A 54,761-nucleotide genomic window follows, 5' to 3' on the forward strand; every position below is an offset into this window, starting at 1 on the left:
ACGCGCCGGTGTTCCGCAAGGTCGTCAACATCTCGTCCACCTCGGGCGTGTACGGCAACGCGGGCCAGGCCAACTACGCCGCGGCCAAGGCCGGCATCAACGGCCTGACCAAGGCCATGGCCAAGGAGTGGGGGCGCTACAAGGTCAACGTCAACAGCGTGGCGTTCGGGCTGATCCAGACGCGGCTGACGCAGCCGCTGACGGCCGGGGAGGCCAGCGTGGACATCGGCGGCCGCACCATCGCGGTGGGCGTGCAGCCCGACCGCCTGAAGGCCGCAGAAGCCACGATCCCGCTGGGCCGTGGGGGCACGCCGGAAGAGGCGGCCGGCGCGGTCTACATGTTCTGCATCCCCGAGTCGAACTACGTGAGCGGCCAAGTGCTGGTCTGCGGCGGAGGCCGGCCATGATGCAGGCCCCTCGCGCCTGGATGACACCCGAACTCGAACTGGTGCGCGACACCGCGCGCCGCTTCTTCGAAACCGAGTGCGTGCCCAACCAGAAGAAGTGGCAGGAGCAGGGCCACGTCGACCGCGCCATCTGGCGCCGCGCCGGCGAACTCGGCCTGCTCTGCGCCGGCATCCCCGAGGAATATGGCGGCGGTGGCGGCAGCTTCCTGCACGAGGCCGTCATCTGCGAAGAGCAGATGCGCGCGCTGGTCAACAGCTTCTCGATCAACGTGCACAGCGGCATCGTGGCGCACTACCTGCTGGCCTACGGCACCGAGGCGCAGAAGCAGCGCTGGCTGCCCGGCATGGCGCAGGGCGAGACCATCGCGGCCATCGCCATGACCGAGCCCGGCGCCGGCACCGACCTGCAACGCATCGCCACCAGCGCGGTGAAGGATGGCGATGACTACGTGGTCAACGGCGCCAAGACCTTCATCACCAATGGCCTGCTCGCCGACATCATCGTCGTGGCCGTGAAGACCGACCCCACGGCCCGGGCCAAGGGCGTGTCGCTGGTCGTGATCGAGACCAAGGACCTGGAAGGATTCCGCCGCGGCCGACTGCTCGAGAAGGTCGGCCAGCAGGGCCAGGACACGGTGGAGCTGTTCTTCAACGACATGCGCGTGCCGCAGGCCAACCTGCTCGGCGGCGAGGAGGGCAAGGGCTTCGCGCAGCTCATGCTGCAGCTGCCGCGCGAGCGTCTGGTGCTGGCCATCGGCTGCGCGGCCACCATGCAGCGCGCGGTGGACGAAACCCTGGCCTACACGCGCGACCGCAAGATCTTCGGCGACTCGCTGTTGCACCTGCAGAACACGCGTTTTAAGCTGGCCGAGTGCCAGACCAAGGCGACCATCGCACGCAGCTTCCTCGACGACTGCGTGGCCCGTCTCGCACGCCACGAACTGGACATTCCCACCGCCGCCATGGCCAAGTGGTGGGTCAGCCAGGCGACCTGCGAGGTGGTGGACGAGTGCCTGCAACTGCACGGCGGCTACGGCTACATGCAGGAGTACCCCATCGCCCGCATGTACGCCGACGTGCGCGTCTCGCGCATCTATGGCGGCGCGAACGAGGTCATGAAAGAGATCATCGCCCGCGCGATGGAAAAGGGCGACTGACCCACAGGGGATGGAGACACTGATGACCCCCAGCACACCACCCTGGCACCGCCACTGGCCGCGCGGCTTGCCACACGCACTGGCCGTGCCGCAAACCACGCTGTGGGACAACCTGGCGACCAGCGCCGCGCGCTACCCCGCGCGGCCCGCCATCGTCTACTACGACAGCGTGCTGACCTATGCCGCGTACCGCGCGCAGGCCGACGCCCTGGCGGGCCACCTGCAGCGCGCCGGTGTCGCCAAGGGCGACCGCGTGCTGCTGATGAGCCAGAACTGCCCGCAGTTCGCCATCGCCTTCTTCGCCGTGCAGCGCTGCGGCGCCGTGGTCGTGCCCGTCAACGCGATGTGCACGGCCGGCGAAGTCGACCATTACCTGGAAGACAGCGGCGCGCGCCTCGCCATCGCGGCGCAGGAACTGCTGCCCGCCATGCAGCCCGCGCTCGCCCGTGGCGTGCTGCGCGAGGTGGTGGTCATCTGCTATGCGGACGCGTTGACGGCACCGACCGAACTCAACGTGCCCGAGGTCGTCCGCGCGCCGCGCCTGGCGCTGCAGCAGCCCGGCTGCGTGGCCTGGGCGGACGCCACCGCTGGCGCAAGGTCCACGCCGGTGGCCATCGGCCCGAACGACCTCGCGGCGCTGCCCTACACCTCGGGCACCACCGGCCGGCCCAAGGGCTGCATGCACACGCACGCCAGCCTGACGGCCTCCAGCGTCGGCGCCAGCCTGTGGCGCAACCTGCATGCCGAATCCGTGGTGCTCGGCGTCGCCCCCATGTTCCACCTGCTGGGCATGCAGAACGCGATGCTGATGCCGGTGTGGCACGGCGCCACCGTGGTCATGCTCGCGCGCTGGGATGCCGCCGCCGCCGCGGCCTTGATCGAGCGCTACCGCGTCTCGGTCTGGGCCTCGCCGCCGGCCATGCTGATCGACTTCTTCGCCCACCCCGAAGCGCAGCGCCGCGACCTCTCCAGCCTGGCCATGCTCAACGGCGGCGGCGCGGCCATGCCCGAGGCCGTCTCCGGCATGCTCAAGGAGCGCTTCGGCATCACCTACATCGAGGGCTACGGCCTGACCGAGACGGCTTCGTTCCTGCATTGCAACCCGCTGCAGGCGTCCAAGCGCCAGTGCCTGGGCATCCCGACCTTCGGCGTGCACTCGCTGATCGTCGATCCCGAGACGCTCGCGGTGCTGCCGCCGGGCGAAACGGGCGAGCTGGTCAGCCGCGGCGCGCAGGTCATGCAGGGCTACTGGCGCGACGAGGCCGCCAACCGCGCGGCCTTCATGGAGGTGGACGGCGAGCGCTACTTCCGCACCGGCGACCTGGCCAGCATGGACGCCGACGGCTACTTCTTCATGCGCGACCGCCTCAAGCGCATGATCAACGTCAGCGGCTACAAGGTCTGGCCCGCCGAGGTGGAAAGCATGCTCTACGAGCACCCTGCCATCCACGAGGCCTGCATCGTGTCCCGCCCCGACGCCAAGCAGGGCGAATCGGTCTGCGCGGTGGTGGTGCTGCGGCCCGGCCAGACGCTCGACGAGCCCGGGTTGATCGCCTGGTGCCGCGAGCGCATGGCGGTGTACAAGGCCCCGCGCGCCGTGGAGTTCCGCGCCGCACTGCCCAAATCCAACACCGGCAAGGTGGCCTGGCGAGAGATCCGGGAAGCCTTCGCCCGCGCTTGACGCACCACATTTCAAGGGACAAGACATGACAACAACCGACATCACGCGCCGCCAGGCCCTGGCCTTCACCACGCTCGCGCTCACCGGCCTGCCGGCGTTGGCGCAGCAGGATTTCCCGAGCAAGCCGCTGCGCGTGATCGTGCCCTACGCGCCGGGCGGCGGCACCGACACCATCGGCCGCCTCATGGCCACCAAGCTTGGGGAGAACTGGAAGGCCACCGTGGTGGTGGAGAACAAGCCGGGCGCGGGCGGCGTGATCGGCAACGACATGGCGGCCAAGGCCCCGGCCGATGGCTACACCATCCTGATGGCCATCACGGTCATGGTGCAGCACCCGGCGCTGATGCCCAAGCTGCCCTACGACCTGCTCAAGGATTTCCAGCCGCTGGCCGTGGCCGCGCGATCGGCCGACCTGCTGCTGGTGCACCGCGATGTGCCGGCCAACACGGTCGAAGAGTTCGTCAAACTGGCCAAGGCGGACCCGCGCACCTACGCGCTGGGCTCCTACGGCAATGGCACCTCCGGCCACATCCACGCAGCCATGCTCAACCAGCAGGCCGGGCTGGACTTGTCGATCGCGCACTACAAGGGCGCCGGCCCGCTGATGGCCGACCTGCTGGGCGGCCAGGTCAAGGTGGGCTTCCTGGACGCGACCACGGCCGCGGCCCAGGTCAACGGCGGCCGCGTGAAGGTGCTGGGCGTGACGGGCGCGCGCCGCTCGCCGCTGGCACCCAATGCACCGACCTTCACCGAGCTGGGCTACAAATCCTTCGAGCCCTACGGCTGGTTCGCGCTGTTCACGCAGGCCGGCACGCCGCCGGCGATTGCCAAGAAGCTGTCCGACGAATTCGTCGCCATCTTGGCCCAGCCCGAGGTGCGCAAGCGCCTGGAGGAACTCGGCCTGCTGCCGGGCGGCGAGCCGGTGGCCGAATTCGCCAAGGAGATGCGGCGCGACCTCGACATCTGGAGCCGCGTCATCAAGGAAGCCAACATCAAGATCGACCAATGAACACCGACTTCTTCGACTTCAAGGGCCACCACGTTTTCGTGGCCGGCGGTTCTTCCGGCATCAACCTGGCCATCGCCGATGCCTTCGCGCAGGCCGGCGCCAAGGTGGCCATCGCCAGCCGCTCGGCCGAGCGCATCGCCGGCGCCGTGGCGCAGCTGCGCGCCCATGGTGGCGAGGCCGAGGGCTACAGCGCCGACGTGCGCGAGGCGGAGGCGATCGAGGCCGCGCTGCGCGCCGCGCACGAGCGCTTCGGCCCCATCGACGTGCTGGTCTCGGGCGCGGCCGGCAACTTCGTCGCACCGGCGCTGGGCATGTCGCCCAAGGGCTTTCGCACCGTGGTGGACATCGACCTGATCGGCGGCTTCAACGTGGTGCGCTCGGCCCATGCATTCCTGCGCAAGCCGGGCGCCTCGGTGCTGAACATCTCGGCACCGCAGGCCGCCAATCCGACGAAGCTGCAGGCCCATGTCTGCGCGGCCAAGGCCGGGCTGGACATGATGGTGCGCGTGCTGGCCATGGAGTGGGGCCCGGACGGCATCCGCGTGAACTCGCTGGTGCCCGGGCCCATCGCCGGCACCGAGGGCATGAAGCGCCTTGCACCCGACGCCGCGGCCGAGAAGCGGGTCACCGATTCCGTGCCGCTGGGCCGCATGGGCAGCACGCAGGAGATCGCCAACATGGCCCTGGTGCTGGCCTCGCCGCTGGCCAGCTACGTGACCGGCGCCATCCTCAACGTGGACGGTGGCAGTTCGCTGCCGGGTGGGCGCGACCTGGGCGCCACGCCGCAATGACAAGGACCCTCCAATGAGCAAGATCCGCTTCGAACAACAGGGCGCCACCGCCATCCTGACGCTGGACGACCAGCCCGTGCGCAACGCGCTCTCGCCCGAGATGCGCGTGGAGGTGGCCGAGGTGGTCGAGCGCGTGCGCACCGACGCCACCATCCGCGCCCTCGTCATCACCGGCGCCAACGGGCATTTCTGCTCGGGTGGCGACCTGCGCAACATCGCCAATGCGGGCCTGGACAACGCCGGCTGGCGCGACCGCCTGCACCTGCTGCACGGCTGGCTGGCCAAGCTGCTGAGCCTGGACAAGCCCGTGATCTGCGCGGTGGACGGTGCGGCCTACGGCGCAGGCTTCGGCCTGGCGCTGGCCGGCGACTTCATCGTCGCAACAAAGCGTGCGCGCATGAGCGTTTCCTTCCTCAAGGTCGGCCTGGTGCCGGACTGCGGCATCTTCTACACGCTGCCGCGCGTCGTCGGCCCGCAGCGTGCGCGCGAACTCATGCTGTCGGCGCGCGAGGTCAAGGCCGACGAGGCCCTGCGCCTGGGGATCGCGATGGAGGTGGTCGAAGCCGACCAGCTGCTGCCGCGCGCGCTGGCGCTGGCCAAGAGCTTCGAGGGCGCCTCGCCCATGGCCGTGAGCCTGATCAAGCGCGCCTGTGCGGCGACCGGCGACCTGGTCGGCCAGCTCAGCCTGGAGGCCGACGCCCAGGCCCTGGCCATGGGTTCGCCCGAGCACAAGACCGCCATCCAGGATTTCCTGCAGAAGCGCCCGCCGAAGTTCGCCTGGCCGGAGTAAGCGCCCTGCGCCATCGGGCGTATGGCGTGTTGTGCGGGCGCTGCGACAATGCGCCGCTTTGCCGTGGGGCGGTGCGCATGGGGCGGCCGTTGTCGTGCGGACGTCCGGGTGCCGATCGATGTGCAGGGCTCTGGGGTGGCTGTGGGGGATCTGTCTGTGGCTCTGTGCCGGCGCGGCGTCGGCCCAGGCCGTGCAAGTCGTGCCCGGGCAGGGCCAACTGGTGCTGCACGAGGCCGCGGAGGTTCTTGAGGACCCCACGGGCCAGCTGACGCTGGACGCGGTGCGCGGCCAGCGCTTCGCACCTGCCACGGGCGGGCTGTCCAGTTTCGGCTTCACTGCGTCGGCCTACTGGTTCCGCTTCACGCTGGACAACCCGGGCAGCGCCGTGCTCACGCGGCTGCTGGTGCTGCGCACCAACTGGCTGGACACCGTGGACCTGTACGCGCCCGGTGCGGACGGCCAGCCCGTCCACCGCCGCTTCGGCGACACGCTGCCGTTTGCCGAACGCGAGGTCGATGCGCCGCAGTTCGTGGTGAGCCTGCCGGTCGCGCCGGGCCAGCACACCTACTACCTGCGCATCACCAGCAGCCAGGCCTTCATGACGCCCATGGAGCTGTGGGAGCTGAAGGCCTTCCACGAGAGTGACCGGCGCTGGTCGGCCTACTACGGCATGTTCTACGGCATCCTGGCCGTGATGGTGCTCTACAACGCCTTCATCTGGACGTCCACGCGCGACCGCAACTACCTGGCCTACTGCGCCTACCTGCTGTCGTTCTTCCTCATGAACGCGGCCTACAACGGCTTCGCCTACCAGTACTTCTGGCCCGAATCGCCGCGCTGGAGCAACTGGGCCCACACGCCGTTCATCTTCGGCTTCCAGGTCGTCGCGCTGTGGTTCTCGATGAGTTTCCTGGAGTCGCGCCAGCGCACGCCGCGCGTGCACCGGGTGATGCAGGTCTACCTGGCGCTCACGCTGGTGGCCTGGGCCGCGGTGACGGTGGCGGGCGACCCGGTGGCCTACAACGCGGCGCCCGTGTACTTCATCTTCCTGGGCACACCGCTGATCCTCACGGCCGGCTTGCGCGCCTGGCTGCGCGGCTACCGCGCTGCGCGCTTCTTCGTGCTGGCCACCATGGCCAGCCTCACGGGCAGCTTCGTCACCGCGCTGACGGTCAGCGGCCTGCTGCCCTACACCTTCGTGCACTTCCACGCGGCCGAGTTCGGCATCCTCGTCGACGTGGTGCTGCTCTCGCTGGCGCTGGCAGACCGCATCAACCTGCTGTACCAGCAGCGTCGCGCGGCGCAGGCGCAGGCCACGCGGCAGCGGCTGCAGGCCTCCTTCCAGCTGGAGAAGGCCAACATCCGGCTGGAGCAGCAGGTGCAGGAGCGCACGGCCGAACTCGCGCGGGCGCGCGACGATGCGGAGCAGCTGGCGCGGCTGGACGCGCTGACCGGCGTGGCCAACCGCCGTTCCTTCCAGGAGGTGGCCGAGCGCGAGTTCCTGCGCGCGCGGCGCTACGGGCATCCGCTGGCCGTGCTGGTGTTCGACATCGACCTGTTCAAGCAGGTCAACGACACGCATGGCCATGCGGCGGGCGACATGGTGATCCGCGCCGTGGCCGGCATCGTGCGCGGGGCGGTGCGCGAGGTGGACTTCCTGGCGCGCATCGGTGGCGAGGAGTTCGCGGTGCTGCTGCCGGAGGTGCAGCTGCTGGACGCGCAACGCACCGCGGAGCGGCTGCGCGAGCTGGTCGCAGACTGGCGCGGCGCCTTCGAAGGCCGGGCCCTGCGCTGCACGGCCAGTTTCGGCGTCAGCATCGTCGAGGCGGATGACCCCGCCTTCGACACCGTGCTGCAGCGGGCCGACCAGGCCATGTACGCGGCCAAGCAGGCGGGCCGCGACCAGGTGAGCGTGTACGGCTCGGTGTTCTGACTCAGCCCGGGATGGTGCCCGGCAGCAGGATGCTGCGGTCGACCTTCTGGATGTCGGTGTGGCCGCAGAAGGCCATGGTCACGTCGAGTTCCTTGTGCAGGATTTGCAGCGCCTTGGTGACGCCTGCCTCGCCCATCGCGCCCAGGCCGTAGGCCATGGCGCGGCCGATCATGGTGCCGCGCGCGCCCAGGGCCCAGGCCTTGAGCACGTCCTGGCCGCCGCGGATGCCGCCGTCCATCCACACCTCGGTCTTGCTGCCCACGGCGTCGACGATGGGTGGCAGCGCCTCGATGGAACTGGGCGCGCCGTCGAGCTGGCGGCCGCCGTGGTTGCTGACCACGATGGCGTCGGCACCGGCGTCCACGGCCAGCTGCGCGTCCTCGGCCACCATGATGCCCTTCAGGATCAGCTTGCCGCCCCATTGCTTCTTGACCCACTCGATGTCGGCCCACGACAGGCGCGGGTCGAACTGCTCGTTGGTCCAGGCCGACAGCGAACGCATGTCGCTGACGCCCTTCACATGGCCCACCAGGTTGCGGAAGGTGCGGCGCTGCGTGCCCAGCATGCCCAGGCACCAGCGCGGCTTGGTGGCCAGGTTGACGATGTTGCGCAGCGTGGGCCGTGGCGGCGCGGTGAGGCCGTTCTTCAAGTCCTTGTGGCGCTGGCCGATCACCTGCAGGTCGAGCGTCAGCACCAGCGCGCTGCACTTGGCGGCCTTGGTGCGCTCGATCATGCGGGCCATGGCGTCGCGGTCGCGCATCATGTAGAGCTGGAACCAGAACGGCGCGGTGGTGTTCTCGGCGATGTCTTCGATGGAGCAGATGCTCATGGTCGACAGCGTGAACGGGATGCCGAACTTCTCGGCCGCGCGCGCGGCGTGGATCTCGCCGTCGGCATGCTGCATGCCCGTGAGGCCCACGGGCGCGATGGCCACCGGCATCTTCGCGGCCTGGCCCACCATGGTGGTGGCCGTCGTGCGGTTCTCCATGTTCACGGCCACGCGCTGGCGCAGCTTGATCTTGTGGAAATCGGCCTCGTTGGCGCGGTAGGTGCCCTCGGTCCACGAGCCGGAATCGGCGTAGTCGTAGAACATGCGCGGCACGCGCTTTTCGGCGAGGACGCGCAGGTCCTCGATGGTGGTGATGACGGTCATGGCGGTATTGTCTTTCTCAGCTCACTTCACGACCATCAGGGTGAACGGCCAGACGTAGGCCTGCATGGTGACGTACAGGCCCACCAGGCAGGCCAGTGCGATCGAGTGGAAGAACACGTAGCGCAGGATCTCACCTTCCTTGTTGAACCAGCGCGTGGCGGTGGAGGCCACCACGATGGACTGCGCGTCGATCATCTTGCCCATCACGCCGCCCGAGCTGTTGGCCGCGCCCATCAGGTTGGGCGACAGGCCCAGTTGCTCGGCCGCCACCTTCTGCATGCCGCCGAACAGCACGTTCGAGGCCGTGTCCGAGCCCGTCAGCGCCACGCCGATCCAGCCCATCAGCGTGCCGAAGAAGGGGTACAGCACGCCGGTGTTGGCGAAGGCCAGGCCCAGCGTGGTGTCGGTGCCCGAGAAGCGCGTCAGCGTGCCCAGGGCCAGCATCAGCACGATGGTCAAGAGCGAGTACTTGACCAGCCACACCGTCTTGAAGAAGGTGCGCACGATGGCGACCGGGTTGTACTTCATGACGATGGCGCTGACGAGCGCCGCCAGCAGGATGCCGGTGCCGGTGGCCGACAGCAGGTTCAGCGTGTAGACGGCGGCCTCGGGGTGCGGCACGGGCACCACGGGCGGCACCTTCATGATCAGGTTGTGCAGGCCGTCGATCGGGAACTTGGGCGAGAAGATGCCGTTGAGCCAGGCCTTCACGGGCGGCAGGCCCCAGACGAAGACGAACACCGACAGGATGGCCCAGGGCGTCCAGGCGGCGATGAGCGCCTCTTTCGAGTGCTTCACGACGGGTTGTGGCGGCTTGGCTTGGTCGGCGCTGACGTCCTTGCCGCGCAGCGCGGGCGAGGTCCACACCTTCTTCGGCTGCCAGACGCGCAGGAAGCCGACCAGGCACAGCATGGAAACGATGGCGGCGATGATGTCGACCAGTTCCGGGCCCATGAAGTTGGACACCAGGTACTGCGGGATCGCGAACGACAGGCCGGTCACCAGGATGGCGGGCCAGATCTCCAGCATGCCCTTGCGGCCGGCGAAGGCCCAGATCAGCCAGAACGGCACCAGGAGCGAGAAGAACGGCAGCTGGCGGCCGATCATCGCCGTCACCTGCATCAGGTCGTAGCCGTGCACCTGGGCCAGCGTGATCACCGGCGTGCCCAGCGCTCCGAACGCCACTGGGGCGGTGTTCGCGATCAGCGACAGGCCGGACGCGGCCAGCGGCGAGAAACCCAGGCCGATCAGGATCGCGGCCGTCACGGCCACGGGCGTGCCGAAGCCGGCCGCGCCCTCGAAGAACGCGCCGAAGCAGAACGCGATCAGCAGCAGCTGGATGCGTCGGTCTTCGGTGATGCCCGAGAGCGAGTCCTGCAGCACCTTGAAGCTGCCGTTCTGCTCGGTCAGCTGGTGCAGGAAGATGATGTTCAGCACGATCCAGCCGATCGGCAACAGGCCCGTGAAGCCGCCCAGCATGGCGGCGCGGCCCGCCATGTCGATCGGCATGCCGTAGGCGAACACCGCGACGATCAGCGCGGCCACCAGCCCCATGCCGGCGGCGATGTGGGCCTTGATGTGGAAGAAGCCGAGGGCTCCGAGCATCACGACCACCGGAATCGCCGCCAGCGCGGTCGAGATGATCATGTTGCCGAACGGGTCGTAAATCTGCTGCCAGGTCATGGCGGGTCTCCTGTCGGTATTGAAAAACTGGTGGTGCAGCGGGCACGGGGCGGCGAACGCCGGGGTGCGCGGTGCACGGCGCGTCGGACTGTAGGGGGCGCGCTCGTGGCGGGGTGTGAAATGCCCGCGACGGGCTCGTGAAGGTTTTTCACGCGGACAGATGCCATGGTTGTCAGCGCCGTGTCAGTCGGCTGGTGCCGTCGCGCTGCGCGATGCGTGGCCGAAAAAAATGCACGCGGCCACCTGCGCAGGCCGGGATCATGGACCCGCGCGGGGGCGGGAGCAAGCCCCCGGCCACCACACAGAAGGAGACGACATGGACCGCAGACAACTGCTGGCCAGCGCCCTCGCGCTGGCCGCCGCCGCGCCAGCGCGCGCACAGGCCTTTCCCGGCAAGCCGATCCGCATGATCGTGCCGTTCCCGCCCGGCGGCGGCACCGATTTCATTGCGCGCACCGTGTCGATGCGGCTGGCGGAGTCCACGGGCTGGACCGTGGTGCCCGACAACAAGGCCGGAGCCGGCGGCACCATCGGCGTGGGCGAGGCGGCCAAGGCCGAGGCCAGCGGCCACACGCTGGTGCTGGGCCAGCTCGACAACCTGGGCGTGGCGCCGCTGCTCTACAAGGGCCTGCCGTACCAGCCGCAGCGCGACCTGCAGCCGGTCATCAACGTGGCCGATTTCCCGATCATCCTGCTGACTTCTTCGGCCTCGCCGTACAAGACATTGGCCGACGTGGTGGCCGCCGCGCGCGAGCCAGGCCGCATCACCTTCGCCTCGGCCGGCAACGGGACCGTGTCTCATTTGGTCGGCGAGCTGTTCCAGCTGCGCGCGGGCGCAAAGATGCAGCACATCCCGTACAAGGGCTCGGCGCCGGCACTGGTCGACGTGGTCAGCGGCCAGGTGACGCTGCTGTCGTCGTCGATCCCGTCGGCGCTGGCGCAGGTGCAGGCCGGCAAGCTGCGCCCGTTGGCGGTCAGTTCGGCGCGGCGCAGTCCCATCCTGCCCGAGGTGCCGACGATCGCCGAGAGCGGGGTGAAGGACTTCGACGTGAACGTCTGGTACGCCGTGTTCGCGCCGGCCGGCGTGCCCGCGCCCGTGGTGGCCCAGCTCAACGCCGCGCTGCACAAAATGCTGCAGATGGCCGAGGTGCAGGCCGCCATCCAGGCCCAGGGCGGCGAGGTGCGGCCCGGCACGCCGCAGGCACTCGGGGAGCGCCTGGCCGCCGACATCGCGCAGTGGCGCGAGGTGATCGCGGCGGCGAAGATCCAGCTGGAATGAGGCGTCAGCCGACCGCGGCCGCCTGCGCCTCGGCCGCGTAGCGCCGCAGCCGCGGGCCGGCGCGCATGACCTGGCCCGGCAGGGTGCGGCCGAGCACGCGCTCGAGTTCGCGCCCGGCTTCGCACAGCGCATCCAGATCGATGCCGGTTTGTACGCCCAACTGCTCCATCAGGTGCACCGTGTCTTCGGTGCAGACGTTGCCCGTGGCACCAGGCGCGAACGGGCAGCCCCCTGTGCCGGCCAGCGCAGACTCGTAGCGCGTGACACCCAGCGCGAGGCCTTCCATGACATTGGCCAGCCCGAGGCCGCGCGTGTTGTGGAAGTGCAGCGCCACGGGCAGCTGCGGCACCCGCGCGGCCAGGCGCTGGACGGTGGCGCGCACCAGTGGCGGCGTGGCCATGCCCGTCGTGTCGCCCAGCGTGAGGCCGGAGAAGCCGAGCTCGGCGAACTGCCGCGCAATCGCCTCGACCTGGTCCAGCGCCACATCGCCCTCGAACGGACAGCCGAACGCGCAGGCGATGGCGCCGTGCAGCCGCATGGGCGCGCCGCGCGCGATCTCGGCGATCTCGCGCATGTCCTGCAGCGAGTCGGCGATGCTGCGGTTCAGGTTCTTGCGGTTGTGCGTCTCCGAGGCCGAGAGGAAGACCACGGCCTCGTCGGCGTCGGCCGCCAGCGCGCGCTCCACGCCCTTGCGGTTGGGCGCCAGCACCGACAACTGCACGCCCGGGCGGCGGCGTACCGTGGCCAGCAATTCGGCCGCGTCGCGCAGTTGCGGCACGGCGCGCGGCGAGACGAAGGAGGTGGCCTCGAAATGGCGCACGCCGGCGTCCATGAGCCGCTCCAGCAGCGCGACCTTGGTGGCGGTGGGCACGAACGCGGCCTCGGATTGCAGGCCGTCGCGCAGGCCGACCTCGGTGATGCGGACCTGGGCCGGGTAAGTGGGCTGGTGGGATGAGGTGGGCATGCGGGTCTCCTGCGGCCAGCATAGCGGCGCGCACCCGCGCAGGCTTGGCCGATGGGCAGGGCGGCATCGCCAAATGCGATGCGTGGGCGCCGCCCATGCCGCAAGATCGCGCCTGCTTCAGACCCCAGGAGATTTCCACATGCAGTTGAGCGGCATCCGCGTCATCGACCTGACGCGCATCCTCTCCGGCCCGTTCTGCACCATGCTGCTGGCCGACATGGGCGCCGACGTCGTCAAGATCGAGACGCCCGAGGGCGACCCGGTGCGCGCGCAGGGCGAGATCGTCGACGGCCTGAGCTGGTACTTCGCCTCGTTCAACCGCAACAAGCGCTCGGTGCAGCTGGACCTCAAGTCCGCGGCGGGCATGGCGGCGTTGCGCCGGCTCATCGCCGGGGCCGACGTGGTGGTCGACAACTTCCGGCCCGGCGTGATGGAACGCATGGGCCTGGGCTGGGAGCAGTTGCGCGCGCTGGCCCCAGGCATCGTGCACACCAGCGTGAGCGGCTTTGGCCAGTCCGGCCCCTATGTGGACCGGCCGGCCTTCGACTTCATCGCCCAGGCCATGAGCGGCTTCATGAGCATGAACGGCACGCCCGAGACCGGGCCCATGCGCAGCACGCTGCCCATCAGCGACCTGATCGCCGGCTGCTATGCCGCGCTCGGCACGGCCGCCGCACTGGTGCGGCGCTTGCGCACGGGCCAGGGCGAGCGCGTGGGCGCCTCGCTGGTGGACGGGCTGATCAGCTTCGGCGCTTTCGCGAGCGCGGACTTCCTGGCCAGCGGCAAGCTGCCCGTGCCCACCGGCAACGACCACCTGCTGGTCGCGCCCTACGGCCTCTTCACGGCCAGCGACGGCGAGATCGCGGTGGCGCCGTCCAACGACGCCGTCTACCAGAAGCTGTTGCACGTGCTGGAACTGACCCACCTGCGCGAGGACCCGCGCTTTGCGACCAACGCGCTGCGCGTGAAGCACCGCGCCGCGATCAATGCGCATGTGAACATGGCCGTCTCGCGCCACGACAAGGCGCACTGGATCGCCACGCTCAACACGGCCGGCGTGCCCTGCGGCACCGTCATGAACCTGGCCGAGGTCTACAGCGACCCGCAGGTGCTGTCGCAGCAGATGCTGCTGGAGGTGGAGCACCCGGGCCATGGCGCGGTGCGCATGAACGGCTTTCCGGTGAAGTTCTCCGAGGCGCCCTGCGCCGTGCGGCTGCCGGCGCCAGACCCGGGCGCGCACACGGCCGAGGTGCTGCGCGAGGCCGGGCTCAGCGAGGCCGAGATCGCGGCGGTGTCAATGTGAGGCCGCTGCCTGCAGGTGGGCCAGCAGCAGCCGGCCCGCGCTGGGCAGGCCGTCGCCTGCGCGCACGCAGATCTTGAGCTCGCGGCTGGCCCAGCCGTCGGTCAGCGCGATGGTGGCCAGGCCGTCGCCCGCGTACAGCGCCAGCGCATCGCCGGGCATCACGCCCACGCCGAAGCCGGCCTTCACCATGGCGACCATCGCGTCGTACGAGGTCACCTGGAAGCGCATGCGCAGCGGCAGGTTCGCGGCCGTGGCCGCGCGCATCAGCATCTCGTTGCCGGCGCTGCCGCGGTGCATGCCGACCTGGTCGTACGCCAGCGTTTCGGCATAGGCCAGCGCGCGGTGGCCGGCCAGCGGATGCGCGGCCGGCACCACCAGCACCATGCGGTCGCGCCGGTACGGGAACACCGTGAGGCCCTGCAGGTCCAGCGCGCTCGTGAAGATGCCGATGTCGGCCGCGTTGTCCAGCACCAGCCGCGTGACGACCGAGCTCACGCGCTCCTCCAGGTCGATCTGCACGCGCGGGTGCTGGCGCGCGAAGCGGGCCAGGTCGCCCGGCAGGAACTGCGTGATCGAGGACAGGTTGGCCGCCAGCCGCACATGGCCGGCCGCGCCGCTGGCGTGGTCGACGAGGGTGTCGGCCAGGGCCTCGGCGTTGTGCAGCAGCTGGCGCGCGCCGCGCGCCAGGTTGCGGCCGGCCTCGGTCGGCTCGACCCCGCGTGCGCGGCGGATCAACAGCGGCGTGCCGACCTGGCGCTCGAGCTCGGAGATGCGCTTGCTGAGCGCCGAGGTGGCGATGTGCTCGCGCTCGGCGGCCGCGGCGATGGTGCCTTCCTCGACCACGGCGACGAAGAGTTGCAGCGAATAGAGGTTCAGGCGCACCGGCAAGGTCTGCAGGGAGTGGGGGAGGGCGAATGATAGGAGCGTGGCGACGGCACAATGCGGGCCTTTCCCGCCCGCCCCACGCCCTTGCCGCAAGCTTCCCAGCCGTCCCAGCCATCCCAGGCGGTCGCCGCCGAACTGGTGGCCGTGCTCGTTGCCGTGACGGCCGGGCAGGCGCGCATCCTGACCACGCACAAGGGGCTGGCGCTGCCGAGCGGACCCTTCGAGCAGACCCACCGCTCGCTGCAGGCTGGCATGCGCGCCTGGATCGAACGCCAGACGCACCACCCGATCGGCTACATCGAGCAGCTCTACACCTTCGCCGACCGTGACCGCGCGCGCGACCAGGGCCGCCGCGTGATCTCGGTCAGCTACCTGGGCCTCACGCGCGAGGCCGGGGCCACGGACGAAGCCAGCGGCTGGCGCGACTGGTACCGCTACTTCCCCTGGGAAGACCGCCGCTCGGACGCGGCCGAGGCGCTGCTGGCAGACAGCATCCTGCCGGCCCTGGCGGCCTGGCGCGATGCCGCGCCCGACGCCGCCAGCGCGCAGCAGCGCCGCCTGCGCGTGGACACGGCCTTCGGCCTGGGGGCTTCGGCCTGGAACGAGGACTTCGTGCTGCAACGCTACGAGCTGCTGTTCGAGGCCAGGCTGGTGCCCGAGGCCCTGGGCCGCAACCGCGCTGGCGCCCCCGCGTTGGCGACGGGCCAGCCCATGCGCGAGGACTTCCGCCGCATCCTGGCCACCGGCATCGCGCGGCTGCGCGCCAAGATCAAGTACCGGCCCGTGGTGTTCGAACTCATGCCCGATGCCTTCACGCTGCTGCAGCTGCAGCAGACGGTGGAGGCGCTGGCCGGCCACGCGCTGCACAAGCAGAACTTTCGCCGCCAGGTCGAGCAGCAGGCGCTGGTCGAGGAGACCGGCGAACTCGCCCAGGGCGGCTCGGGCCGGCCGGCCATGCTGTTCCGCTTCCGCGACGACGTGCTGCTCGAGCGCGCGATCTCGGGCAGCAAGCTCCCGCTCTCGCGTTGAGTTGCGCGGTGTGACGCCTGGGTTACACATTGGCCCTGGACTTATGCTCAACTCAAGTATAAAAATGGCGCTCCCGCATTTTTTTGCGCCATTAATACTCAGGTTGAGCAATACCATGGACACCTCTTCCACCGCCCGCCAGGCCGCGCCGGCGCTGCCGCTGTCCCCGCTGCCCCAGGTGATGCTGGAGCCGCTGGTGCGTGCCGCGCTGCTGGAGGACCTCGGCCGTGCGGGCGACATCACCAGCAACGCCGTGGTGCCGCAAGAGGCGCGCAGCCGGCTGACGCTGGTGGCGCGCCAGGCAGGTGTGCTGGCCGGGCTGGACCTCGCACGGCTGGCCTTCTCGCTCTGCGACCCGGCCATCGCCTGGCAGCCGCTGCTGGCCGACGGCGCGCGGCTGGTGCCGGGCAGCGCGATCGCGCAGATCGAAGGCCCGGCGCGCGCCATCCTGACGGCCGAGCGCACGGCGCTCAACTTCCTGGGCCATCTGTCGGGCGTGGCCAGCGCCACGGCGCGCATCGCCGACGCCATCGCCCACACCCGCGCGCGCGTGACCTGCACGCGCAAGACGCTGCCCGGCCTGCGCGCGCTGCAGAAGTACGCGGTGCGCGTGGGCGGCGGCAGCAACCACCGCTTCGGCCTGGACGACGCGGTGCTGATCAAGGACAACCACATCGCCATCGCCGGCAGCCTGCGCACGGCCGTGGAGCGCGCGCGCGCCGCCATCGGCCACATGGTGCAGATCGAGCTGGAGGTCGACACGCTGGGGCAGCTGCGCGAGGCGCTGGACTTGCAGGTGCCGATCGTGCTGCTCGACAACATGGACCTGCCCACGCTGCGCGAGGCGGTGCGCCTGACGGCCGGCCGGGCCGTGCTCGAAGCCTCCGGCCGCGTGACCGTGGAGACGGCGCCCGGCATCGCCGAGACCGGCGTGGACCAGATCGCCGTGGGCTGGATCACGCACAGCGCGGCCGTGCTCGACATCGGCCTGGACGCGTGAGGCCGGCGATGCGCAGAACCCTGCTCCGCGCGGCGCTGGCCCTGGGCTGCGTCGGCCTGGCCGCCCATGCTGGGGCCGTCGAGCCCGCGCCCTACCCGAGCCGCACCATCACCATCGTCGTGACCTTCGCGCCTGGCGGCGGCACCGACCTGCTCGCACGCAAGCTCGCGCCCGTGCTGCAGCAGGCGCTGGGCCAGCCCGTGGTGGTGGAGAACCGCCCCGGCGCCAGCGGCAACATCGGTGCGAGCCACGTGGCCAAGGCTGCGCCGGACGGCCACACGCTGCTGATGGTCAACAGCTCCTTCGCGATCAACCCGGGCGTCTATGGCCCGCTGGACTTCTCGCCCGCGCGCGACTTCACGGCCGTGTTCAACGTGGGCTTCGTGCCCTCGGTTCTGGTGGTGCCGCCGGCCTCACCGCTGCGCAACCTGGCCGACCTGCTGCAGGCCGCCAGGCCACCGGCGCCGCCCGCGTTGTTCGCCTCCTGCGGCGCCGGCACGCCGCAGCACCTGGCCGGCGAGATGCTGCAGCTGGCCGCGCCCGTGCGCATGTCCCAGGTGCCCTACAAGGGCTGCGGCCCGGCGTTGGCGGATGTGCTGTCGGGCCAGGTGGGCCTGGGCATCGTGACGGCCAGCAGCGCCGCGCCGCTGCTCGCGGCCGGCAAGCTGCGCGCGCTGGCGGTGACCTCGCCACAGCGCACGGCGCAGCTGCCCGGCGTGCCGACCGTGGCGGAGCAGGGTTTGCCGGGATACGAACTCGACCAATGGCACGGCCTGCTGGCGCCAGCTGGTACGCCGGCGGCCGTTGTGCAGCGGCTGAACCAGGTGCTGGTGCAGGGCCTGGCCGACGCCGAGTTGCAGGCCCAGCTGCGCGGCCTGGGCTACACGCTCACGCAGGGCGCGGACGGAACGCCGCAGGCCTTCGGCGCGCTCGTGGCGCGGGATCTGCGGCGCTTCGGCACGGTCACGGCGCAGCTGGGGCTGCGGCTGGACTGAGGTCGGCCAGCGCGAGCCGGCGACAATCCGTGCCCCGCCACCGCCGCCCGCGCGAAGATGATCCTCACCGAACTCCGCCAACGCCTGCGTGCGCTGGGCGCGCTGCCGCTGCACGAGGGCAGGGTGCTGCGCCAATGGGCCCAAGGCCGCCCGCTGATCGACGGCGCACGGCGCTGGCACGACGACTTCTTTCCGCAGCGTGTGCGTGAAGACCTGCCGCAACTGACGCGCGACTTGGCCGCGCTGGCCACGCTGAAGTCGCGCCACCCCGCACAAGACGGTTCGGCCCGCCTGCTGGTCGGCTTGCAGGACGGCCAGTCCATTGAGAGCGTGCTGTTGCCACGCGATGGCCTGTGCGTGTCCTCGCAGGTGGGCTGTGCGGTGGGCTGCCAGTTCTGCATGACCGGTCGCGAAGGCCTGGTGCGCCAGGTCAGCAGCGCGGAAATCATCGCCCAGGTCGCGCTGGCGCGCGCGATGCGGCCGGTGAAGAAGGTCGTCTTCATGGGCATGGGGGAGCCGGCGCACAACCTCGACCAGGTGATGGAGGCCATCGAGGTGCTGGGCCTGCACGGCAACATCGGGCACAAGAACCTGGTGTTCTCCACCGTGGGCGACCCGCGGGTGTTCGAGCGGCTGCCGCAGGGCCCGGTGAAGCCGGCGCTGGCCCTGTCGCTGCACACCAGCAAGCGCGCGCTGCGCGAGCAGCTGCTGCCGCGCGCGCCGAAGCTCGCGCCGGAAGAACTCGTGGACGCGGGCGAACGCTATGCGCGGGCGACCGGGTACCCGATCCAGTACCAGTGGACGCTGCTGGACGGCGTGAACGACGGCGAGGACGAGATCGACGGCATCGTGCGCCTGCTCAAGGGCAAGTACGCGCTGCTGAACATGATCCCGTACAACACCATCCCGGGCCTCGCGTTCCGGCGGCCGGACTGGGACAAGGCCAAGGCCATCGCCCGCACGCTGCACCAGCGCGGCGTGCTGACCAAGCTGCGCGACTCGGCTGGCCAGGACATCGATGGCGGCTGCGGCCAGCTGCGGGCGCGGGCGGAGAGGCCGGTGCGCCTCGTGCCGCGGGCCGCGGCGGGCTGACGGGGCGCGCTGCCGGCCACCACTGCAGGCGTTTCGCGCGCTCCTCGCGCGGCATCTGCAGCGCTTCGGAGCGTCGGCCTTGTTCGGGCCCCGGTGGGATGGCGCCGGCTTCGGCGCTGGCGCTCGGTGCGAAGGGGCCTTCAGTCCGCCACCGCGCAACCCACCTTGCGCCCCGCCTCGACGATCTCGGCCCAGGTCTGGTCGTCCACGACGATGCCAGCGGTGCCCCGCGCCACGCGCGCCGCGCGTTCGGGCTCGCCCGCGATGCGCACCTTTTCGTGCCCCTGGCCCGCAGGCCCCTGGCGCAGCCAGTCGACAAACGCCAGGGCCTCCTGCTCGAAGCTCTGCTGCGTGCCCAGCTTCGCCGGGTCGATCAGCACCGTGAGCATGCCGTTGAGCACCACGCGCGACTGGTCTGCCGGCCGGTGCCAGGTGCCGCCGCCCGACAGCGCGCCGCCGAGCAGCTCGCAGGCCACGGCCATGCCGTAGCCCTTGTGTTCGCCGAAGGTCATGAGCGCGCCGAACAGGCCGTTGCTCTGCGGCACCACCACCACGCCGGGGTCGGTGGTGGGGCGGCCGAGTTCGTCGATCAGCGTGCCCTCGGGCACGCGCTCGCCCTTGTTGTGGGCCACGCGCATCTTGCCCTGGGCCTGGCGGCTGGTGGCGAAGTCCAGCACGAAGGGCTCCTGGCCCTTGAGCGGCACGCCGATGCAGCAGGGGTTGGTGCCGAAGCGCCCGTCGCCGCCGCCGAACGGCGCGACCACGGGCCGCGACAGCACGTTCACAAAGTGCATGGAGACCAGGCCCTCGGCCACCGCCATCTCGGCGAAGTGGCCGATGCGGCCCAGGTGGTGGCTGTTGCCCACCGTCATGATGCAGCTGCCGTGTTGCCGGGCGCGCGCGATGCCCATCTGCATGGCCTCTTCGCCGACGACCTGGCCGTAGCCGCGCTGGCCGTCCAGCGCGAGCATGGTGCCGATGTCCACGGTGGCTTTGGCACCGGTGTTGGGCTTCAGGCCGCCTTCGAGCACGGCGTCGACATAGCGCGGCACCATGCCCACGCCGTGCGAGTCGTGGCCGGAGAGGTTTGCCATGACGAGGTTGGATGCAACCGTCTGCGCCTCTGCTGCGCTGCTGCCGGCAGCCTGGATGACCTGGGCGACCTGCGCGGTCAGCGTATCGGGAGAAATGGTTTTGCTCATAGGGGTTCCAGGGATATGCGGCCGCCGCCGGGCCGCCCCAAGGCGGCCGCGCCTCCCCCTCGGGGGGTGGAGTTACACGACCGCAGGGAGTGAAAAGCCGGGGAGCTCATGTTCACATGACCGCGCCGACCTGCCAGGGCACGAACTCGCTCTGGCCGTAACCGTGCTTCTCGCTCTTGCTCTGCTGGCCCGAGGCCGTGGCCAATACCAGTTCGAAGATGCGCTGGCCCATCTCCTGGATGCTGGCCTTGCCGTCGACGATCTCGCCGCAGTTGATGTCCATGTCTTCCTCCTGGCGCTGCCACAGCGCGCTGTTGGTCGCGAGCTTCAAGGAGGGCGAGGGCGCACAGCCGTAGGCCGAGCCGCGGCCGGTGGTGAAGCAGATCATGTTGGCGCCGCCGGCCACCTGGCCGGTCGCGCTGACGGGGTCGTAGCCCGGCGTGTCCATGTAGACGAAGCCGTGCGCCGTGACGGGCTCCGCATATTCGTAGACGGCCTCCAGGTTGCTGGTGCCGCCCTTGGCCACGGCCCCAAGCGACTTCTCCAGGATGGTGGTCAGCCCGCCGGCCTTGTTGCCGGGTGAGGGGTTGTTGTTCATCTCGCCTTCGTTGATCTCGGTGTAGCGCTCCCACCAGTGGATGCGCTCGACGAGCTTCTCGCCGACCTCGCGGCGCACGGCGCGGCGGGTCAGCAGGTGCTCGGCACCGTAGACCTCGGGCGTCTCGCTGAGGATGGCCGTGCCGCCGTGCGCGACGAGGATGTCCACCGCCGCGCCCAGCGCCGGATTGGCGCTGATGCCTGAATAGCCGTCCGAGCCGCCGCACTGCAGGCCGATCGTGATGTGGGCCGCGCTGCAGGGCTCGCGGCGCACGGCATTGGCGCGCGGCAGCATCTCGTTGATCAGCGCGATGCCCTTCTCCACGGTCTTGCGCGTGCCGCCCGTGTCCTGGATGTTGAAGGTGCGGAAGTTCTCGCCCTCGGCCAGGTGGCCGGTGGCCAGCCAGGCGTTGATCTGGTTGGCCTCGCAGCCCAGGCCCACCACCAGCACGCCGGCGAAGTTGGGGTGCGTGGCGTAGCCGGTCAGCGTGCGCTCGAGGATCTGCATGCCCATGCCCTGCGTGTCCATGCCGCAGCCGGTGCCGTGCGTGAGCGCCACCACGCCGTCCACGTGTGGGAAGGCGGCCAGCGCCTGCGGGTTCGTCTGGCGCGAGAAGTGGTCGGCGATCGCGCGCGCGGCCGTGGCCGAGCAGTTCACGCTGGTCAGCACGCCGATGTAGTTGCGCGTGGCCACGCGGCCGTCGGCGCGCTGGATGCCCATGAAGGTCGCCTCGCGCTGCGCGGGCGCGGGCTTCACGTCGGCGCCGAAGGCGTAGTCGCGCGCGAAGTCCCCCTTGTCGGGGCCCATGTCCAGGTTCTGCGTGTGCACGTGCTCGCCCTGGGCGATGGGCCGGCTCGCGAAGCCGATGATCTGGTTGTAGCGGCGCACCGGGGCGCCCTGGGCGATGGCATGGGCAGCCACCTTGTGGCCTGCCGGGATCAGGCCGCGCACGGCGAAGCCTTCGACAGTGGTGCCGCCGACCAGCTGGCTGCGCGCGATCACCACGTCATCAGAGGGGTGCAAGCGAATGAAGGGGGTCATCGTGGGGCCTCTCGGGGCGTGTCAGGAATCAGAAGAACATTTTCGGCAACCACAGCACCAGTTGCGGCACATAGGTGATCACCGCCAGGCTCAGCAGCAGCGGCACCAGCCAAGGCAGGATGGCCATGGTGGTGCGTTCGAAGCTGAGCCCCGCCACCCGCGCCAGCACGAACAGCACCAGCCCCATGGGCGGGTGCAGCAGGCCGATCATGAGGTTCAGCACCATCACCAGGCCGAAGTGCACCGGGTCGATGCCCAGTTGCAGCGCGATGGGCAGCAGGATGGGGACGAGGATGGTGATGGCTGCCGTGGGTTCGAGGAAGCAGCCGACGAACAGCATCAGCAGGTTGGCCAGCAGAAGGAAGACCCAGGCCTCCTTGGTGAAGCCCAGCACCCACGTGGCGATGTCGGTGGTGACGCCGGTGGCCGTCAGCATCCAGCCGAAGATGGATGCGGCCGCGACGATGAACAGCACGGTGGAGGTGGTCTCGATGGTCTCCAGGCAGACCTTGAGGAACATCTTCCACTTCAGCGTGCGGTACCAGACGAAGCCCAGGATCATGGCCCACAGGCAGGCGGCGATGGCGCCCTCGGTGGGCGTGAACAGGCCGGTGCTCATGCCGCCGATCAGCAGCACGGGCGTCATGATGGGCAGCAGCGCCTCGAACTTGAAGAGCTTGTCGAGGACGAACAGCGAGGCCAGGCCCGCGAACACGGTGGGCTGCGCCGGCAGATCGAGCTTGGCGACCACCAGCCACAGCAGCAGCGGCCAGCCGACCACCACGGCCAGTTCCGTCAGCGCCTTGATCAGCCGCGGAGCCGAGAACTTCATGTCGCGGCCCCAGCCGTTCTTGTGCGCGTAGTAGGTGACCGTCAGCATCATGAGGATGGTCATCAACAGGCCCGGCATCAGGCCCGCGAGGAACAGCGCGCCGATGGACACGTTGCCCATCATCCCGTAGATCACGAAGGGCAGGCTGGGCGGGATGATGGGCCCCAGCGTGGCCGAGGCAGCCGTCACGCCGACCGCGAACTCGGTGCTGTAGCCATGCTCCTGCATGGCCTTGATCTCGATGGTTCCGAGGCCCGCGGCGTCGGCAATCGCCGTGCCGCTCATGCCGGCGAACACCACCGAGCCGACGATGTTCACGTGGCCCAGGCCACCCTTGAGCCAGCCCACCAGCGCCAGCGCGAAGTTGTAGATGCGCGTGGTGATGCCGGCGTTGTTCATCAGGTTGCCGGCCAGGATGAAGAAGGGCACGGCCAGCAGCGGAAAGCTGTCGATGCCGCTGACCATGCGGTGCACCACCACGAAGGGCGGCAGGTTGCCCGAGATGAGGATGTAGACCAGCGAGGCGCCGGCCATGGCGATGGCCACCGGGATGCCGCCGGCCATGAAGAGCAGGAACAGGATCTTCAGCATGTCTGGTTGTCTTCGATCGTGGATTCGGGGCGCTCGAGCACGCTGTAGCCGCGCGCCCAGTGGATGCGCGCAACCTGCAGCGAGCGCCAGGCCATGGCGGCGAAGCCGATGCAGCACATGGCGTAGACGATGTTCATGGGCGCGTCGACCACGGTCATGCGCGTGTTGCTGCCGATCTTCTCCATCATCTGTACCGTCATCACCGCGGCAGCGACGAAGAAGGCGATGCGCACCACGTCGACCACGCGCGAAAGCCAGCGGCCCATGGCGGCCGGCATGTGCCGGTAGAAGAAGTCGACCTGGATGTGGTTGTTCTTGCGCACGCCGATGGCCGCGCCGATGAACACCACGCCGATCAGCATGTAGCGCGCGACCTCTTCGGTCCACGCGGCGGAGTCGTTCAGCACATAGCGCGTGACGAACTGGTAGAGCACGGTGGCGCCCAGCAACCAGAACAGCGCGAGCGCCACCCAGCCTTCGGCGATGGTGCCGGACAGGTCCACTTCCTCGTCCTCGGCGTGGAAGTGCCCATCGTCATCGATGATTTTTTGTTCGGACATGGTGTCTCCATGGGCGTGTCGGCCCGTCTCCCTCAGGCCCTCTCCCGTGGCGGGAGAGGGGCCGGCGCGGCTCACTTGATGGCGGTGATGCGGTCGTAGTCCTGCTGGCGGTAGCCGTGGTCGGTGGGCTTGGTGTTCTTGAGCACGGCGGCCCGGAAGGCTTCCTTGTCGACCGTGATCACGTTGTTGCCCTTCTTCTTGAACTCCTCGACCAGGCGCGCCTCGGAGGCGATGATTTCGCGGCCGGTCTTCTCGGCGGCTTCCATCATCACGTCGCCGAAGATCTTCTTCTCGTCTGCGCTGAGCTTGGCCCACAGGCTGCCCGAGACCACGGTCAGCAGCGAGTCGACGATGTGGCCGGTCAGCGAGATGTTCTTTTGCACCTCGTAGAACTTCTTGGCCTCGATGGTGGGCAGCGGGTTCTCCTGCGCGTCGACGGTGTTGTTCTGCAGGGCCAGGTAGACCTCGGCGAAGGCGATCGGCGTGGCGTTGGCACCCAGCGCGCGCGGGAACGCCAGGTAGGCCGGCGCATCGGGCACGCGGATCTTCAGGCCCTTCATGTCCTCGGGCTTGCTGACGGGCTTGGCCGCGCTGCTGGTCACGTGGCGCGCACCGTAGTAGCTGAGCGCGGTGATGTGGTTGCCGGTCTTGTCGTCGTAGCCCTTGGCGAGTTCCTTGAACACGTCGCTGGTGGCGTACTTCAGCTGGTGCTCGGCGTCGCGGAAGATGAACGGGAAGTAGCTGATCGACAGCGGCGTGTAGCTGCGCCCCGCGAAGCTCGCGCCGGTCAGCACGATGTCCACGGTGCCGAGGGTCAGGCCCTGGTTGATGTCGGCCTCCTTGCCCAGCGTGGAGGCGGGGAACACCGTGATCTCGTACTTGCCGTTGGTGCGTTTCTTGATTTCCTCGCCGGCCCAGACCGAGTACTTGTGGAAGGGCTCGGACGTCTCGTAGACGTGCGCCCACTTGAGCTTGGTCTGGGCGCTCGCCAGGCCCGTGGCGGCCAGCAGGCTGGCCAGGGCCACTGTTTTCAGGATGTGTCGCTTGTGCATGGCAGTGTCTCCTCGTTGGATGGGGAACGGTTCAGGTCGCGGGAAGATCCTTGGCGCGGCGCCAGCTGGCAGAGAACCGCTGGTGCGATTTGTCCATGTGGGTGTGCATGGCGGCGCGCGCGGCGGCTTCGTCGCGCGCGGTGATGGCCTCGCGGATGGCTTCGTGCTCGGCGATCGCCATGCGCCAGGACGGCACGGTTTCGAAGTAGCCGCCCAGCCGCGTGAAGATGGGGCCGCGGCGCGAATCCCAGAAGCCCTGCACGGTCTCGCTGAGCACCTGGTTGTCGCACGCTTCGACGATGGCCAGGTGGAAGGCGCGGTCGCCTTCCAGCGGCATGCGCTTTTGGTCGGCCAGCTCGCGCATGGTGTCGATGGCGCGGGCCATGGCGTCCAGGTGCGTGCGCTTGCGCTGTTGCGCGGCGATGGCGGCGGTCTCGCCCTCGACCACGCGGCGCGCGCGGATCAGCTCCAGCGGGCCCCACTCGGTCTCGGCCACAGGGGCCGCGGCGCGGCGCTCGCGCTCCAGCACATACACGCCCGAGCCGGTGCGCACCTCGACCCAGCCCTCCACCTCCAGCGCGATCAGCGCCTCGCGCACGGAGGGGCGGCTCACGCCGAGCTGCTGCGCCAGGTCGCGTTCGGCCGGCAGGCGCGCACCGACGCCGAACTCGCCGCGCGCGATGAGGTCGCGCAGCTGGTCCGCGATCTGGCGGTACAGGCGTTGCGGGGCGATGAACTGCAGCGGCACGGGTTAGGGCTTGTACTGAATTGGCCAAGTGGTCTGACCAATTGATAATTCCACAGCTTCCGGATGGCACCCATCCGGCGAAACCCTGAACACGAGGAGACGCGATGCGATTGCAGGGCAAGAGAGTGCTGGTGACTGCGGCCGGCCAGGGCATCGGCCGCGCGGCCGTCGAGGCGCTCACGCGCGAGGGCGCGGAGGTCTGGGCCACCGACGTGAACGAGGGCCTGCTCGAGCAGGCCTACGCGCGCCAGCCGCTGGTGCACACGCAGCGGCTCGACGTGCTCGACAAGGCGGCCATCCGGGCGCTGGTCGAGGGCATGCCCGGCATCGACGTGCTGTTCAACTGCGCCGGCGTGGTGCACAACGGCCCCATCCTCGATGCCACCGACGACGACCTCGACTTCGCGCTGAACCTGAACGTGCGCGCGCAGTTCTGGGCCATCCAGGCCGCGCTGCCGCGCATGCTGGCCAACGACGACGGCCAGGGTGGGCAGGGCAAGGGCAGCATCATCAACATGGCCAGCGTCTGCAGCAGCCTCAAAGGCCTGCCCAACCGCTGCGTCTACGGCACCAGCAAGGCCGCCGTGATCGGCCTGACCAAGAGCGTGGCGGCCGACTACGTGGCGCGCGGCATCCGCTGCAATGCGATCGCTCCGGGCACGGTGGACACGCCTTCGCTCGGCGAGCGCATCAACGCGCATGCCGACCCGGTGGAGGCACGCAAGGCCTTCGTGGCGCGCCAGCCCATGGGCCGGCTCGCGCAGGCGGCCGAGATCGTGCCCATCGTGACCTATCTGGCCAGCGACGAATCGGTGTTCGCCACGGGCCAGGTGTTCTCGGTCGACGGCGGCATGACGATATGAACCAGCTGGACCTCAAGGGCCGCCACGCGGTCATCACGGGCGGGGCGGTCGGCCTGGGCTACGGCATCGCGCAGCGCATGCTGGCGTCCGGCGCCACGGTCACGCTGTGGGACCGCAACGCCGAGGCGCTGGCCCAGGCCAAGGCGGCATTGGGCACCGGCGTCGACACGGTGCAGGTCGACGTGGCTGCCCACGCCAGCGTGGCGCAGGCGGCGCGCGAGACCGGCGCCGCGCATGCGGCTGTCGACATCCTCGTCAACAGCGCCGGCATCACGGGGCCCAACGTCAAACTGTGGGACTACCCGCCCGAGGCCTGGGAGCAGGTGCAGCAGGTCAATGTCAACGGCCTGTTCTTCTGCTGCCGCGAGATCGTGCCGCTCATGCGCGCGAAGAACTATGGCCGCATCGTCAACATCGCCTCGGTGGCCGGCAAGGACGGCAACCCCAACGCCAGCGCGTACAGCGCCAGCAAGGCGGCGGTGATCGGGCTGACCAAGTCGCTCGGCAAGGAGCTGGCCGACACCGGCATCCGCGTGAACTGCATCACCCCGGCTGCGGTGAAGACGCCGATCTTCGACCAGATGACGCCGGAGCACATCGCCTTCATGCTCTCCAAGATCCCCATGGGCCGCTTCGGTACAGTCGAGGAGGTGGCGGCCATGGTCGGCTGGCTCTGCACGGAGGACTGCTCCTTCACCACCGGCGCGGTGTTCGACCTGTCGGGCGGCCGTTCCACTTACTGACCCTCAAGAAGGAAAACAAGACATGAAACTCGTCCGCTACGGCAATCCCGGCAAGGAAAAGCCGGGCCTCATCGACGCCAACGGCCAGCTGCGCGACCTCTCTTCCGTGGTGCCCGACATCGGCGCGGCCCAGCTCGGCGACGCGGCCCTGGCCAAGATCCGCAAGGTCAAGACCGACAAGCTGCCGCTGGTGCGCGGCAAGCCGCGCTTCGGCAGCCCGGTGGCGCAAGTCGGCAAGTTCATCGCCATCGGCCTGAACTACGCCGACCACGCGGCCGAGTCCAACATGCCGATCCCGGCCGAGCCCGTGGTGTTCACCAAGGCCAACAGCTGCATCCAGGGCCCGAACGACCCCGTGATGCTGCCCAAGGGCTCGGTCAAGACCGACTGGGAGGTGGAGCTCGGCGTGGTCATCGGCACGCGCGCGCGCTATGTCTCGCAGAAGGATGCTCTGAACTACGTGGCCGGCTTTTGCGTCGTCAACGACGTCAGCGAACGCGCCTGGCAGCTCGAGCACGGCCTGACCTGGGACAAGGGCAAGGGCTTCGACACCTTCGGCCCGATCGGCCCCTGGCTGGTCACGCGCGACGAGATCGCCAACGTGCAAAAGCTCGGCATGTGGCTGGACGTGAACGGCCAGCGCATGCAGACCGGCAACACCAAGACCATGATCTTCAATGTGGCCAAGCTGGTCAGCTATGTGAGCCAGCTCAACACCCTGAACCCGGGCGACGTGATCACCACGGGCACGCCGCCTGGCGTGGGCATGGGCATGAAGCCGCCGGTGTTCCTGAAGAAGGGCGACGTGATCACCCTGGGCATCGAGGGCCTGGGCGAACAGCGCCAGGAAGTGGTGCCGTTCAAGCTCTGAACGCATTGCGGTGTTGAATGCAAGGGGGCGCATGGCGCCCCTTTTGCATAGCATCGCCGACTGCATCGGCCCGCAGGCGGCTGCGGTCTCGTCCTACAGGGATATCTGCCAGGGTTCTCCAGAATGCGGCGTTTTCCGAAACGCCCTCTCAGGAAGATTGCCGATGCAAGCCCAGGCACAGTGCACCGAACGACTGACGATTCCCGCCTTCGAGGAACTCGGGGGCCTGAGCTGCCTGTCGGCGGTGCAGACAGGGCCGGACCGCCTGACCGTGCAGATCGACGCGGAGAAGCCCGCCATCCGGCAGGCCGCCGCGCGCATGATGGCCGGCCAGCTCTACGCCACTTTCGGCGAGACGCCGATCAAGCTGCTGCGCTACACCGTGATGAACCAGGGCGTGCCGGGCCGGCTGGTGTTCGACGCGACCTACCGCGTGCGCCACCTGCACAGCTGAAGGCCGAAGTTCAGGGCGCGGCGCGGTAGGGCTCGTCGAAGTCCACGAAGCGGTGCTCGGCCAGCGCCGCGGCGGTCCAGCGCTGCATGGCGGGCAGGGCGCGCACGCGTTCGATGTAGGCCGTGATGGCTGCCGGCACGGGCAGGGCGAAGTTGGCCAGCCGCACGCAGACCGGCGCGTAGTAGGCGTCGGCGATGCTGAAGTCGCCGAACAGCATGGGCCCGCCATGGGCGTCCAGCAGCTCCTGCCACATGTCCACGATGCGTGCCACGTTGGCGCGCACGGCCGCCTGGTCGCGCCAGATCACGCGGCCCATCTCGGGCATGCTGGCTTCCAGGTTCATGGGGCAGTGGTTGCGCAGCGCGCTGAAGCCGGCGTGCATCTCGGCGCACACGCTGCGCGCACGGGCCCGGGCCTGAGCGTCGGCGGGCCACAGCGTCTTCTCGGGAAACTTCTCGGCCAGGTACTCGGCGATCGCCAGCGTGTCCCACACCACCAGGTCGCCATCGACGAGCAACGGCACCTGGCCCGTGGGCGCGAGCGGTTGCAGCGTCTGTTTGAACGGCGAGGTGGCGGCCAGGTCGTCGAAGGGCACCATGACCTCTTCGAACGCGATGCCAGCCTGGGACATCAGCAGCCACGGCCGCAGCGACCAGGACGAGTAGTTCTTGTTGGCGATGTAGAGCTTGAGCATGGCGGATTCCGCGGATTCAGGGGCCGGCCATGCTAACGCCGCACCGGTGCGCCATCGTTGCCGAAAACGCGCGCGACCGATGCGTGCCGCGAATCGATCGGGCTCAGTACCGGTCGGGCACGTACATCTCGGCGGGCACGGGGTGGCGGATGTAGTCCGCGTTGCGGGCGCGCTCGGGCAGCACGATGGACGGGTGCTCGACCTCTTCGTAGGGGAACTGCGTGAGCAGGTGGCTGATGCAATTCAGCCGCGCCTTCTTCTTGTCGACGGCCTGCACGAGGTGCCACGGCGCCTCGGGGATGTGGGTGCGCTCCAACATGGTTTCCTTGGCCTTGGTGTAGGCCTCCCAGCGGCGGCGGCTCTCGAAGTCCATGGGCGAGAGCTTCCACTGCTTGAGCGGGTCGTGGATGCGGCCCAGGAAGCGCAGGTGCTGCTCGTCGTCGGTGATGGAGAACCAGTACTTCACCAGCGTGATGCCCGAGCGGATCAGCATCTTCTCGAACTCGGGCACCGAGCGGAAGAACTCCTCGTACTCGGCGTCGTTGCAAAAGCCCATGACGCGCTCGACACCAGCGCGGTTGTACCAGCTGCGGTCGAACAGCACGATCTCGCCACCCGCAGGCAGGTGCGAGACATAGCGCTGGAAATACCACTGCGTCTTCTCGCGGTCGTTGGGCGCGGGCAACGCGGCCACGCGGCACACCCGGGGGTTCAGGCGCTGGGTGATGCGCTTGATCACGCCGCCTTTGCCGGCCGCGTCGCGGCCTTCGAACAGGATCACCACCTTCTTCTTGTGGAACTGCACCCAGTCCTGCAGCTTGACCAGCTCGCCCTGCAGGCGCAGCAGCTCGCGGAAATAGGTTTGGCGGCCCAGGCCGTCGCCTGCGCCTTCTTCCCCGGCGGCGTCCAGGCGGCTGTCGTCGATCTCCATCTCCAGCTCCTCGTCGTAGCTGTCCAGCAGGTCGCGTTCGATGCGCTGCATCACGCTGTCGTGGTGGTCGGGAAGAAGCTTGTCGTTCATGGTGCGGGTCCTTTGGGAACAACGATGCTAGGAACGGCCTGTGACAGCCCCGTGTCAATCCTGTCACGCGGCTGTCACCGTTCTGTCGGAACAATGCGCGAGCGCTTGTCTGCTGTATGCCGGAGAGGAACCAGGGTGTTGCGATGCTGATCAACTGCGCGGCCTACGCGGACGGCGCCAAACTGGCCGACATCCCGGTGGCCGACATCAGCGAATACCTGGAGCGGCCGGGCTGCTTCGTCTGGGTGGCGCTGGCCGATGCCACGCCCGAGGAACTCGACGAGATGGGCCAGGAATTCGGCCTGCATCCGCTTGCGCTCGAGGATGCACGCTGCGGCCACCAGCGCCCCAAGATCGAGGAGTATGGCGACTCGCTGTTCGCCGTGATGCACCTGGTCGAGCCCTCGGTCGGCCCGCGGCCGGCGCTGCACGTGGGCGAGGTCGACGTGTTCGTCGGCCGCAACTACGTGCTCTCGGTGCGCAACCGCAGCCGGCTTGGTTTCCTGGGCGTGCGCGAGCGCTGCGAACGCGAGCCCGAGCTGCTGCGCCATGGCGCCGGCTTCGTGCTCTACGCGCTGCTGGACGCCGTGGTCGACCGCTACTTTCCGGTCATCGACGCACTGGAGGTCGAGCTCGAAGGCATCGAACAGCGCATCTTCACCAAGGGCGCGGCGCGTGCCAGCATCGAGCAGCTCTACGCGCTCAAGCAGCGCGCCATCGCGCTCAAGCGTGCCGTGGCGCCGTTGCTCGAAGGCGTGGGCCGCCTGCACGGCGGCCGCGTGCCCCCGGTCTGTGCCGGCGCGCAGGACTACTTCCGCGACGTGGTGGACCACCTAGCCCGCATCAACGGCTCCATCGACGCCGTGCGCGACACGATTGCGACAGCGATCCAGGTGAACCTGTCCATGGTCGCGATCGAGGACAGCGAGGTCACCAAGCTGCTGGCGGCCTGGGCGGCGATCTTCGCGGTGTGCACGGCCTTTGCGGCCATCTGGGGCATGAATTTCGAGCACATGCCCGAGCTCAAGTGGCGTTGGGGCTACCCGGCGGGGCTGGCGCTCATGGCCGCCAGCTGCGGCCTGCTGTACTGGCGTTTTCGGCGCGCGGGCTGGTTGTAGCCTGCGGAGCGCCAGGAGAGGTTTAGCACCGCACAAGCCGCGGCGCAGGCTGTATTGCATACAGTCAAAACGTGAAGATGAAGGCGGACCGTCATGTAGACGACATGAACCGTTCGTACGCTTCCCGCTCCTATCCCTTCACCAACACACCTATGCAAGTCGATATCTTTCGAGAGATCCTCGTGCCCGTCTTCGGCGGGCTCGGGATCTTCATGCTCGGCCTCGAATTCATGTCCGACGGCATCCACAACCTGGCGGTGCACCGCATGCGCGCGCTGCTGGGCAAGATCGCCGGCACGCCCGTCAAGGGCCTGGCGGCCGGCACACTGATCACCGGTGTGCTGCAGTCGAGCACCGCGATGACGGTGATGGTGGTGGGCCTCGTCAACGCCGGGGTGGTCGGGTTGCGCCCGGCCATCAGCGTGATCATGGGCGCCAACATCGGCACCACGCTGGGCAACGGGCTGATCGCCTTGCCGCTGGGGCCGCTGGGCCTGATCACGGCGGGCATCTTCGGCCTGGTCTACGTGTTCGCCAAGAGCGCCAAGACCACCAACATCGCGCTGGCCATCGTCGGCTTCTCGCTGATCTTCTACGGCCTGAACCTGTTGACGGGCGGCCTGAAGCCGCTGCGCAACATGCCCGAGGTGATGAGCGCCATCTCCAGCCTGAACGCCTCCACGTTCGGCGGCCTGGCGGTCTGCGTGTTCACCGCCGCCGGCATCACGGCCATGATCCACTCGTCCTCGGCCACCATCGGCATCGTGATGGGCCTGGGCGCGGCCGGCATCCTCGACTGGCAGACCGCCGTGGCGTTCTCGCTGGGCGCAGACCTGGGCACCACGGTCACCTCGTGGATGGCCTCGCTGAACCTGACCAGGAACGCCAAGCGCGCGGCCTATGCGCACATCGCTTTCAACTTCCTGGGCGTGGCGGTGATGTTCCCGATGTTCTTCCTGTCCATGGACCTGCTGCAGTGGGCCATGGGCCTGTTCGGCATGAACCCGGCGCAGATGGTGCTGGCCGACGGCAAGCAGACCTACCCCATGGTGCCGGTGGCCGTGGGCATCTACTCGATCGGCTTCAACATCTTCAACACGGTGCTGATGTTCCCGTTCATCGGCGTGTTCGAGCGCGTGCTCTCGCGGGTCGGCGCCAACAGCCAGGACGAACTGGAGGACTACTCTATGCCGCGCCACCTGGACCGCAAGGCGGGCGGAGACTTCGGCGCTGGCGTGGTCTCGGTGCAGAAGGAGTTGTCGCGCTATGTCGAAGGCGCCGGCCTGCTGATGGCCGCCTCGCGCGGCGATGCCAGGGCACCGAGCGACACCGAGGCGCACTACAAGTCGCTGGACACGCTGAACCGCGAGATCCGAAGCTACACCGCGGCCATGCTGACCCCCGACCAGACCCCGGCCAAGGCCGACCTGCTGGCCAGCCTGATCGAGGAAGAAGACTTCAGTGCCAGCCTGGGCGAGGCGCTGTACCAGATCAGCCGCCGGGTCGAGCGGCAGGCCTTCTCCGACCAGGCCAGGCCGCTGGTCACCGAACTGCTGGCCCTGGTCGACGCGGCCGTGGCCAAGCGCGTGACGCGCGGCGAACTCGGTGGCAACGTGCAGGAAGACAACGCACCGCAGCTGCTGGCACTGCGCAAGCGCGCGCTGGACCTGGGGCAGCAACTCTCGTGGGAGGAACGCGGCGCTGTGCTGGCGCTGCTGGGCAGCGCCGAACGCGCCTTCTTCCTGGTCGAGCGCATCTTCTCCGAACGGCTGTCGGTCTCGCGCGACCTGGGCCGCTTCGAGGGCCGTGCCGGCAGCAGCGGCTTGCGCACGCAGAGCGTGCCGGTGGCCGGATGAGCCGCGCCATGCGTGCGATGGCGACGCGCCGCAGCGTGCTGGCCACGTTGGCATCCACGGCCTGCGCGCCCGGCCTCGCGCTGGCGCAGGACGAGTTCGAGCGCGCCGGCCTCAAGGGCGCGGGTTCCACCTTCGTCTACCCGCTGGCCGCGCGCTGGGTGCAGCAGTACCGCCACCACCTGGCCGGTGGCATCCGTTTCGCCGCGCCCAACACGGGCCTGGATGACGACATGAACGGCGTGGCGCTGGACTACGAGCCGGTCGGCTCCTCGGCCGGCATCCAGCGCCTGCAAGCCCATGCGGTGGACTTCGCGCTGAGCGAGATCCCGCTGTCCTCGGCCGAACTGCGGCGCCACCGCCTGCTGCAGTTCCCGGTGGTGCTGGGCAGCATCGCGGTGGCCGCGAACCTGCCCGGCGTGGCGCCAGGGGCGCTGCGCCTCACCGGGCCGGTGCTGGCCGACATCCAGCTGGGCAAGATCAGGCGCTGGTCCGATCCGGCCCTGCGCGCGCTGAACCCGCAGCTGCCGTTGCCGCAGGCCGAGATCCGGCTGGTGCACCGCAGCGACGGGTCGGGCAGCACCTTCACGCTGACACGCTACCTGGCCGGCCAGAGCGCCGAGTGGCGCGAACGCGTGGGCGCGGATGCACAGGTGCCATGGCCTGCCGGCACCGGCGCGCGCGGCAGTTCCGGCATGGTCGCGGCGCTGCGCGGCACGCCGCATGCGCTGGGCTACCTGGACGAGGTGCAGGCGCGCCAGGCGCAGCTGGCCACCGCGGCGCTGCAGAACGCGGCCGGCCGGTTCGTGGCACCGGGCGCAGCAGGTGCCGCAGCCGCTGCGCAAGCGGCCGCCTGGGATGCCGCGGCCGACTTCAACCAGGTGCTGGTCGGCATGCCGGGCGAGGGCACCTACCCTGTCGTGGCCGCGGTGTTCGGCCTCATGCGCGAGCGCCCTGGCACCGGGCGCGACCGGCGCACCATGGCCTTCTTCGACTGGGCGCTGGTCGAGGGCCGCGCCGCTGCCGAGCAACTGGGCTATGTGCCGCTGCCGGTCGCGGTGATCGGCAAGGTGCGCGACTCAGTCCGCAGCGCGCAGTGAAGTCACGGTGAGGGCGCCGTCGATCTCGTCCGCCGTGAACCTCACCTTGTCGCCTGGCTTGACGGTGTCCAGCATCCTCGGATCGGCCACCCGGAACACCATGGACATCGGTGGCATGTCCAGGTTCGGGATGGGGCCGTGGCGCAGCGTGAGCTTGCCTTGCGGCAGGTCCACCTTGCGGACTTCCCCTTCGACGAGCGGTGCCGCGCCGGGCTGCTGCTGAGCGCCGGAGCCGGGAGTTGGGGCAGGCTGTGCCTGCGCGGCCAGGGCAGCGCAGGCGACGGCCGCCGCGGCCAGGAGGTGTGCGAATTTCATGCGAAGCTTTCAGGCGTGGGTTGTGGTGCGTGGCGACCGGTGCGCGGGCCGGTCTTCTCGATGCGCAGGGCGTCGGATGCGGCCCCGTGGTTTCCGGTCGCATGCAGGCGGGCGCTGCGTCGGACCTTCAGCCGGCCGACCATTTCGGCCCCCAGATGCCTGCGGAGCAGGCGGCAAATGCGAACGCGCCGGCCTGGTTGAATTGCCACACGATCGCGCCACGCGCGCCCGGATTGACGTGGGCCATGCGGGCTTCCTCGGTGTCAGTGGTTGGCGTGGCCACCGCCGGAGGGCTTGCGCACGCGCATGGTGTTGCGGTCGCCCTGCGGTGCTGGCGCGCGGGCAGGCTGTTCCAGGTCGCCCTTGAATTCATAGGCGACAGTGCCGGGCGGATGGCGGTAGGGGGCAGGCTCCCGGAAGTCGCCTGGCCGCACCGCGTCGCGCACCTTGACGACGCTGAACATGCCGCCCATCTCCATCGGACCGAAGGGCCCGGTGCCGGTCATCATGGGCAGCGTGTTGTCCGGCAGCGGCATCTCCATCGCGCCCATGTCCGCCATGCCCTTGTCGCCCATGACCATGTAGTCGGGCACGAGCCGGGTGATGCGCTCGGCCACGCCCTTGTGGTCCACACCGATCATGTTGGGCACATCGTGGCCCATGGCATTCATGGTGTGGTGCGACTTGTGGCAGTGGATGGCCCAGTCGCCGGCCACCGCGTCGAACTCGAATGCGCGCATCTGGCCCACGGCGATGTCCGTGGTGACCTCGGGCCACCGCGCCGCTGGCGGCACCCAGCCGCCGTCCGTCCCCGTGACCACGAAGTGCGGCCCGTGCATGTGGATCGGGTGGTTGGTCATGGTGAGGTTGCCTACGCGCACGCGCACGCGGTCGCCGGTGCGGCACACCAGCGGGTCGATGCCGGGGAACACGCGGCTGTTCCAGGTCCACATGTTGAAGTCGGTCATCTCGGCCGTCTTCGGCGTGGCCGCGCCGGGTTCGATGTCGTAGGCGGCCAGCAGGAAGACGAAGTCGCGGTCCACCCGCATCTGCCGCTGGTCCTTGGGGTGGACGATGAACATGCCCATCATGCCCATCGCCATCTGGGTCATCTCGTCGGCATGCGGGTGGTACATGTGGGTGCCGGCGCGCAGCAGCGTGAACTCGTAGACGAAGGTCTTGCCCACCGGGATGTGCGGCTGCGTGAGGCCGCCCACGCCATCCATGCCCGAGGGCAGCAGGATGCCGTGCCAGTGCACGGTGGTGTGCTCGGGCAGCTTGTTCGTCACGAAGATGCGCACCCGGTCGCCTTCGACGGCTTCGATGGTCGGCCCCGGGCTGGCGCCGTTGTAGCCCCACAGGTTGGCCTTCATGCCGGGCGCGAATTCGCGCACCACGGGTTCGGCGACGAGGTGGAACTCCTTCACGCCGTTGTGCATGCGCCAGGGCAGGCTCCAGCCGTTGAGCGTGGCGACCGGGTTGTACGGCCGGCCCGTGTCGGGCGGGCGCGGCGGCTGCATGGTCGGCGAGGTCTGGTAGACGGCCTCCGGCAGGGAGGCGGCGCCCACGCGGCTGACCGCCGTGGCACCGAGGGCGACGGCGCCTGCCGTCCGGAAGAAGTTTCTGCGGTTTGACATGTTTGCTCTTTCAGTGGCCGGCGGACGGCGCGCCTACCGCTGTGGCAGTGGAGGCCGCGGGGACGGAGGGGCCGGCAGGGGAGAGGCCGGTCAGTGCGGTCTGCAGGTCGGTCTGCGCGACCCAGAAGTCGCGCAAGGCCTGCACGGAGCCCGTGACGCCCCGGACCTGTTCGCGCGCATCGGCCAGCAGCTCGAACACGCCGATCAGCATGCCGTTGTAGCGCAGCAGGTTCTCTTCGGAAATGCGCTTGCGCAGCGGAACCACCTCGTCGCGGTAGTGCTGCGCGAGGTCGTAGGCCGTCCGGTAGGCGGAGTAGGACTCCCGCACTTCGGAGCGCGCGTTCACGGCGACGGCGGCCAGGCGGTGCACGGCCTGCATGTAGGTCGCCTGCGCACGTGCGGACCGGGCGGAGCCGAAGTCGAACAAGGGGATGGGCAGTTCGACCGCGTAGCCGTTCTGCCGGCGCTCGCCGCTCTCGCTCTTGTTCTGGTAGCCCACCTCCAGCCCGTCGATGAAGCGCGTGGCGTTCGTCAGCCCGAGCGTGCGGGCCGTCGCCTCCGTGGCGCGCCTGGCCATCAGCACGTCCAGGCGCGTGGCGATGGCCGTCTGCTCGGCGTTGTGCGGCGTGGTCGGCTGCCCCGGCAGGGCTGGCAGGCGTTCCGGCAGCGTGTAGCCCAGCTGCTCGCCCGACAGCCCCAGCAGGCGGGTCAGGCGCTCGCGCTCGGCCACGGCCTGGTGCTGCGCGCGGGCGAGCCCGGCCGTGGCGTCGGCATGGAAGGCCTGCTCGCGCATCTGCGCCAGCTTGTTGAAGCTGCCCGCCTGCAGCATGCGCCTGGCCAGTTCATTGGAGGCATCGGCCGCCTCCTTGACCTGGCGCAGGTACTTGACTGTCTCCTGCGCGGCGACGGCGCCGAAGTAGGCACGCCGCGTGTCGGCGGCAAGGCCGACGGCCTGCGCTGCGGCCAGGTATTGCGCCTGCTCGAAGTTGCGCTGCTGCACCTGGGTCGCGGCCGGCATGGTCAGCAGGCCCAGCACGTCGAACATCACCGAGCGCTCGATCTCGGCGGCGCCGCCGCCCAGCGCCATGCGGCCGAAGCCGAACACGGGATTGCGCAGCCGGCCGGCCTGGACGAGATCCGCCTCGGCAATGCCCAGCTGGCTGAAGCTGGCCTGCAATCCGCGGTTGTTCAAGAGGGCGAGCTCGACCGCGGCCTCCGGCGTGAGGGGCTGGGCCAGGAGTTCCGCCACGCGGGCCCGGGCCTGGCCGGCGTCCTGCGCAGACCGCTGCGGCGCGATGCCCTGTCCGGCACGCTCCTTGGTGAGTTCGGACACCCGGTCCATGCCGCCGTCGGGCGAGAACGCAGCACAGCCCGCCAGCACCGATGCGGCCAGGGCCGCGGCCGTGGCACGCATCATGGCCGGCCTCCATGCATGTGCATGTGGTGGCCCGCCGGCGTAGGTGGCGGTTGGCTGGCTGCGCCCTGTGGCGGCGCAGGCATGGCGTGGGCGCCGTGCCCGCCGGCCGGGCCCGGCGCCGGGGCCACGAGCCTGTCGTTGAGCTGGCGCCAGTTGCCGGGCGGGATCTCCTGCCACGGCGTGTAGTCGGAAAAGGCCGATGCATGGCGCAGGGCCGGCGCGGGGGCGGCCGGGTCGTCGGGGCGGGCGCCCTCGGCCTGGGCGAATGCGCCCAGTGGCAGGCACAGCACCAGCACCGGTGCGGCCCGCAGGAGAAGTGTGTTCATCGTTCGGAACCATGTGAGAGAACTGGCTGCATGCCAGAGACGCCCGAGCATCCGCACAGCGGACGCACGAGCCCCATCGGGCCTCCCGCGGAGGCCTCGTGGGTCAGACGGTTCGTGGAGGGCGCTCCTGGCCGTCCGACAGGAACGTCGGGGCCGGGGCCGGGAGATCGGGGAAGGGGGCGGAGGCCCGGTCGAGGGGTGATGCGAGGCCGCCTGCCGCGCTTGGCACCGGTGGCGTTGCGCACGACGCGGAACACATGTTGCACTGGTCGGGGCCGGTCGCATGCGCGTGGTCGGCGGCCGTGTCGTCGCCGCCGTGGGGATGTCCGGCCTGCGCATGCCCGTCCCCATGGTCGCCGTGCGCCTGGCCGTCGGCATGTGCGCCGACGAGGTGCTGCACCGGCACGCTTGCTGCCGGCGGGCACGCCATGGCTGCCGCCATCGCGCCCCGGATGGGGAGCAACACGGCGAGCAGTACGAGCAGCCAGATGCGAAGCAGTTTCACAGGGTTGGAGCGACGGGAGGACCGCCGTCGATTCACGACATCACCGCCATGCTAAACCTTGCCATCGGGACAAGGTCAATGGCTGCCGTGGCATGGCGCCGCGCTCCGTGCCCCATGTGCGGCATGGCGCTGGAAGCGCGCATCGGGGCCGAGGATAAGGGGCACAGCGCCGAGCTGCGGGACACGCAGCGGCGCCCTGGGGGCTCGGTGCGGCATTACCGCACCGCTGTCCGCGCTGAAGCTCGACGCGCAAAAGGCCAGCCCAGCGGGAAGAGGCCGGGCTAACCCTCCGGTGGCGTGACGCTGTGCTGCGGCGCATCGGCCTTGCGCTCGAACAAGCGTGCGAACAGCGGCAGCGAGGCCATGATGGCCAGCGTCAGAAGGGTGGCGAGGATGGCCGTGCTCTCCTTGCCGAGCCCGGCGGCCACGCCGATGGCCGCCGTCATCCAGATGCCGGCCGCCGTGGTCAGGCCCTTGACCTGGCTTTCGGCATCGCCCTTCAGGATGGTGCCGGCGCCCAGGAAGCCGACGCCGGCGATCACGCCCTGCAGCACGCGGCTCATGTCGGCGGCGACGATGTCGAACTGCTGCGAGGCCAGCACGAACATGGCCGCGCCCATGGCCACCAGCATGTGGGTGCGAACGCCAGCTGCCTTGCCCTTGGATTCGCGCTCGATGCCGAGCAGGCCACCGAGCAGCGCCGCCAGGGCCAGGCGCAGCACGATGCGCGTGGCGTCTTCCAGGCTGCGCAGGTCGGAGAACTCCAGTGCGATGGTGTCGCCGATGCGTGCCAGGGCGTTGTCCATCGCGCGCGGTCCTTCAGGGGAGTTCGCGGCTCGGGTCGGGCGCCCCGGCGGCCAGTGGGCCCACGGAGCCCATGCGCGCCTTCAGCGACTGCGGCTGGCCCGTCAGGATGGCGGCGTAGTTGGTGGCGTTGGAGACCACCTTCTTCACGTAATCGCGCGTTTCGGTGAACGGGATGTTCTCGGCCCAGATGGCGGCCTCCAGCGTCGGGCTGCCTGCCTGGCCGCGCCACACCCGGGGCCGGCCCGGGCCGGCGTTGTAGGCCGCGGCGGCCAACGGCAGGGAGCCGGCGAAGTCGTCCAGCACGAGCTTGAGGTAGCCGGTGCCGATGGCGATGTTGGTCTCGCGCTCGTTGATCTGGCCAGGCGTGAAGTCCGCCAGGCCGATCTTGCGCGCCGTCCAGCGCGCGGTGGCCGGCATCACCTGCATGAGGCCGGAGGCGCCCACGTGCGAGCGCGCGTCCATGATGAAGCGCGACTCCTGGCGGATCAGGCCGTAGACGAAGGCCGGATCGAGGTTGATGGCGCGGCTGCGCGGCACCACCGAGTCCTGCAGCGGCATCGGGAAGCGCTGCGCGAAGTCGATGGACTGGCGCGTGCGCTCGCTGGTGTTGATGCAGCGGTCCCAGACCTCGCGCTCGCAGGCCAGCTCGGCGGCGGCCAGCAGGTCGCGCTCGGCCATGCCGCCCGGGCTGTGCAGGTTGGTGGCGTAGTTCCACTCGCGCACGCCTTCGCTGCGCAAGCCCATGCCGATGGCATAGAGCGCGCGCTGCAGACTGGGGTTGCTGCGGGCCAGGGCTTTCTCGTCCGGCGTGAGCGGCGGCGGCGGGGGCGGCACCTCGATCTTGCGGCCGAGCTCTTCGAGTGCCAGCTGCTCGTAGAAGCCGCGCACGCTGGCGATGCTCTCGTACAGCTGCAGCGCTTCGGCACGGTCTGCCTCGCTGCCGATCTTCTGCAGCGCACGGGCGCGCCAGTAGATCCAGGTCGGGTCCAGGCGGCTCTCGTCGCCCATGGCCTGGATGGTGGTGGTCAGCGCCTTCCACTGGCCTTCGCGCAGCGCGGTGCGGGCCTTCCAGGCCAGCATCTCGTCGTGCAGGTCGGTGTCGCGCTGCACCTTGCTGAAGTACTCCCACGTCGAGGGCGAGCGGCGGATCGCGGCCTGCTTGCCGATGGTGCCCCAGATCCAGTTGCGCTCCTCGGCGGTGAGCTGCACGCTCCACTTGCTGTCCAGTGCCGCAGCGGCCTGCTCGGGATCAGAGGCCGCCAGCTTGACCAGGGCCAGCGTGATGAGTTCGCGGCGCAGCTTGGAGGCGGCGAGGCTGCGCCCTGCGAGGTAGCGCACCGGGCTGTCGAGCAACTGGCCGACCTGGTCCAGCACCTCGGGCGCGACGATCTGCACGGCGTCGCGCGTGGCGCGGCCGCGGCCGGCCTCGGCCGACAGGCGCGCCTTGCGCCAGACATCCTCGGCGGGCAGGCGGCGGGTGGCGTAGAGGCGTTCGGCCGCCTGGGTGCAGCCGTCGTCGGCGTCGCGCTGCGCAAGCCACAGGCGGCGCACATCCTCGGCCACCACCTGCGAGGCGGGCTGGTTGCTGCGCAGCTGGTCGACGAGCAGGGCATAGCAGCGCACCTGGCGGTCGTCGCCCATGCGGAACTGCGGGTGTTCGGCGGCGAAGGTGCCCCAGTCTCGGCGCTGGCCCAGCAGCAGCAGCCAGTCGTTGCGCAGGCGGTCTTCCTGGTAGCTGCCGGCGTAGCGGGCGCTGAAGGCCTGCATGTCGGCGCTCGTGAAGTCCTCCAGCCGGCTGCGGGCTTCCCAGTAGGCCGCCCAGGGTTCCAGCACATGGCCGCGCACCTGCGGCAGCAGGCCGGCCAGGCGCGCCTTGTCGCCGCGCCGGGCGGCCTGCTGCATGTCCAGGATGAGCTGGTCAGCGCTGGTCTGGGCCGTGCTTGGCAGGGCCGCGCCCAGGCCGGCCATGAGAACGATCGATGTCAGAATGGCCCGTACTTGCATGGGGAGGATTATGGAGAAATCGGCCGAGGACAAGGCGCGCGAGCGCAAAGCCTTGCGTGCCGCGCTGTTGGAAGCGCGCCTGAACCTGCCCGACCGGCAGGAGCGTGCGCGGGGCTTGCAGCAGATCATGCGCATCTGGCTGGTCGGCCGAACCGACACGGTGATCGGCGCCTACTGGCCGATCAAGGGTGAGTTCGACCCGCTGCCTGCCCTGCACCGCTGGAAGGAAGACGGCGAACTGCAGGGCGAGGCAACGCGCAAGCGCATCGGCCTGCCCGTGGTGGACAAGGTGCACAAGACGCTGACCTTCCACGCCTGGTACCCCGGCTGCCCGATGGAAGAGGATGCCTACGGCATTCCCAAGCCCAAGGGAACGGAGGTGGTGGTGCCCACGCTGCTGTTCGTGCCCTGCGTGGGTTACGCGCCCGGCGGCTACCGCCTGGGCTATGGCGGCGGCTTCTACGACCGCACGCTGGCCACGCTGCAACCCAAGCCGCTGACGGTGGGGCTGGGCTTCGGCACGGCGTTCATCGACGACTTCGAGCCCGAGCCGCACGACGTGCCGCTGGACGCCATCCTCAACGACAACGGCGTGGTCTGGCCCATCAAGTAGCCGGCCGCAGCCAGTTCAATCGATGTCGTCCACCGTGTCCGGGTCGGGCGCATCGCCGACGGCCGCGCGCGTGAGCGCCGCCTGCTCCATGAGCCAGTCGCAAAAGGCCTGGACCTCGGGCCGGCTGTCGCGCCGCGGCGCCAGCTTGAGCCAGTAGGTCATCGGCGAGTCCATGCGCCGGCCGGGCAGCACCTCGACCAGGTCGCCATTGGCCATGCTTTCGGCCACCAGCGGCAAGCGCGCCAGCACCAGTCCCTGGCCGGCCAGCGCCGCCTGCACCATCTGGTAGGCATAGTTGAAGTAGAGCCAGCGCTGCGGCTGGAACTTGCGGGCCTGGGGCGCGGGCAGCTGCAGGTCGATCCAGCGCTGCCAGGTCAGCCACTGCAAATGGGTGTAGTGGGCGTCGCCAGCCTCGATGAGCGTGAACTGGCCCAGGTCCTCGGGCTTTTGCAGGCGCACGCCGCTCTTGAGCAGCCAGGGGCTGGCCACCGGCGTCAACTGTTCGCCGAACAGCCGGCGCCCGTCGGGCGGCATGTTGGCGAAATGGCCGTAGCGTAGCGACATGTCCACGTCGGCGATGTCCAGGTCGACCACGGCATCGGTGGCGTCGATGCGGATGTCGATGTCCGGATGGTCGCGCTGGAAGGCCTCGAGCCGCGGAATCAGCCACATCGAGGCGAATGAGGCGAAAGTCGTCAGCGAGACGCTGCGCCGCCCGGCGCTCTGGCGGATCTGGCGCACTGCGCCGTCCAGCCGTTCCAGCGCCGGAGCGGTGGCGGCGAGCAACTGGGCGCCGGCACCGGTCAGCTCGACGGCACGGGTATGGCGCAAGAACAGTGGCACGCCGACCTCTTCCTCCAATCCCTGGATCTGCCGGCTCACGGCCGATTGGGTGAGTGCCAGCTCTTCCGCGGCGACACGGAAGTTCAGATGGCGCGCCACGGCCAGGAAGGCACGCAGCTGTCCGGCCGAAATCGGCCGCGTGCGCAGGTGGGTCTGGGAATGCTGCATGGCGTGATTGATGCGCTTGGCGAATCAATAGCCTAGCGCGAATTCATTGGACCGCCAAGGGGCCGGCGACGATCATTCCTTCCCAAGCACCGAACTCAGGAGCCCGCCATGTTCACCCAAGCCACGCAAAGCACGCATCAATCCTCGTCCCCCGCCGCCCTCCCGGGTTGCTGGAAGCTCGACGCCGGTCAGGCCTTCAGCCTGACGCCGTCCGCTGCGGGCGTGCTGCGCATTGCACACGGGCGTGTCTGGGTCACCATGGACATGCTGCGCAGCGATGCCCAGGCCGCTGGCGATCTGTTCCTCGTGCCGGGGCGGGGGCTGGTGGTGCAGGCAGGCCAGCGCGTGGTGCTCGAATCCTCGGGTGCCGAACGCGGTGCGGCGGCCTATTTCGCCTGGGACCCGCTGCCGCAAACGCAGGCGCGTGCCGTCGGCCGTGCGCTGCAGGCCGGTCGCTGGCAGCAGGCCGTGGCCCAGCCGGTGCGCGACCTCGGGCTGGCCCTGGGCCAAGCCGGTGCCGCACTGACGCGGCTGGCGCTGGGCCTGTTCGGCCTGGTGCTGCCGCCCGCACGCGGCCGCATGCAGCAGCAGTCCTGACCGCCAGGCCTACCAGCGCGCCGGCAGCTTCGCCAGCAGGGCGATGCGCCGGTCGCGCACGCCGACATAGCCGCCGGCCTCCAGGTCTTTCATGATGCGGCTGACCATCTCCCGGCTGCAGCCGACGCGGCTTGCGATGTCCTGCTGCGTCATGCGCTCGCGCATCAGCGCGGTGCCGTCGGGCTGGGGTTCGGCCAACTCCGTCAGCAACTGCGTGATGCGCCCGTAGACATCGGTGAAGGCCAGGTTGCGCACGGCGTTGGTCGCCGAGCGCGCGCGCCGGATCACCTTGCCCAGGAGATCCAGCGCAAAGCCCGGCTCCTGGCCGATGAAGGCCAGCAGGGTCGCGCGCGACACCAGCGAGCACACGGCGGGCTCCAGCGTGATCACGCTGGCCGAGCGCGGCCCGCCGTCCAACGCCATCTCGCCGAAGTAATCGCCCGCGACGATCACGCCCAGCGTGATCTCGCGGCCGTTGGAATCGGTGCTGAACACCTTGACGCGGCCTTCCATGACGACGAAGAGCGTGTCGCCGTGGTCCGACTCATGGATCAGGATGGTGCCCTTGCGGTAATGCCGCACGTCGCCAAGGGCGGCAAGGCGGCGCAAGGGGCTGGAGGGGGCGGCGTTGGAACTGAACGCGTCGGTCTGTGCACTCAACTCGGACATCATGGCTCGACGTGCCGCGTGGCGGCGGCGCTGGTGTGGCGTTGTTCGCGCCAGTCTAAGCCATGCACCTCGGTGCCGCGCGCGCAGGCGCGACCCGGGCCGCCGGCGGATCAGGCCAGGTGGCGCGCCATGGGCGGCAGCAGCGAAACCGTCTGCACGAGTTCGCGGATGGAGCCGCTGCGCGTCTTCTGGCGGATCGACAGCAGTTGGCTGCGCACCGTGGACACCTGCACACCGTGCTGGCGGGCCACCTCGTGCGGCCGCTTGCCTTCGCAGACGGCGGCCAGCACATTGCTCTCGGCGGCCGTGAGGTCGCAGGAACGGGCGAACAGCGCCAGCGTGGTGGCATCGCACAGGCGCGACTTGGAGAAGATCAGCAAAGCCTGGCCGTCTTCCTCGGGGCCGGCGAGCGGCACCACGGCCACAGTGGTGCGGCCGGGAGCCTTGTTGGCGGTGAGCAGGTCGCGCACGCCGGTGCGGGCCAGCGTGAGGCTGCGTTCCAGGGCGCGCTCGCCCACGGGTGTCAGCGCGCAGAGCTCGCCGGCGACCAGCGACAGGCCGCTGCTGTGGTTGCTGTCGGCGCTCATGGCGAGCAGGGCGGCCGAGTTGGCCAGGTGCAAGCGGCGCGAGCCGATGGAAATCAATGCGAGCCCGTAGTCCACGTGTTCGATGATGCAGCGCAGCATCGTCGTGGCATCGGAAAGGAACCGCCGCGGCGTGGCAGCGATGACGCTGCCGATGTCCCAGGCAGCCTCGGTCTGGACAGACGTTGAACCTTCCAACATGGCAGCTCCTTGTTCCCCGCGGCATGGGCGAGGCCGGTGGGAAGCTTAGGTGGCGTGCCGGGTGTGACGCCGTGTGAAACCCACACCCGCTTTGTGACGTATGCACACAATTTGGAGCGAATTTTTTCAAAAACCCGCGCCACTTCGTGAACTACCAGCGCGACGGGAGAGGCGTGCGCAGCACCATCCGGCCGTCGTCCCGCTCCAGGTAGCCGGCTGCCTGCAGGTCTCTGAGGATGCGGTTGAGCATCTCGCGGCTGCAGCCGACGCGCTGGGCGATCTCCTGCAGGCTCAGGTCGTCGGGCAGCACGGCCCGGCCATCGCCATCGGGCTGGGCGGCGCCACCCAGCAGCTGGGCCAGGCGGCTGTACACATCGATGAAAGCCAGGTTGCGCGCGCTGTTGGTGGCCATGCGCGCACGCCGCGTCACCTTGGCCAGCAGTTCCAGCGCGAAGCTGGGTTGGCGTCCGATGTGGGCCAGCAGTGCGTCGCGGGTGACCAGAGCGCAGACGGTGGGCTCCAGCGCCTCCACGGTGGCCGAGCGGGGGCCGCCGTCCAGGGCCATCTCGCCGAAGTAGTCGCCGGCGCCGACGTAGCCGAAGGTGATCTCGCGGTCCTGCGGGTCGTGGCCGTAGGCGCGCACCTGGCCTTGCATGACGACGAACAGCGTGTCGCCGCGGTCGGCCTCGTGCAGCAGCTTGGCGCCGCTGCCGTAGCGGCGCGGCGTGCCCACGGCCGCCAACGCCCGCACGCTCTTCGGGTAGGCAGGGTCGGCACAGAACGCTTGCGCCACGGCATCCAGGCTGGAACCCATCGCTGCACCTCCTTCGTTCCGGTTCGGGAAGCGGTCGGAGTGTAGGAGCATGCGGCGGCGCCCCCTACACTCGCGCTCCGTGATGCCGTCCGACGCCCCTCCCATGCCGACGCGCTGCGCCCACTGCGGTCTGCGCGCGAGCGGCGCATTCCATCAGCTTGCGGAGAGCGAACTCGGCTTCATCGAAGACCTGCGCAGCGCCTCCGAGCGCGTGCCGGCAGGCCACGTGCTGATCCGCGAGCAGGCCGACGGCGGCCGGCTCTACACGCTATACGCCGGCTGGGCATTCCGCTACAAGACGCTCAGCGATGGCCGGCGCCAGATCCTGAACTTTCTGCTGCCTGGCGACTTCTTCGGCCTGCAGCAACGCTTTTCTGAAGGCGCGACCTATGGCGTGGAGGCGCTGACCGAGGCTTCGGTCTGCGTGTTCCAGGGCGCGCGGCTCTGGGAGCTCTACCGCACCCAGCCGCGCCTGGGTTACGACCTGACCTGGCTTTGCGCGCGCGAGGAGCAGATGCTGGACGAGAACCTGCTCACCACCGGCCGGCGCAGCGCGATGGAGCGCGTCGCCGTGCTGCTGATCCATCTCTTCAAACGCCTGCAGCGGATCGGGCTGGTCGCCGAAGACAACAGCTGTGCCTTCCCGCTGACGCAGCAGCACATGGCCGATGCGCTGGGACTGTCGCTGGTGCACACGCACCGCACGCTGCGCCGTTTGCAGGCCCTGGGCTTGCACAGCCTGGAGGATGGGCGGTTGGTGCTGCGCAACCCGCGGGCGCTGACGCAGCTGGCCGACTATGCGGCCCGGCCATTGGAGAAACTGCCACTTTTGTAGGATGGCGCCGACGGCTGTAACAAGCCGTGGACGACGGGGTGTCCCCAGGCGGCGCCCTAAGCTGGTGCAATCTTGCCGGCGTGCCCTGTTCCTGGGCATGCGGCGCTCCAGGATTGATCGCCATGCACCAGGATTTTCGCGATTCCGTCTCCGCCGGGCTGCAGCACCGCCATCTGCCGCCCGACAACCGCCAACAGCAACAAGACAACGGCACGCGCGAATTCCAGCCCCCCGCGCAGCAGGGCGATGCCTGGAGCGTTCCCGAGGTTCCGCACAGCCTGCAAGCCTACCTGGACCGCAGCCGCCAGCGCGGGGAACTGCCGCGTCCGCGCCCGGCACTGCGGCTGGCCAAGCGCTGAAACTCAGCGCTGCGCCGCCAGCGACCGGAAATCCTTCTCGTACGCCTGCAGCCGCTTGACGGCGTTGTCGCGTTGCGCCGCCGTGGTGGTGTCGTGCAACACGGCCAGGCCTTCGCAGCCTTCCTCGATCTGCCGCTGCGCATAGGCGCGGTAGTCGGTCTGCGGCGACTGGCGGTAGCGCGCGAACAGGCCGCGCAGCGCGCGCTCGGCCTGTTCGGGCGTGGTCTGCTCGCCGGCCAGGCTGCGCAGTGTCTGCAAGGTGTCCTGCTGGCGCCGCAGGCGTTCGGCCTGCAGCTTGCGCGGGTCATAGCTGGAGGCGTCGACCTGGCGGCGCAGCAGTGCCCGCTGCTCGGTGCTCAGCCGACCGTAGAAGTGCTCGGCGCGGTCCAGCGTCTTGTCGTAGCGCTTCTCGTGCAGCTTGTCCGGGCTCAGCTCAAGCCACTCCTTGCGGAAGTCCTCGTTGGTCTTGCTGTATTTGGTCTCCAGGTGCTGCAGCTGCGCCGGCGTGAGGCTGCGCACCAGCTGCGCCGCACCGGGCTCCGAGTGGGCGCTGAGGTCTGCCAACTGGCGCTGCACGTCGTCCACCAGCGCGCAGGCCTGTTGGGCGGGCAGGTGCTCCTGCGCGGCCAGCGCCTGGGCGCGTTGCAGCAGGCCGGCCATCTCGGGCAGCTGCGTGCGGTGCCACTGCTGCAGGCTGGCCAGGTCTTCGCGCAGGCGCGTCGACTGCGAATCGTCGAAGTCCAGGTAGCTGTTGAGCCACCAGGTGCCGAACGTGGGCACGTTGTTGTAGGCCAGACGCACGGAGCCGCAGCCCGCCATCAGGCAGGCCAGAGCCAGCACGATAATCCGCGCGGCATTTGAACCAGTTAAAGCAGTTAAAGCGAGGTAGTGCATGGCATCCGTCGATGTGGTGGTCATGGCCGCGGGCAAGGGCACGCGGATGAAGAGCAGCATCCCCAAAGTGTTGCACCGTCTGGCCGGTCGAGCCCTGCTCGGGCATGTGCTGGGCACCGCGGCGCAATTGGCCCCGCGGCGCACCATCGTCATCACCGGCCATGGCGCTGCGACAGTGGAGAGTTTCGTCCAAGAGGCGGCCGCCGGCCAAGCCGCTTCGGCGCTGGATTGCGTCAGACAGGAGCCGCAGTTGGGGACGGGCCATGCCGTGCAGCAGGCCGTGCCGCTGCTGCCCGATGACGGTGTCACGCTGATCCTCAACGGCGACGTGCCGCTGATCGCGGCCGACACGCTGCGCGCGCTGCTGGGCAGCTGCGCCGGCGAGCGGCTGGCACTGCTGACGGTGGACATGCCCGATCCCACCGGCTATGGCCGCATCGTGCGCGATGGCGATGCCGTGCAGCGCATCGTCGAGCACAAGGACGCCACGCAGGCCCAACGCGCCATCCCCGAGATCTACACCGGCGTGATGGCCGTGCCGACGGCCGCGCTCAAGCGCTGGCTTGCGCGGCTGACCAACGACAACGTGCAGGGCGAGTACTACCTGACCGACATCGTGCAGATGGCCGTCGCCGACGGCGTGCCGGTGGTGGCGAGCAAGACCGCAGACCGCATCCAGGTCGACGGCGTCAACAGCCCGGTGCAGCTGGCCGAACTCGAGCGCGCCTACCAGCTGCGCCATGCCCAGCGCCTCATGGAGCAGGGCGTGCGCCTCGCGGACCCGGCGCGCCTGGACGTGCGCGGCCGGCTGGAATGCGGGGCCGATGTGGAGATTGACATCGGCTGCATCTTCGAAGGCCAGGTGAGCCTGGGCGACGGGGTGCGGATCGGCCCGCACTGCGTGATCGCCAATGCGCAGATCGCTGCCGGCACCGTCATCCAGGCGTTCTGCCACATCGAGGGCGGTGCCGATGCCGGCGGCCAGGTGCAGGTGGGCGCGGGCGCGATCGTCGGCCCGTACGCACGGCTGCGCCCCGGCGCCAGGCTTGGCGAAGAGGTGCACATCGGCAACTTCGTCGAAGTCAAGAACTCCACGCTGGCCAAGGGCGCCAAGGCCAACCACCTGGCCTACCTGGGCGACGCCACCGTGGGCGAGCGCGTCAACTACGGCGCAGGCAGCATCACGGCCAACTACGACGGTGCGAACAAGCACCGCACCGTGATCGAGGCCGATGTGCACGTGGGCAGCAACTGCGTGCTCGTCGCTCCCGTGACGATCGGCGCCGGCGGCACCGTGGGCGGTGGCTCCACCATCACCAAGGATGCTCCGGCCGGGGCGCTGAGCGTGGCGCGCGGCCGCCAAGTCAGCATCCCCAACTGGACACGCCCCGCGAAGAAGGCGAAGTGAGCGCGGACGGCCCCAGCCAACTGCAGGCGCTGCGCGCGCAGCTGGGCGCGGCCCAGGCCGATGCCGAGGACATGGCGCGCATGGTCTCGCACGACCTGCGCGCGCCGGTGCGCCATGTCTTGGCCTACGGCGAGGTGCTGCGCGAGATGGCCGCGTCCGGCGAGGATCTCTCACCCGCCCTGGCCCAGCTGGAGCGCTCCTCGCGCCAGCTGGGCGACATGCTCGATGCCGTGCTGGCGCTCGTGCGGTTGTCGGGCGCGCCGCTGCAGCCGGGCCTGACCGACGGTGCGCTGTTGGTGGCCGAGGCGCGCCGCGCGGCAGAAGCCGCCTTGTCCGCGGCCGACCGTGCGCGCGCCATCCGCTGGGAGATCGCGCCTGCCCTGCCGCCCGTGCCGGGCGACGCGGCGCAGCTGCGCCAGGCGCTGGCCGCGCTGCTGGCCAATGCCGTCAAGTTCACGCGCCCTGCGGCCGAGCCCTGCATCCAGGTCGACGGCATGGCGCTGCCCGATGGCTGCGTGCAACTGTGCGTGCGCGACAACGGCGCCGGGTTCCCGCCCGCCCAGGCCACACGCTTGTTCCAGCCCTTCGCGCGCCTGCACGGTGCCCGCTTCGAGGGCCTGGGCACGGGCCTGGCCCTGGTGCAGCAGGTCATGCGCCGCCACGGAGGCAGCGTGCGCGCCGAGGCCGCGCCCGGCCAGGGCTGCACGGTCTGGCTCACCTTGCCGCAGGCAGCGGCAGCCGGGTCTGGAATTTCGCGCGCTTGAGGCTGAAGAAGGCCTTCACGTTGCGCACGTTGGCATCGGCCGTGAACAGGCGCTCGGCCAGCGCCAGGTAGTCGGGCATGTCGCGCGCGTGCACCACCAGGCAGAAGTCGGGCCCGGGCGAGACGCGGTAGCACTGCTGCACCGCATCGTCGGCCACCACGCGCGCCTCGAACGCGGCCAATTGCTCGGCGCCCTGGCGGTCCAGCGTGATCTCCACCAGGGCCGTCAGCCCATGGCCCAGCACCGGGGCCAGCCGGTCCGGCGACAGGATGGCCACCTGGCGTTCCACCAGCCCCGCATCGACCAGCCGCTTGACGCGGCGCAGGCAGGTCGGCGGTGACACGTGCACCAGCTCGGCCAAGGCCAGGTTGCTGAGCGAGGCGTCGCGCTGTAGCTGGTCCAGCAGCCGCAAATCGATCGTGTCGATGTCCGAAGATTCCATACTTTAATCATGTATGAAATTTTTCGCCGCGACTGCCGTGCGGGGAAACAATGTTTCGAATATTGTGAAAAGTCGAACAAAAAGAACGCTCACCATCGCCTAGCATCCGCCCGCTCATCCACAAGGAGAACTTCTATGTGCGGCATCGTCGGCGCAGTGTCCAAGCGCAACATCGTCCCCATCCTGGTCCAGGGCCTGCAACGGCTCGAATACCGCGGGTATGACAGCTGTGGCGTCGCCATCCATGCCGCCAGCCTCGGTCCGGCCGAAGGCGGAGGGCTGCAACGCGCCCGCAGCACGGCGCGCGTGGCCGAACTCATGGCCCAGGTGCAGGCCGAGCACATCGAGGGCGGCACCGGCATCGCCCACACGCGCTGGGCCACGCATGGCGCGCCGGCCGTGCACAACGCCCATCCGCACTTCAGCCACGGGCCTGGCGCCGAGGCGGCCGAGCGGCCCGGCCGCATCGCGCTGGTGCACAACGGCATCATCGAGAACCACGATGAACTGCGCGCGGCATTGAAGGCCAAGGGCTACGCGTTCCACAGCCAGACCGACACCGAGGTCATCGCCCACCTGGTCGACAGCCTGTACGACGGAGACGTGTTCGAAGCCGTCAAGGCGGCGGTGCGGCAACTGCGCGGGGCCTACGCCATCGCCGTGTTCGCCAAGGACGAGCCGCACCGCGTGGTCGGCGCACGCGCCGGTTCACCGCTGATCCTGGGCGTGGGCAAAGATGGTGGCGAGCACTTCCTGGCCAGCGACGCCATGGCCCTGGCCGGCGTGACCGACCAGATCGTCTACCTGGCCGAGGGCGACGTGGTCGACCTGCAGTTGGGCAAGTACTGGATCATCGACAAAGCGCACAAGAGCGTGACGCGCCCCGTCAAGACCGTGCAGGCCCACAGCGGTGCGGCCGAACTGGGCCCGTACCGCCACTACATGCAGAAGGAGATCTTCGAGCAGCCGCGCGCCATCGCCGACACGCTGGAGGGCCTGGTCGGCATCGCGCCCGAACTGTTCGACGGCCAGCCCGACGAAGAGGGCGTCAGCGCCAGTGCGCACCGCGTGTTCCAGCAGATCGACCGCGTGCTGATCCTGGCCTGTGGCACCAGCTACTACAGCGGCTGCACCGCGAAATACTGGCTGGAAGGCATCGCCAAGATCCCGACCCAGGTCGAGATTGCGAGCGAATACCGCTACCGCGAGTCCGTGCCCGACCCGCGCACCCTGGTCGTCACCATCAGCCAGAGCGGCGAGACCGCCGACACGCTGGCGGCACTGCGCCATGCGCAGAGCCTGGGCATGGAGCACACGCTGACGGTCTGCAACGTGGCCACCAGCGCCATGGTGCGCGAGTGCAAGCTGGCCTACATCACGCGCGCCGGCGTGGAGGTCGGCGTGGCGTCGACCAAGGCCTTCACCACGCAGCTGGCGGGTCTGTTCCTGCTGACGCTGGCGCTCGCCCAGGCGAAGGGCCTGCTGACGGAGGAGGCCGAGCAGCGCCACCTCAAGGCGATGCGCCATCTGCCGGTGGCGCTGCAGTCCGTGCTGGCACTGGAGCCGCAGATCATCACCTGGTCGGAAGACTTCGCGAAGATGGAGAACGCGCTGTTCCTGGGCCGTGGCCTGCACTACCCGGTCGCGCTGGAGGGTGCACTCAAGCTCAAGGAGATCACCTACATCCATGCCGAAGCCTACGCCGCGGGCGAGCTCAAGCACGGCCCGCTGGCGCTGGTCACCAGCACCATGCCCGTGGTCACCGTCGCGCCCAACGACCAGCTGCTCGAGAAGCTCAAGAGCAACATGCAGGAAGTGCGCGCCCGTGGCGGCGTGCTGTACGTGCTGGCCGACGGCGACACGCGCATCGAGAGCGAGGAAGGCATCCACGTGATCCGCATGCCCGAGCATTACGGCGAACTTTCGCCGCTGCTGCACGTGGTGCCGCTGCAGCTGTTGGCCTACCACACGGCCTGCGCACGGGGAACGGATGTGGACAAGCCGCGGAACCTGGCGAAATCGGTGACGGTGGAATAAGGGCGCGGCTGCCGCTGACAGGAGCGGTTCGTCTGAGAAAAATAAAGTGGGTCGGACGGACCTTGCGATGTTGTGCAGCCCGATGGAAGTGGGCCGACCTTGACGAAGATACGGCTCAAGCGCCTGAACCCGAAGCGCAGCGCGGGGGCCACCGCTGTTCGGACTTGGCTGGCTGTAGCTGGCCACTAGGAGAAGCTCGGGCGTGACCGCCTTGTGCATGTCCGTGGACGGCGCGCGTCAGTAGCTCAGTTCCAGCACCGACACGTGGTTGTCGGCCAGCGGCCAGCTGCGTCCGACAACGCGTTCGCCGTTGAATTCGGCCACCAGGGTGCGCGGCAGCCCGACGGGCTTGATGCGCGACACCGCCACACCCGCGCCCAGCAGCGCGCCCGGCGGTGGCGATTGGCCGTCGAAGGCCATCTTGTCGCGCCCCGGATCCAGGTAGCCGCGTGGCCGCGTCATCAGGGCAAGCGTCGGCGCGCTCTTGTCGGCCTCGGGCACACGCTCGGGCCGGAGATTGAGCACCTTGGTCGAGCGCGGGAATGGGCTGCGGTAGAAGTGCGTGGTCGCGTAGCCAGGCGCGCTGACAACGAACTCGTGGCGCGCCTGCGGGTCCGTCGCCAGGGGGCCCCAGTCCCCTCCAGCGGGCACCACCGCGGTGTAGACGGCCGGGCCGAGACGCTCGCCCGTGTGCGGGTCGATGGTGAAGACCTCGATGCGTGCACCTGGCAGGCCGATGTTGGTGCCAGCGCCACTCACCTTGCCGGCCAACGACACACGCGGCTCGGAGGCGATGTCGATGCGCGCCGGTACGCCCCCGGTGATGAAGCGGTAGGCAGCCTCGAAGGCTGGAGCGGAGAACGAAGTCTCTCGGTGGTCGATGCGCGGGATGACGAGGTTGGTGGCGCCTTTCAGTTCGGGTCCGGCGGCCGTGACGCCGGTGGCCACGCCGCGCTTGCCAACCCACAGGCCATCCGGTTGGGCGAACTTGTCGTTGCCGTCGGAGCGCACCGTCATCCAGCGCACCGGGCCGGTGACCTCGTCGCCCGCGGCGTTCTTGGGCGCATTCAGCGCGCTGAGGAAGGGGCCGTGGCCCGCGAACTCGCTGCGGTCCGACAGGCCCTCGATCGCAACCGCCCAGACACCGTGGTTGGGCGTGCCACCCAGGATGGCGTGCGAGACCGTTCTCTCGCCACCGCCGTTGGCGATGTAGTTGCGGATGGCGTTGCCGCCGCGCGAGTTGCCCATCAGCACGACCTGGCGCGCGCCGGTGCGGGCCAGCACCTTGTCGACCTCTGCGCGCAGGTAGTCCCGGTGCTCGGCTGTCGACGAGCGGCCAGGCTGTTCGCGCGTGTCGTCGTCGCGCGCGGTGGGCAGCGGCATGTCGATGGCGTGCAGCCGCTCGCGCGGCCAGCCGTTGGATTCGAAGCGCCACATCGTCGTCAACCACACCCCGGCGTTGTCGCCGTTGCCGTGCACGAAGACGATGGGCGGGCGCGTGTCGGCGTCGTTCGGGACAGGGGCGGTTGCGCAGGAGGTCAGCAGCAGCACGGCCGCGGCCAGCACGAAACGCCGGGTCAGATGGGACATGGAATCTCCAGGAACGCGAGAAGTGGGCGACGGGACTTCAATGCGCTGAGGAGGATACGCTGCCAAGGCAGCGTCTGTACCAGGGCGTGTGGATCCGGCGCGCAATGGGATCGAGAGGCGGACGCGCACGCTGCGCGAGGCGCTGCTTGGCGACCATCAACCCTGAGCAGCACAGTCTGTGAAGGGCGCGGAGCAGTGCATCGTCGCGGCTTGCCCGCATCGCGTTGTCTCTTCCCAAGTCAAGTTGCTGGCTTTAGCAGCGGAGGCCTTCTGGGGGGCGCATCTCTGATCTCTTTTTGCGCGACCCGCGGATGCGGGTGCCCGCAACCCCCATGAACGCCCGCATGCGCGCACACCGCCCGTGGCCTGCAGGGCGCAGCGCGTTCTTCAAGCGTCCCCGCCGCCCACGCCGGCGATCAGCCTCAGGCATTTGACGAAGA

Annotated in this window: 53 protein-coding genes (2 of these 53 cut by a window edge); 27 read left to right on the top strand and 26 right to left on the bottom strand. The window is 69.5% G+C overall.

Going from position 1 to position 54,761, the window contains the following annotated elements; genetic code table 11:
• The 7 genes from DES41_RS27930 to DES41_RS27960 all read left to right on the top strand — a co-directional run.
• Window positions 1-407, top strand: the 3' portion of a protein-coding gene (locus DES41_RS27930; RefSeq protein WP_114470894.1) for an SDR family NAD(P)-dependent oxidoreductase. The gene continues 415 nt to the left of window position 1, outside the view; the window shows 407 of its 822 coding nt (coding positions 416-822); its start codon lies off the left edge, out of view; the stop codon is at window positions 405-407.
• Complete coding sequence (locus DES41_RS27935) at window positions 407-1,564, top strand: acyl-CoA dehydrogenase family protein (protein ID WP_211333110.1); 1,158 nt, start codon at window positions 407-409, stop codon at window positions 1,562-1,564. Before DES41_RS27930 ends, DES41_RS27935 begins: the two co-directional genes overlap by 1 nt.
• Before the next feature lie 22 nt (window positions 1,565-1,586).
• Entirely contained in the window at window positions 1,587-3,245 is a 1,659-nt protein-coding gene (locus DES41_RS27940) for a long-chain-fatty-acid--CoA ligase (RefSeq protein ID WP_245965896.1), read from the top strand.
• Window positions 3,246-3,270: 25 nt separating this feature from the next.
• Window positions 3,271-4,254, top strand: a complete 984-nt coding sequence (locus tag DES41_RS27945; protein WP_114470897.1) for a Bug family tripartite tricarboxylate transporter substrate binding protein — start codon at window positions 3,271-3,273, stop codon at window positions 4,252-4,254.
• The gene (locus DES41_RS27950) at window positions 4,251-5,045 is read left to right on the top strand and encodes an SDR family oxidoreductase (RefSeq protein WP_114470898.1); all 795 of its coding nucleotides are present in this window, start codon (window positions 4,251-4,253) and stop codon (window positions 5,043-5,045) included. The genes DES41_RS27945 and DES41_RS27950 overlap by 4 nt, the downstream gene beginning before the upstream one ends.
• A gap of 13 nt (window positions 5,046-5,058) precedes the next feature.
• Complete coding sequence (locus tag DES41_RS27955) at window positions 5,059-5,835, top strand: enoyl-CoA hydratase/isomerase family protein (RefSeq protein WP_114470899.1); 777 nt, start codon at window positions 5,059-5,061, stop codon at window positions 5,833-5,835.
• Between the two features lie 190 nt (window positions 5,836-6,025).
• Entirely contained in the window at window positions 6,026-7,768 is a 1,743-nt protein-coding gene (locus DES41_RS27960) for a sensor domain-containing diguanylate cyclase (protein ID WP_245965897.1), read from the top strand.
• A gap of 1 nt (window position 7,769) precedes the next feature.
• Here DES41_RS27960 and DES41_RS27965 read toward each other — a convergent pair whose 3' ends face one another.
• Together DES41_RS27965 and DES41_RS27970 are read right to left on the bottom strand one after the other, a co-directional pair.
• Window positions 7,770-8,921: an alpha-hydroxy acid oxidase gene (locus DES41_RS27965; protein ID WP_114470901.1), complete on the bottom strand. Its 1,152-nt coding sequence runs from the start codon at window positions 8,919-8,921 to the stop codon at window positions 7,770-7,772.
• A 21-nt stretch (window positions 8,922-8,942) separates the two neighbouring features.
• Window positions 8,943-10,604: an L-lactate permease gene (locus tag DES41_RS27970; RefSeq protein WP_114470902.1), complete on the bottom strand. Its 1,662-nt coding sequence runs from the start codon at window positions 10,602-10,604 to the stop codon at window positions 8,943-8,945.
• 316 nt (window positions 10,605-10,920) lie between these two features.
• On the opposite strand from DES41_RS27970, the gene DES41_RS27975 reads away from it, so the two are divergent.
• Window positions 10,921-11,883 carry a Bug family tripartite tricarboxylate transporter substrate binding protein gene (locus DES41_RS27975; protein WP_114470903.1) on the top strand — a complete coding sequence of 321 codons (963 nt, stop codon included), beginning with the start codon at window positions 10,921-10,923 and terminating at the stop codon, window positions 11,881-11,883.
• Between the two features lie 4 nt (window positions 11,884-11,887).
• Here the strand turns inward: DES41_RS27975 and DES41_RS27980 are convergent, their stop codons facing one another.
• A complete protein-coding gene (locus tag DES41_RS27980; RefSeq protein WP_114470904.1) occupies window positions 11,888-12,847 on the bottom strand; it encodes a hydroxymethylglutaryl-CoA lyase in 960 nt (319 codons plus the stop codon).
• A 139-nt stretch (window positions 12,848-12,986) separates the two neighbouring features.
• On the opposite strand from DES41_RS27980, the gene DES41_RS27985 reads away from it, so the two are divergent.
• The gene (locus tag DES41_RS27985; RefSeq protein WP_114470905.1) at window positions 12,987-14,150 is read left to right on the top strand and encodes a CaiB/BaiF CoA transferase family protein; all 1,164 of its coding nucleotides are present in this window, start codon (window positions 12,987-12,989) and stop codon (window positions 14,148-14,150) included.
• Here the strand turns inward: DES41_RS27985 and DES41_RS27990 are convergent.
• A complete protein-coding gene (locus DES41_RS27990; RefSeq protein ID WP_114471140.1) occupies window positions 14,142-15,032 on the bottom strand; it encodes a LysR substrate-binding domain-containing protein in 891 nt (296 codons plus the stop codon). The two genes, DES41_RS27985 and DES41_RS27990, sit on opposite strands and share 9 nt — an antisense overlap.
• 57 nt (window positions 15,033-15,089) lie before the next feature.
• Between DES41_RS27990 and DES41_RS27995 the strand changes: the two genes are divergently transcribed.
• From DES41_RS27995 to DES41_RS28010, 4 genes are all read left to right on the top strand, one after another.
• The gene (locus DES41_RS27995; RefSeq protein WP_425466400.1) at window positions 15,090-16,064 is read left to right on the top strand and encodes an NUDIX hydrolase; all 975 of its coding nucleotides are present in this window, start codon (window positions 15,090-15,092) and stop codon (window positions 16,062-16,064) included.
• A gap of 115 nt (window positions 16,065-16,179) precedes the next feature.
• A complete protein-coding gene (nadC, locus tag DES41_RS28000; RefSeq protein ID WP_114470906.1) occupies window positions 16,180-17,064 on the top strand; it encodes a carboxylating nicotinate-nucleotide diphosphorylase in 885 nt (294 codons plus the stop codon).
• Window positions 17,065-17,072: 8 nt separating this feature from the next.
• Window positions 17,073-18,059, top strand: coding sequence for a Bug family tripartite tricarboxylate transporter substrate binding protein (locus DES41_RS28005; RefSeq protein WP_114470907.1), 987 nt, complete (start codon window positions 17,073-17,075; stop codon window positions 18,057-18,059).
• Between the two features lie 57 nt (window positions 18,060-18,116).
• Window positions 18,117-19,151, top strand: a complete 1,035-nt coding sequence (locus tag DES41_RS28010) for an RNA methyltransferase (RefSeq protein ID WP_114470908.1) — start codon at window positions 18,117-18,119, stop codon at window positions 19,149-19,151.
• A gap of 140 nt (window positions 19,152-19,291) precedes the next feature.
• On the opposite strand, the gene DES41_RS28015 is transcribed toward DES41_RS28010, so the two are convergent.
• From DES41_RS28015 to DES41_RS28040, 6 genes are all read right to left on the bottom strand, one after another.
• The gene (locus DES41_RS28015; RefSeq protein ID WP_114470909.1) at window positions 19,292-20,353 is read right to left on the bottom strand and encodes a malate/lactate/ureidoglycolate dehydrogenase; all 1,062 of its coding nucleotides are present in this window, start codon (window positions 20,351-20,353) and stop codon (window positions 19,292-19,294) included.
• 112 nt (window positions 20,354-20,465) lie between these two features.
• Window positions 20,466-21,992 (bottom strand): UxaA family hydrolase, encoded by a 1,527-nt coding sequence (locus DES41_RS28020; RefSeq protein ID WP_114470910.1) that lies wholly within the window; start codon window positions 21,990-21,992, stop codon window positions 20,466-20,468.
• Between the two features lie 28 nt (window positions 21,993-22,020).
• Entirely contained in the window at window positions 22,021-23,415 is a 1,395-nt protein-coding gene (locus tag DES41_RS28025; protein WP_114470911.1) for a TRAP transporter large permease, read from the bottom strand.
• A complete protein-coding gene (locus DES41_RS28030) occupies window positions 23,409-23,975 on the bottom strand; it encodes a TRAP transporter small permease (RefSeq protein WP_114470912.1) in 567 nt (188 codons plus the stop codon). Before DES41_RS28030 ends, DES41_RS28025 begins: the two co-directional genes overlap by 7 nt.
• A 71-nt stretch (window positions 23,976-24,046) precedes the next feature.
• The gene (locus tag DES41_RS28035) at window positions 24,047-25,027 is read right to left on the bottom strand and encodes a sialic acid TRAP transporter substrate-binding protein SiaP (protein WP_114470913.1); all 981 of its coding nucleotides are present in this window, start codon (window positions 25,025-25,027) and stop codon (window positions 24,047-24,049) included.
• 31 nt (window positions 25,028-25,058) lie between these two features.
• The gene (locus tag DES41_RS28040; RefSeq protein ID WP_114470914.1) at window positions 25,059-25,775 is read right to left on the bottom strand and encodes a FadR/GntR family transcriptional regulator; all 717 of its coding nucleotides are present in this window, start codon (window positions 25,773-25,775) and stop codon (window positions 25,059-25,061) included.
• Between the two features lie 104 nt (window positions 25,776-25,879).
• Here DES41_RS28040 and DES41_RS28045 point away from each other — a divergent pair, with 104 nt between their 5' ends.
• From DES41_RS28045 to DES41_RS28060, 4 genes are all read left to right on the top strand, one after another.
• The gene (locus DES41_RS28045) at window positions 25,880-26,638 is read left to right on the top strand and encodes an SDR family oxidoreductase (protein ID WP_114470915.1); all 759 of its coding nucleotides are present in this window, start codon (window positions 25,880-25,882) and stop codon (window positions 26,636-26,638) included.
• Window positions 26,635-27,381: an SDR family NAD(P)-dependent oxidoreductase gene (locus tag DES41_RS28050; protein ID WP_114470916.1), complete on the top strand. Its 747-nt coding sequence runs from the start codon at window positions 26,635-26,637 to the stop codon at window positions 27,379-27,381. Before DES41_RS28045 ends, DES41_RS28050 begins: the two co-directional genes overlap by 4 nt.
• Window positions 27,382-27,403: 22 nt before the next feature.
• Window positions 27,404-28,252 carry a fumarylacetoacetate hydrolase family protein gene (locus DES41_RS28055; RefSeq protein ID WP_114470917.1) on the top strand — a complete coding sequence of 283 codons (849 nt, stop codon included), beginning with the start codon at window positions 27,404-27,406 and terminating at the stop codon, window positions 28,250-28,252.
• A gap of 163 nt (window positions 28,253-28,415) precedes the next feature.
• Window positions 28,416-28,706, top strand: a complete 291-nt coding sequence (locus DES41_RS28060) for a hypothetical protein (protein ID WP_114470918.1) — start codon at window positions 28,416-28,418, stop codon at window positions 28,704-28,706.
• A gap of 10 nt (window positions 28,707-28,716) precedes the next feature.
• Here DES41_RS28060 and DES41_RS28065 read toward each other — a convergent pair whose 3' ends face one another.
• Both DES41_RS28065 and ppk2 read right to left on the bottom strand, forming a co-directional pair.
• The gene (locus tag DES41_RS28065) at window positions 28,717-29,400 is read right to left on the bottom strand and encodes a glutathione S-transferase family protein (protein ID WP_114470919.1); all 684 of its coding nucleotides are present in this window, start codon (window positions 29,398-29,400) and stop codon (window positions 28,717-28,719) included.
• Between the two features lie 103 nt (window positions 29,401-29,503).
• Window positions 29,504-30,421, bottom strand: a complete 918-nt coding sequence (ppk2, locus tag DES41_RS28070) for a polyphosphate kinase 2 (protein WP_114470920.1) — start codon at window positions 30,419-30,421, stop codon at window positions 29,504-29,506.
• 143 nt (window positions 30,422-30,564) lie between these two features.
• On the opposite strand from ppk2, the gene corA reads away from it, so the two are divergent.
• From corA to pstS, 3 genes are all read left to right on the top strand, one after another.
• Entirely contained in the window at window positions 30,565-31,539 is a 975-nt protein-coding gene (gene corA, locus DES41_RS28075; protein WP_114470921.1) for a magnesium/cobalt transporter CorA, read from the top strand.
• A 152-nt stretch (window positions 31,540-31,691) separates the two neighbouring features.
• Window positions 31,692-33,395, top strand: a complete 1,704-nt coding sequence (locus DES41_RS28080) for a Na/Pi cotransporter family protein (RefSeq protein WP_114471142.1) — start codon at window positions 31,692-31,694, stop codon at window positions 33,393-33,395.
• 8 nt (window positions 33,396-33,403) lie between these two features.
• Window positions 33,404-34,492: a phosphate ABC transporter substrate-binding protein PstS gene (pstS, locus tag DES41_RS28085; RefSeq protein ID WP_170168306.1), complete on the top strand. Its 1,089-nt coding sequence runs from the start codon at window positions 33,404-33,406 to the stop codon at window positions 34,490-34,492.
• Here the strand turns inward: pstS and DES41_RS28090 are convergent.
• From DES41_RS28090 to DES41_RS28120, 6 genes are all read right to left on the bottom strand, one after another.
• Window positions 34,472-34,807, bottom strand: a complete 336-nt coding sequence (locus tag DES41_RS28090) for a copper-binding protein (RefSeq protein WP_114470923.1) — start codon at window positions 34,805-34,807, stop codon at window positions 34,472-34,474. The two genes, pstS and DES41_RS28090, sit on opposite strands and share 21 nt — an antisense overlap.
• 263 nt (window positions 34,808-35,070) lie before the next feature.
• Window positions 35,071-36,444 (bottom strand): multicopper oxidase family protein, encoded by a 1,374-nt coding sequence (locus DES41_RS28095; RefSeq protein ID WP_114470924.1) that lies wholly within the window; start codon window positions 36,442-36,444, stop codon window positions 35,071-35,073.
• 10 nt (window positions 36,445-36,454) lie between these two features.
• Complete coding sequence (locus DES41_RS28100) at window positions 36,455-37,861, bottom strand: TolC family protein (RefSeq protein WP_245965898.1); 1,407 nt, start codon at window positions 37,859-37,861, stop codon at window positions 36,455-36,457.
• A complete protein-coding gene (locus DES41_RS28105) occupies window positions 37,858-38,187 on the bottom strand; it encodes a hypothetical protein (RefSeq protein ID WP_114470925.1) in 330 nt (109 codons plus the stop codon). The genes DES41_RS28100 and DES41_RS28105 overlap by 4 nt, the downstream gene beginning before the upstream one ends.
• Window positions 38,188-38,973: 786 nt before the next feature.
• Entirely contained in the window at window positions 38,974-39,498 is a 525-nt protein-coding gene (locus DES41_RS28115) for an MgtC/SapB family protein (protein WP_114470927.1), read from the bottom strand.
• 13 nt (window positions 39,499-39,511) lie between these two features.
• Window positions 39,512-41,503, bottom strand: a complete 1,992-nt coding sequence (locus DES41_RS28120) for a lytic transglycosylase domain-containing protein (protein WP_114470928.1) — start codon at window positions 41,501-41,503, stop codon at window positions 39,512-39,514.
• 10 nt (window positions 41,504-41,513) lie between these two features.
• Between DES41_RS28120 and DES41_RS28125 the strand changes: the two genes are divergently transcribed.
• Window positions 41,514-42,116 (top strand): 5-formyltetrahydrofolate cyclo-ligase, encoded by a 603-nt coding sequence (locus DES41_RS28125; protein ID WP_114470929.1) that lies wholly within the window; start codon window positions 41,514-41,516, stop codon window positions 42,114-42,116.
• A 15-nt stretch (window positions 42,117-42,131) separates the two neighbouring features.
• On the opposite strand, the gene DES41_RS28130 is transcribed toward DES41_RS28125, so the two are convergent.
• The gene (locus DES41_RS28130; RefSeq protein WP_114470930.1) at window positions 42,132-43,127 is read right to left on the bottom strand and encodes a LysR substrate-binding domain-containing protein; all 996 of its coding nucleotides are present in this window, start codon (window positions 43,125-43,127) and stop codon (window positions 42,132-42,134) included.
• A gap of 108 nt (window positions 43,128-43,235) precedes the next feature.
• Between DES41_RS28130 and DES41_RS28135 the strand changes: the two genes are divergently transcribed.
• Complete coding sequence (locus DES41_RS28135) at window positions 43,236-43,724, top strand: DUF2917 domain-containing protein (RefSeq protein ID WP_114470931.1); 489 nt, start codon at window positions 43,236-43,238, stop codon at window positions 43,722-43,724.
• Window positions 43,725-43,733: 9 nt separating this feature from the next.
• On the opposite strand, the gene DES41_RS28140 is transcribed toward DES41_RS28135, so the two are convergent.
• The 3 genes from DES41_RS28140 to DES41_RS28150 all read right to left on the bottom strand — a co-directional run bounded on the left by DES41_RS28140 (window position 43,734) and on the right by DES41_RS28150 (window position 45,992).
• The gene (locus DES41_RS28140; RefSeq protein ID WP_056661471.1) at window positions 43,734-44,393 is read right to left on the bottom strand and encodes a Crp/Fnr family transcriptional regulator; all 660 of its coding nucleotides are present in this window, start codon (window positions 44,391-44,393) and stop codon (window positions 43,734-43,736) included.
• Between the two features lie 110 nt (window positions 44,394-44,503).
• Window positions 44,504-45,178, bottom strand: coding sequence for a helix-turn-helix transcriptional regulator (locus DES41_RS28145; protein ID WP_114470932.1), 675 nt, complete (start codon window positions 45,176-45,178; stop codon window positions 44,504-44,506).
• Window positions 45,179-45,329: 151 nt separating this feature from the next.
• Window positions 45,330-45,992, bottom strand: coding sequence for a Crp/Fnr family transcriptional regulator (locus DES41_RS28150; protein WP_114470933.1), 663 nt, complete (start codon window positions 45,990-45,992; stop codon window positions 45,330-45,332).
• A 103-nt stretch (window positions 45,993-46,095) separates the two neighbouring features.
• Here DES41_RS28150 and DES41_RS28155 point away from each other — a divergent pair, with 103 nt between their 5' ends.
• Window positions 46,096-46,827: a Crp/Fnr family transcriptional regulator gene (locus tag DES41_RS28155; protein WP_245965899.1), complete on the top strand. Its 732-nt coding sequence runs from the start codon at window positions 46,096-46,098 to the stop codon at window positions 46,825-46,827.
• 122 nt (window positions 46,828-46,949) lie between these two features.
• A complete protein-coding gene (locus DES41_RS28160; protein WP_147282976.1) occupies window positions 46,950-47,186 on the top strand; it encodes a hypothetical protein in 237 nt (78 codons plus the stop codon).
• A 3-nt stretch (window positions 47,187-47,189) separates the two neighbouring features.
• Here DES41_RS28160 and DES41_RS28165 read toward each other — a convergent pair whose 3' ends face one another.
• The gene (locus DES41_RS28165) at window positions 47,190-48,026 is read right to left on the bottom strand and encodes a DUF6279 family lipoprotein (protein WP_245965900.1); all 837 of its coding nucleotides are present in this window, start codon (window positions 48,024-48,026) and stop codon (window positions 47,190-47,192) included.
• 52 nt (window positions 48,027-48,078) lie between these two features.
• Here DES41_RS28165 and glmU point away from each other — a divergent pair, with 52 nt between their 5' ends.
• Together glmU and DES41_RS28175 are read left to right on the top strand one after the other, a co-directional pair.
• On the top strand, window positions 48,079-49,488 hold the full coding sequence (gene glmU, locus DES41_RS28170; RefSeq protein ID WP_114470937.1) for a bifunctional UDP-N-acetylglucosamine diphosphorylase/glucosamine-1-phosphate N-acetyltransferase GlmU: 1,410 nt from the start codon (window positions 48,079-48,081) through the stop codon (window positions 49,486-49,488).
• Window positions 49,485-50,252: a sensor histidine kinase gene (locus DES41_RS28175; protein ID WP_114470938.1), complete on the top strand. Its 768-nt coding sequence runs from the start codon at window positions 49,485-49,487 to the stop codon at window positions 50,250-50,252. The genes glmU and DES41_RS28175 overlap by 4 nt, the downstream gene beginning before the upstream one ends.
• Here DES41_RS28175 and DES41_RS28180 read toward each other — a convergent pair.
• The gene (locus DES41_RS28180) at window positions 50,203-50,694 is read right to left on the bottom strand and encodes an Lrp/AsnC family transcriptional regulator (protein WP_114470939.1); all 492 of its coding nucleotides are present in this window, start codon (window positions 50,692-50,694) and stop codon (window positions 50,203-50,205) included. The two genes, DES41_RS28175 and DES41_RS28180, sit on opposite strands and share 50 nt — an antisense overlap.
• A 135-nt stretch (window positions 50,695-50,829) precedes the next feature.
• Between DES41_RS28180 and glmS the strand changes: the two genes are divergently transcribed.
• Window positions 50,830-52,731 (top strand): glutamine--fructose-6-phosphate transaminase (isomerizing), encoded by a 1,902-nt coding sequence (gene glmS / locus DES41_RS28185; RefSeq protein WP_114470940.1) that lies wholly within the window; start codon window positions 50,830-50,832, stop codon window positions 52,729-52,731.
• 237 nt (window positions 52,732-52,968) lie between these two features.
• Here glmS and DES41_RS28190 read toward each other — a convergent pair whose 3' ends face one another.
• Both DES41_RS28190 and DES41_RS28195 read right to left on the bottom strand, forming a co-directional pair.
• The gene (locus DES41_RS28190) at window positions 52,969-54,321 is read right to left on the bottom strand and encodes an alpha/beta fold hydrolase (RefSeq protein ID WP_114470941.1); all 1,353 of its coding nucleotides are present in this window, start codon (window positions 54,319-54,321) and stop codon (window positions 52,969-52,971) included.
• Window positions 54,322-54,708: 387 nt separating this feature from the next.
• Window positions 54,709-54,761, bottom strand: partial view of a MarR family winged helix-turn-helix transcriptional regulator gene (locus tag DES41_RS28195; protein ID WP_245965901.1) — the 3' end only. It continues 463 nt past the right edge of the window; 53 of the gene's 516 nt are visible here — the last part of the coding sequence; its start codon lies beyond the right edge, outside the window; it ends in the stop codon at window positions 54,709-54,711.

It is taken from the genome of Pseudorhodoferax soli, assembly GCF_003337555.1.
Taxonomy (GTDB): domain Bacteria; phylum Pseudomonadota; class Gammaproteobacteria; order Burkholderiales; family Burkholderiaceae_C; genus Pseudorhodoferax; species Pseudorhodoferax soli.

Excerpts from the sequence above, each read along its gene's own strand:
- DES41_RS28190 (WP_114470941.1), bottom strand. The coding sequence starts at position 54,321 with ATGTCCCATCTGACCCGGCGTTTCGTGCTGGCCGCGGCCGTGCTGCTG.
- DES41_RS28065 (WP_114470919.1), bottom strand. The coding sequence starts at position 29,400 with ATGCTCAAGCTCTACATCGCCAACAAGAACTACTCGTCCTGGTCGCTG.
- DES41_RS28080 (WP_114471142.1), top strand. The coding sequence starts at position 31,692 with ATGCAAGTCGATATCTTTCGAGAGATCCTCGTGCCCGTCTTCGGCGGG.
- DES41_RS27950 (WP_114470898.1), top strand. The coding sequence starts at position 4,251 with ATGAACACCGACTTCTTCGACTTCAAGGGCCACCACGTTTTCGTGGCC.
- glmU (WP_114470937.1), top strand. The coding sequence starts at position 48,079 with ATGGCATCCGTCGATGTGGTGGTCATGGCCGCGGGCAAGGGCACGCGG.
- DES41_RS28140 (WP_056661471.1), bottom strand. The coding sequence starts at position 44,393 with ATGTCCGAGTTGAGTGCACAGACCGACGCGTTCAGTTCCAACGCCGCC.
- DES41_RS28060 (WP_114470918.1), top strand. The coding sequence starts at position 28,416 with ATGCAAGCCCAGGCACAGTGCACCGAACGACTGACGATTCCCGCCTTC.
- glmS (WP_114470940.1), top strand. The coding sequence starts at position 50,830 with ATGTGCGGCATCGTCGGCGCAGTGTCCAAGCGCAACATCGTCCCCATC.
- DES41_RS27935 (WP_211333110.1), top strand. The coding sequence starts at position 407 with ATGCAGGCCCCTCGCGCCTGGATGACACCCGAACTCGAACTGGTGCGC.
- DES41_RS28180 (WP_114470939.1), bottom strand. The coding sequence starts at position 50,694 with ATGGAATCTTCGGACATCGACACGATCGATTTGCGGCTGCTGGACCAG.
- DES41_RS28155 (WP_245965899.1), top strand. The coding sequence starts at position 46,096 with ATGCCGACGCGCTGCGCCCACTGCGGTCTGCGCGCGAGCGGCGCATTC.
- DES41_RS28090 (WP_114470923.1), bottom strand. The coding sequence starts at position 34,807 with ATGAAATTCGCACACCTCCTGGCCGCGGCGGCCGTCGCCTGCGCTGCC.
- DES41_RS27985 (WP_114470905.1), top strand. The coding sequence starts at position 12,987 with ATGCAGTTGAGCGGCATCCGCGTCATCGACCTGACGCGCATCCTCTCC.
- DES41_RS28025 (WP_114470911.1), bottom strand. The coding sequence starts at position 23,415 with ATGCTGAAGATCCTGTTCCTGCTCTTCATGGCCGGCGGCATCCCGGTG.
- DES41_RS28050 (WP_114470916.1), top strand. The coding sequence starts at position 26,635 with ATGAACCAGCTGGACCTCAAGGGCCGCCACGCGGTCATCACGGGCGGG.
- DES41_RS28150 (WP_114470933.1), bottom strand. The coding sequence starts at position 45,992 with ATGGGTTCCAGCCTGGATGCCGTGGCGCAAGCGTTCTGTGCCGACCCT.
- DES41_RS28055 (WP_114470917.1), top strand. The coding sequence starts at position 27,404 with ATGAAACTCGTCCGCTACGGCAATCCCGGCAAGGAAAAGCCGGGCCTC.
- DES41_RS28130 (WP_114470930.1), bottom strand. The coding sequence starts at position 43,127 with ATGCAGCATTCCCAGACCCACCTGCGCACGCGGCCGATTTCGGCCGGA.
- DES41_RS28035 (WP_114470913.1), bottom strand. The coding sequence starts at position 25,027 with ATGCACAAGCGACACATCCTGAAAACAGTGGCCCTGGCCAGCCTGCTG.
- DES41_RS28100 (WP_245965898.1), bottom strand. The coding sequence starts at position 37,861 with ATGATGCGTGCCACGGCCGCGGCCCTGGCCGCATCGGTGCTGGCGGGC.
- DES41_RS28115 (WP_114470927.1), bottom strand. The coding sequence starts at position 39,498 with ATGGACAACGCCCTGGCACGCATCGGCGACACCATCGCACTGGAGTTC.
- DES41_RS27945 (WP_114470897.1), top strand. The coding sequence starts at position 3,271 with ATGACAACAACCGACATCACGCGCCGCCAGGCCCTGGCCTTCACCACG.
- DES41_RS28160 (WP_147282976.1), top strand. The coding sequence starts at position 46,950 with ATGCACCAGGATTTTCGCGATTCCGTCTCCGCCGGGCTGCAGCACCGC.
- DES41_RS28020 (WP_114470910.1), bottom strand. The coding sequence starts at position 21,992 with ATGACCCCCTTCATTCGCTTGCACCCCTCTGATGACGTGGTGATCGCG.
- DES41_RS28045 (WP_114470915.1), top strand. The coding sequence starts at position 25,880 with ATGCGATTGCAGGGCAAGAGAGTGCTGGTGACTGCGGCCGGCCAGGGC.
- DES41_RS27995 (WP_425466400.1), top strand. The coding sequence starts at position 15,090 with ATGCGGGCCTTTCCCGCCCGCCCCACGCCCTTGCCGCAAGCTTCCCAG.
- DES41_RS28015 (WP_114470909.1), bottom strand. The coding sequence starts at position 20,353 with ATGAGCAAAACCATTTCTCCCGATACGCTGACCGCGCAGGTCGCCCAG.
- DES41_RS28030 (WP_114470912.1), bottom strand. The coding sequence starts at position 23,975 with ATGTCCGAACAAAAAATCATCGATGACGATGGGCACTTCCACGCCGAG.
- DES41_RS28105 (WP_114470925.1), bottom strand. The coding sequence starts at position 38,187 with ATGAACACACTTCTCCTGCGGGCCGCACCGGTGCTGGTGCTGTGCCTG.
- DES41_RS27970 (WP_114470902.1), bottom strand. The coding sequence starts at position 10,604 with ATGACCTGGCAGCAGATTTACGACCCGTTCGGCAACATGATCATCTCG.
- ppk2 (WP_114470920.1), bottom strand. The coding sequence starts at position 30,421 with ATGAACGACAAGCTTCTTCCCGACCACCACGACAGCGTGATGCAGCGC.
- DES41_RS28010 (WP_114470908.1), top strand. The coding sequence starts at position 18,117 with ATGATCCTCACCGAACTCCGCCAACGCCTGCGTGCGCTGGGCGCGCTG.
- DES41_RS28145 (WP_114470932.1), bottom strand. The coding sequence starts at position 45,178 with ATGTTGGAAGGTTCAACGTCTGTCCAGACCGAGGCTGCCTGGGACATC.
- DES41_RS28120 (WP_114470928.1), bottom strand. The coding sequence starts at position 41,503 with ATGCAAGTACGGGCCATTCTGACATCGATCGTTCTCATGGCCGGCCTG.
- DES41_RS28135 (WP_114470931.1), top strand. The coding sequence starts at position 43,236 with ATGTTCACCCAAGCCACGCAAAGCACGCATCAATCCTCGTCCCCCGCC.
- nadC (WP_114470906.1), top strand. The coding sequence starts at position 16,180 with ATGGACACCTCTTCCACCGCCCGCCAGGCCGCGCCGGCGCTGCCGCTG.
- DES41_RS27965 (WP_114470901.1), bottom strand. The coding sequence starts at position 8,921 with ATGACCGTCATCACCACCATCGAGGACCTGCGCGTCCTCGCCGAAAAG.
- DES41_RS27955 (WP_114470899.1), top strand. The coding sequence starts at position 5,059 with ATGAGCAAGATCCGCTTCGAACAACAGGGCGCCACCGCCATCCTGACG.
- DES41_RS28125 (WP_114470929.1), top strand. The coding sequence starts at position 41,514 with ATGGAGAAATCGGCCGAGGACAAGGCGCGCGAGCGCAAAGCCTTGCGT.
- DES41_RS27975 (WP_114470903.1), top strand. The coding sequence starts at position 10,921 with ATGGACCGCAGACAACTGCTGGCCAGCGCCCTCGCGCTGGCCGCCGCC.
- pstS (WP_170168306.1), top strand. The coding sequence starts at position 33,404 with ATGCGTGCGATGGCGACGCGCCGCAGCGTGCTGGCCACGTTGGCATCC.
- corA (WP_114470921.1), top strand. The coding sequence starts at position 30,565 with ATGCTGATCAACTGCGCGGCCTACGCGGACGGCGCCAAACTGGCCGAC.
- DES41_RS27940 (WP_245965896.1), top strand. The coding sequence starts at position 1,587 with ATGACCCCCAGCACACCACCCTGGCACCGCCACTGGCCGCGCGGCTTG.
- DES41_RS28095 (WP_114470924.1), bottom strand. The coding sequence starts at position 36,444 with ATGTCAAACCGCAGAAACTTCTTCCGGACGGCAGGCGCCGTCGCCCTC.
- DES41_RS27980 (WP_114470904.1), bottom strand. The coding sequence starts at position 12,847 with ATGCCCACCTCATCCCACCAGCCCACTTACCCGGCCCAGGTCCGCATC.
- DES41_RS28005 (WP_114470907.1), top strand. The coding sequence starts at position 17,073 with ATGCGCAGAACCCTGCTCCGCGCGGCGCTGGCCCTGGGCTGCGTCGGC.